We start from the raw sequence: 57,671 nt of genomic DNA on the forward strand, positions 1-57,671 counted from the left end.
TGTGTTCCGCGTCGAACGAGGTCGACCGAGGCTAGATAAGTTCTCCCGGCGACCGCCACACAAAATGCCATCCGGACCACACTGACCACCCGACAACAAACCCGTCGGATCACTGAACGTCACCGGACTGTTGTTGCTATAGGCATAACCGTTGAGCTGCCGAGGATCGTTGTTGTCGACAATCGGATCAGCCGACAAGAACCGCATATCTCAGAAAAAGGTGTCCCGGGCATACTATTCAGCCCGACTGCCTCAAACCTTCGACATATTCAACTAGTGACCACGTCAACGCAAGCAACACAAGGTGTTGATGAGAAGCAGAGCAGGAGCGGTGCCCAGCAAGATGCTGCGCGCCGCCCCGTCACTGCGACGTCACGAGGCGGCCTTCCATATCAAACTAAACTAAATCAGATCACAACTGCGTGGTATCTAATATCACCCAGAGCGTCTTCAGCAATCCCGCCGAGCTTCGAATCCTCGAGTAGACCTTCCAAGCGGACGACCACCTGGGTTCCTACCTTGCCGCGCATACGCCCCAGATGACCCATGCAGGTCACCGCGAGTGACCGCAACTGCGGGTCCGATGCAGCATCATCCAACGTGCGCAACAATAGGTCCTCCACCCAGACGCGATCAGGATCGTCGTAGGTCAGCGCGAGAAGCGCACGAGTCGATCGTCCAAGATCATTAGATGCAAGATCGCGCAGCATCTCCTCCCGCCATTGTAGTGCCGACGTCTCATTGTCGCCTGTCACTCTGTGATACCTCCGGACTTGATAGCGCGCCGCAGAGCGTTCCTCGCCGCCTGCATCCCAGGATCAGTACCGATGTCTGTCCTTACGTGCCCATGGAAAATCTCGTTAACTCCGCCCTCGACCGTGCATCCACATGGAACCTCCCGAGTCCGGTCAAGGATAACGGCATCACCAGTTTTGGGATCGATCCCTACGCGGCGAGGAGATGTGGACTTGATCTGAATGGAGTTGGCGAGCGCACCTGGTCCATCAGTGGGTTCAGCGCTGTTCTCACCACGAGAACTGCTTCGCGCCTCCGATCCGTGCTTCCCACCAGCTTCGTAAATCTGGTCACCACAATTGTGTACCAGGACCGGCGTGTCACCGACCACGACGTGGTATGTGTGGACGCCGTCGATGGTCAGGTCGTAGACCGGCTGAATCTGAGCGTAACGCTGGACATCCGTCACCACCTGCCGCGTGCCATCGGATGACCGCAGATGCTCACCCGGCTTGAGCGTGCCGATCTTGGCGAAGTCACCGCGTTCCTCCACCCACACCGGATGCCACGACGTCGCCTCCACCGTGCCGCCGGCCACTGACACACGGGTCATGTCACCCTCGTCGGTGTGCACGATCGTGCCCACGACATTTCGATCCGACCTCTCACCAGAAGACGGATCAGCGGCCTTGACCTTGTCCCCCACCCGTATCTCATCGATCGGCTTGGAAGACCCGTCCGCCATCAACACCCGAGTACCAGCCACGAAACTGTGCAGCAGGCAAGACCCGCCCGCACCGTCGGACTTACCGCCAAGCTTGCGCAGCGCGTCCATCGCGATCTCCTGCGCCCGCGCCGCAATCCTCTCCACCCGACGCAACAACCCCTGCGCCTTCGAGATGATCCTCGCCATCGACGAGACAGCCTTGACCGCCTTGTACCCAGCCTCCAAGACCTTCCCGACCTTGCCCCACGGCACCAGGTTCATCACCAGCCCACCGCAGGCCCAGATGTCACCCTTGGTGAAACAATCGACAATGTCGTTCCACCCGGAGATGTCCTTCAACATCTCCCACGCAACTTCCTTGATCACATCCCACTTCGTCTTGTGGGCGTTCTTCAAGGCCTCCTCATACTCGGCCTGACTGATGTTCTCCTGCCGCATCAACTCCTCACGAGCCTGTTGGGCAGCCGAAGATTGCTGCTGCTGCTTCTTGCGCTCCTGCTTGAACTCCTGCTGGACCTGCTTGTAATCGGCCTCGCTCCGGTAGTTCTCCCGGCCGCCGCCACACAAAATGCCGTCCGGACCACACTGACCACCCGACAACAGACCCGTCGGATCGCTGAACGTTACCGGACTGTTGTTGCTATAGGCATAACCGTTGAGCTGCTGCGGATCGTTGTTGTCGACGATCGGGTCCGCCGACAGGAACCGCCCGGTAGAAGAGTCGTACATACGCGCGCCCACACGCGTCAGACCCGACTCCTCCCGCGTACCACCAACAAACCCATGCTGATTCCACGACGCAGCGCTACCCCGGGGATCACCGAACGGGGTCTGGCGCCGGGTCGCCACCGCTAGGTTTCCGGAGGTCACTGCGGCGATCTCGGTGCCCTGGTGATCCGAGAGCAGCCACTTGAGACCCGAGATAGAGTTCCGCTGCGCTGCGACGTGCCCGTTGTGGCTGTAGTAACGAGTCCACGACGGAGTCGTGGTGTTCTTCTCGAGACGGATCTCCTGACCGAACACGTACAGCGTCGTGGCAGAAGGCTCGCGAGCAATGAGCCTCGAGCCGTCCGCGTCGTAGAGGTACGTGGACTCCTTGCCGTCCGCGTTCGTCACCTTCGAGACGCGGCCCTCAGCGTCGTACTCCAGCGTTTGGGTGTCGCCGGAGATCTTGCGTGACGTCGTGTTACCGGACTCGTCGTAACCGAACGTGTCCTGCGAGGTGCCGTTCGGGCCGGTCGTGTCGACCTTCGACACGGTGTGCGGCTGGGCTTGCCCCGCAGCGGGATAGCCGAACGTGTTCACCGTGTCGCCGGCGCTGGAATGCGCGGTCTGGGTCAGACGGTTACCAGTCTTGTCGAACGTCCACGACAGCCAGTACATCGCCGCACCGCCCAAAGTGGACGTCGACTTCGGCGCCGTGCAGTTGCCGGAGTCCGGCGTCCACGCATCGGTCATCCGGCGCAGGTGGTCGTAGGCAAAGCACTGGATGTCCGACGCGCCGCCCTCAGGCGTGTCGGCAATGCGGTTGATGTTGCCGGCCGCGTCATAGCTGTAGTTGCGGTCCGCGATCCGGTACGCGTTCGGGGTCTCCCTGTCCGCGATCGTCCGCTCGAGCCTGCGGGTGCCTTCCTCGTAGAAGTTGGTCACCCACAGGTTGTTCTGGCTGTCGGCGCTGTCGTAGGTCTCCTTCAGCACCTCACCCATCGCCGAGTACGCGGTTCCGCTGACGTAGCGGTCCTTGCCCTGGGTGGACTCGGTCAGGCCGAAGGCGTTGTATTGGGTCGACACCGTCTCGCCGGGCACGATCGTCCGGCCGCCGGAGTTGACGTCCAGGTAGTCGAGATCGCGCAGCCTGCCGGTGTAGGTGTACGAGTAGCCCACCTCGTACGTGGTGCCGAGCACTCCTTCCGCCGCGGCCGGCACCATGACCTTCTTGCCGGTCGGGCGACCGGCCTGGTCGTAGCCGGTGACTTTGCTCGTGTACGGCTGGCCGTTGACCCACCTGCGGGACAGCGTCAGCATGCCGCGCCCGTTCAACACGCCGGAGCCGTCCACCGACGTGTCGTACTGCCACTCCGCGCTCGGCGAAGTGCTCGTCCCCTCATAAGAGGCGATCTTGCGGCTCAAGGCGTCGTACTTGTACGAGATCTTGCGGTTGCGGGCGTCCGTGGTCGAGACCACCCGGCCCGCCGCGTCGTACTCGGTCGAACTGGCTCCGGTGTCCGGGTCGACCGACCCGATCTTGCGGCCGCGCAGGTCGTAGGTGGACCGCCAGACGTTGCCCGCAGGGTCGGTCACCGACTCGAGTTGACCTGCCGCTGTGTAGGTGTACTTCGTCGCGTCGAACGCCGTGCCGAGGCTGGCTGTGTACTGCCGCTTCTCTGTGGTGCGACCTTGCGCGTCGCTGATCACCGTCGTCGCCGTGCCACCCTGCGGCGGGGTGGTGTGGATGCGGTCACCGCCGTACGACGTGGTGGTGCGCCACTGTTCCGTCGCGTACTTGCGGTAGATAGACGCCGTTGGCCGGCCCATCCCGTCGTACTCGGTGATGGTCTGGTTCGGCACTTCGTTGTCCAGTACACCGGCCAGCGCAGCTCCGGGAGCCTGGTTGTTCCAGTAGGCACCGTTCGTCTTGTACGGCAGGCCACGCGAGTCGTAGAACGTGTCGGAGATCAGCCTTCCGCCTGCGGGGGACGGGGACTGCGTCTGCCGCTCGCGGAACAGTCCGTCGTAGAGCGCATAGGTGGCTTGGTAGGTGTTGCCGTCATCCTGCAACCGCTTCGACGTCACTACGCTCGGCGCGTTCGTGTTGTAGGTGTACTCGAACACCGCGTCCGGCTTGGCGGTTGCCTTCGGGTGTCCCGGCAGCCATGCCGCCACCATCCGGCCCAGCGCGTCGTACTCGAGATCCGCACGCCGCCCGTTCGCATCCACGGAAGCCGTCGACAGGCCCCAGGCTGGCTCGAAGTACCCGTTCGTCACGTGCCCCAGCGCGTTCGTGCTGGTGACCTGCTTCAGCGGGCCGGTGGCGGGCGTGTACGCGGCGGTCGTCCGCTGGCCGGTCGCGTCCACGACCTCCTTCGGACGCCCGTACTCGTCGAATGTCGACGTCGACGCGATGACCCACTTCTGGCCGGTGTCGTCCCACTTGTCCAGCGCCTCGGCCTTGGTGATGTCACCCTTCGTCGGAGCCACACCCCACGCCTGGCCGTCGTACCACGACCGCGCGGACGTCAGGATCGTCGAGGCGGACGGCTGCACGGTGCACAGGCCCTTGACGGTCTCCACCTGCGAGGCATAGCTCAGCATCCACGCCGTCTCGTTGCGGGCGAACGTCATGCGGGCGCACGACTCATCGCCCATGATCTGGAGATCGCCATGATCCTCGGCCTGCGTGACGATGCCGACCGAGTCGTAAGACTTCACGACCTTCGTGCGTCGCCATTCACCGCTTTCCAGCAATGTCCGGCCCCGCACCGCGAGGACGTTGCTCAGCTTCGCCTGCTTGCCGTCCGCACCCGTGGCGGTCGCCTCGCTCACCCACGGGTCGTTGACCGACGCCGCCACGAGCACACCGTCGTTGTACTGCCTGGTCTCCCGCACGAACCCCTGCAGGCGGTCGACATCGGTGATCGGTTCGCCCTCACTGGTCGACACCGTGGCACCGTCCATGCCCCGCAGGTACACGGTCTCTGCGACGCTCTGCTTGCCGGCCGAGTCACCCTTGACCGTGCTTACGGTCTCGTAGCCACGCCACTGCGACCACGTCCGCCGGTCAGCTTCGGCGAAGTCGTTATCGTCGAAGTGCCAGGCTGGGTTGCCGATGTAGTCGTAGTGGGTCTTGAGCAACGACGACGCACCCGTGCGGTCGTCGTCGGTGACGTCGGTGACGACGTACTTCTGGAAGTAGTCCAGGATCGGGGTCCGCGCGCCGTCGGGAGTCCACCACGTCGGATAGCACCGCAGGGTGTTCGACTCCGGTGACGCCGGCATCCGCGAGCCGGGCACGCAGTCCCGCTCGCTGTACTTGATCTCGGTGTGCGCGCCGCCCTCGCCGTTGATGCCGGTGATCCGGTAGCGCGTCAGCGGTGACAGGTTGTCGTGGCCGCTGTCGACCCGGTTGTCCATCGCCACGCGGTCGAACGTCGTCGCCGGCAACGCGATCGTGCCACCAACGTGTCCGGTGTGGACGATGGACTTCAGGTTCAACGCCGGCGACGTACCGTCACCGGTCGCGGGGAAGTCCTGCGTCAGCGTCCACGAGTCGACGTCGGAGTACCCGCCGCTGCCGTCGCCCACCTGCGCGACGACCTTGGTCAGTCGTTTGCGGGTGAAGAACGTGGGCGTCAGCCGGTTGGTGCACTGCTCGCCCGCGTTGCAGAGCTGATCCGCCGGCACGTCCGGCCACGACGCGGCCGTGGAGGCGTTGAGCTGACCGGGATCACACGTGATCGCACCGCCCGGCAGGCAGCGCTCGGCCATGTCGAACTGGACGCGGCCGCCCACAGAACCGAAGTAGTTGTCGCTGCGCAGGCCGTACTCGATGCGCGTCAAGTACCCACCACGCACGTACGAGGTGCCCTTGGCCGGGTCGGCATTGCGGCCGTAGTGGTTGATTTCCTGGTCGTAGTAGTACGTCGTGACGTTGCCGTGCGGATCGATCGAGTAGTCGATGTTCCACCGGTATGCCTGCTGGCACCAGGAGGCGTCGAAGGCAGCTTGCTTGCACGGTTCGGTGTCGTTGTTGCCGTACACCGGCTCGGTCCACGCCGACTTGGTCTCCGGCTTGCCGCTCGTCCAGCCCGGCAACCGATTCATGCCCAGGAAGTACTGGGTGCCGTCGGTCGTGGTGACCTTCCAGTGTTCACCGTCGTTGTCGCCGTTGGCCGCGCCCTTGAAACGCTCGATGCGCGCACCGTCGTCGTTCTTCGCGCGCCAGGTGCTGACGCCGGTGACGGGGTCCTCGGACGCCTTGATCAGCTTGCCGGAGACGCCGACCAGGCTGATGGTGGCATTGTCGGTGGCCCAGCACTGATCACCGGTCTTCGTCTGGCCGTTGTTCCCTCCCAGATCGAGACCGCAGGGCTTGTACTGCCGCTCGATGAACCCGCCGGGAGAGATGTCCCAGCCGTCACCGACGATCGACGCCTGGTTGTTCGTCGCGGACATGCGGCCGTCGAGGCTCTGCGAGGAGTAGCCAAGCGACACCGACGGCGCCTTACCGCCGACCGCAGGCGGAACGCGCAGCGGATAGCCGTAGGTGAAGTCACCGGATGCCCCACCCGCGTTCCACGATCCCGCCGGAGCGAGCGAGGTCGCGGTGTAGCTGCCGTTTCCGCTGGAGGGAGCGGCGGTCGCGGCGAGCACCATCGCGCCGCCACCGTCCTCCTGCCGTCTCGAGGCCGACGTAGCTGACGTGGCCACGGAGGCGAAGTCCGCCGAGACCGTCTTGGTCTTCAGGTCGTTGCTGCCGCCGGGCAAAGGCGTAACGCGACGGCATTCCAGCTTGTCCGGAGTGGACAGTGCACACGCGGGCAGCGACACCAGACGCAGGCGCGAGGCATAGTCGCCACCAAACGCCGAGGCGAACGTGCCGTAGCCGACGCCCAGGTGCACCGGTGTTCCCGCGGCACCACCGGCATCCGTGACAGTGAACACGACACCGTTGAGCCCCAGCTTCTTCGCCGCGTCCTGGCCCTTGACGTTCACCCGCACCTTGGCAGGGCTCGCCGACTTCGCCACGACACCGTTGTTCTTGCGTTGCACCGAGACCAGCCCCGACGTGGCCTTGGCAACGCTCCCCGCAACGGCACCGTTCAGATCGACTTCCACCTGCGACTCGACCGGCCACGACGGCGTGTCGACCTTCGTCACGGCGGCCCTCGCCGCCGCGTCCTCGGTTTTGGCGCGCGAGACCACCGACGTGGTGGGAACCGACTTGTCCTGCTGCAGTTCCGGCAGCTTCCAGCCGTACTGGTTGTCCCCATCCCCAGCCGCGAGCGCGTCCTGGCCGGTCGCGAGCAACAACGTCAGCACGACGCCAAGCGCCGTGCAGCGTCTTCTTCTGCTTGCTCTCACTGAAAGAATCCCCCCAGATCAGCGGTGCTTGGTGGACGTGCGGATGTCCTCGATGTCGGCACTGGTCAGCACACCCGAATAGACACGGGCGTCGTCGATGTCGCCCTTCCACCCGTCAGTGCTGTTTCCGTTCCAGATGCCCCGGCCGATCCAGAAGTCACCGGTGGCGTTGAACGCGCCCTGTCCCGTCTTGGTGGCCGCCTGCTTGACGCCATCGACGTAGAGCGTCATCGTGCCGCTGGTCGCGTCGTAGACACCTGCGAGGTGAACCCACCTGTCCGCCTCGGCCGGCAGGTCGGAGACGATCAGCGATGACCCGCCGTCCTTCCGCGCCACCTGGAGGAAGCCCCACTTGCCCGTCTCCGGCCGGTAGGAGAGCAGGAACGGCGAGAAGGTGGTGTCACCCATGCCGACCGCGGTGTCCGGTACGGAGAACGCGCCGCTGTGCCGCACCCATGCGGACACGGTGTAGGAGCGGTCCGTGCGGAAGTTCACCGGATGTGCGCCCGCCACACTGCCCTGAGCCAGCGGGTCGAGGTTCAGCCACTTGTCCTTGCTGGTCAGGATCTGGTTCGGATCGTCAGGGTCGACCGGTGTGCCCGCCCACTGGACACCCCCGGAGAGCGTGGCGTTCTGCCCCGTCACCTCGTCCTTCGTCGCGGTCCCTGTGCGTTCGTCGAGGTTGTAGTGAGCGCGCAGCACGGCGAAGTTGTTCAGCTCGGCCGCCTCGACCGCGCTGATCTGCCGATCCCACACCTGGACGTGGTCGATCGTGGCCGGGATCTGATTGGTGCGCCCGCCGGCCCACTTGGCCGCTCCGACCACAAAGGGCCCCGTCGCGTTCCACAGAGCGGCGGTCGCGGTACCTTCGAGCTTTCCGTTGACGTACAACGACATCTTGTGCGCGTCAGGGTCGTAGGTACCCACCAGGTGCGTCCACACGCCCACCTCGGGCGGGGCTGCCGAGATCGTGCGGACCGACTGGGGCGAGTCCTGGTCGGCAACGGCCGCGCTGAACGTCCAGCGGTTCACCTCACGCGAGTACTGCAGGAAGAACGCACTCGCGCGGTTACCGTCCTGGCTGGCGACCGTGTAGAACTCGTTTGTGTTGTCGAGCTTCACCCACGCCGACACCGAGAACGCCCGCGATGTGTCCACGATCGCGGACGAGGTGGCGGAGAACGTGCTGGTGGTGTTGGCCTGGCCGTTGTTGGCGTAGCCTGCGCCGAAGGTCGCGCCGTTCAGCGTCAGCGGGTGGCCCTGACCGGTGATGTCGGTCGCGGTGGTCCCGGTGGTCTGGTCGAAGTTCCACGCCGCCACGGGGTTCGCGGGGTCCGCGACGTTGAACACGTACTTCTGCGGGTTGGCCGCCGGGTTCCCGGCCTTGTCGTAGGCCTGCACGTACAAGGTGTTCGTGCCGCCCGACTTCGGCGTGATCGGCACGGTTACGACACCGTCGGCCTGGGTCACGTTGACCTGATTCTCGACCGTGGTGCTGTCGAGCGACCACCCATAGCGGGCGACGTCCATCGTGCCGTCCGGGCCCGTGTTCCCGTTGGGTGAGAACGTGAAGTTGCCGGTGCGCCCGACGCTGCCACCGAACCCGGTCGCGGGATAGTCCGTTGAGGACACTGCCGGGGTGTTCGGTGCCACGCTGTCGACCATGAACTCGCACACCGGCGACCAGCTGCTGAGCTCGCCGTCACCGGACCACAGGTGGAAGCCGTGGACCCCATCGGTGGTGATCCAGCCATCTGGCACGCTGACCTCGGCGAACGATCCCGACGGCACATCCTTGGTATAGATGTCCTTGCCGTTCCACGTGTAGTTGGTGGCTGTCCCGATGGTGAGACGGAAACCCGCGTCCATCATCCCGCCGTCCGGGTCGAGCAGCCTGGCCCGCAGGCGTGGCGTGCGGTTCTTGCCGACGTAGGGGCGGTCGTTGCCAATGCGGCACGGAAGTGCGTCCGTCGCGTTCAGCCCCCAGCCCTCCAGGCCGAGGTCGATCGGCGACTTCGGGTACGAGTTGTACTTGACCTCGAGGTAGGGGTTGAGGTCGAACCTGCGCCACGAGTCGTCGAGCGACTTCTCGTCCTTGGCCTTGAACATGAACGTGGTAGCGGTCCACGGCTCGGACGCCGCCCGTTCCACCGCCGCCAACGCGTCGAAGTCCGCACCACCGTCGGTCGGGCACTTGGAGGGGTTGTTGCGTGTGTTGTTCTCCGACAGGTTCTTGATCCACCCCGGCTGGTTGTTCCACGTGGTCCACGGACCGATGGCCCAGGTGTTCCACAACTCGGTCGGAGTCGGCGAGCACGAGTACGACGAGATCACCTTGGCGTGCAAGGTGGCTGAGTGGATCTTCGTGCCGACGATCTGCGACGTGTTCATCTCGAAGTACGTCCGCGATACGCCTGGGGCGCCGGTCGGTGTGACGAGCGACGAACCGTTGAGGTAGCCCGCCTTCAGGTCACTGAGTTGATCGGAGGTCTTGTCGTAGTTCGGGGCGTCGCCCCACGGCGACTGCACGACCGCATGGTGCTGCTTGGAGCAGGTCGTGCAGGAGTAGTCGGGGTCCAGCCGCACGGGATAGACCGTGTTCGGATCGGCGAGGAACGCCTGGTCAGGCATGATCGAGATGGTGTTCTGCCCCAGCTCGATGCCCATGCGCGCAGCCCGGCCGGAGTCGGACGAGTCCCACATGCGGGAGGCGTCACCGCCGAAGACCTGCTTGCCGTCAGCACCGAAAACCACGAGACCGTCCGCCGCGTCCGGTGCCTTCGCCTTGCCGGACACCGACGCGGGCCCCGTGATCTTGGTGTTCTTGGTGTGGGACTTGAACGTGAACTTCCTGAGCTTCGGATTTTTCGCGGCCTCGGCGTTCTTCACCACGAGGTTCTGCGAGTAGCCGGTCAGCGCCGCCTGGATCTCCAGGTCCACGCCGGGCAGCACCTCCGGGTACGTCACGGTCTGGCCGGTGACCCGTGCCTTGGGCAGATCCGACTCCCACCCGAACCCGACCTCGGCCTCACCCTTGACCAGCCGCGCGACAGGCTTGGCCGCTGAACCGTGGCCACCCGCGCTGAACGACATGGTCACCGGCGCCACCTTCGGCGCCAGCGAGCCGTCGGCCTGCGGCACCAGCGTCAAGTCGATGGCGGCCCACGAACCGTTCCGCTTCACGCGCACCGGTTGCGCGTAGGAGATCAAGGTCCGCGAACCGTCGGGATTGGCCTTGACCTGCGAGTCCTCGGTCGTCTCCGACCCGATGACGATCGACTTGCCACTCTGCCTCGCCAGCCTGTGCGCACCGGCCACGTCGACGACCTCGTCCGGCACAGCGGCGCTCGCCGGAGCAACAGAGCCGATCAGCGTTCCTACAACGACAACGGCAGCACTGAACGTGGGCAGGGCAAAGCCCCGCCCTCTGACGTATCGCATCTATCCCCCCACCACCGGAACACCCGGCAGCCACCCTTGTACGGTCCCCCGACCTGTGCCGGAGCAGCATGAACCAGGCCAGACGAAAAAGGAACACACTCACAAAGATCAACTTCGCGGGGAGGTGGACTTCACATTCACACTCGAACAAGCACCGCGGACGTCGATCACAGCCTTTCCGGAAGGCGATGATCGGTGACAGGCGCCAGCCCAAGACCACTGCGGCTCCACGGAATTGCTCGTTCGTGGCGTCTGACTACTCGCAGCCCAACTGATCACCACCGCCTCGTGGACCGAAGGCCGCAAGGGCGCTCGACGCATCCACCGACCACAGGTTGGTCAGCCCGAGCAGAGACCCATCAACCTGGACTAACGCTGGACTAACGCCAAACAGGCGCAATCAGACGGTTGCAGGGCCGGACGGCTGCCAGCACGGATCGAGTGGCCCGGTTGGCGCACCAGACTCGACTGGTCAACACCCGGTCTCATGATCGTCGCTTCGTTCGCATCCGACATCCCGGGGTGAACCACATGCGCCGACCACCTCGACCACTGCCGACGCTGCGTATGGCGATCTGACCGTCACGTTCGACATCAGCTCATCGACGATCCCAGGCGATCGCCTCGCAGCGGCACGAGCCAAGGCCCGTACGTACTCCTGGAATAGGCGACCCAGACCACGCCCCCAGCGTCTGCAGTCCGTACTCCCAGATCAAGGCATTCGTCGCGAACTGACGCCGGTTCGACCGACCCAACACCAACCTGCACCCTTTGAGCACTCCATCACACGCAGGTCAGAGCCATGATCGTCGAGGTCCAGGTGCGAGTCCTGCCGAGGTAACCACCTTGACAAAACAGGTTGGTTGGCCGGAGCGCCGGCACCCACCAAGCGGCATGGGAACCGAAACGGCAGCGCCCGTTCAATCGACACCGAGCGATCAATCGACACCGAGGGATGCTGCGATCCGACAACGGCCCACCCGCCGCAATCACGCACGCGCCAGCGCAAACGCACGGTGCCAGACTATGGCGGGAGCGGCACGGCCGTCATGCCAGACGGCGCCGCCGACGCGTCAGCGGGCGAGCAAAAGGTCTTGTGGACAACCACCCAACCGGGTGGCCGGACCTGAAGCAAACCCGTGACCCAATTTCGCCCAGATCGGGGCCGTGCTCCAGTTTTGCTCCAGTTGGCGATACCATCGTCCACTTGGGACAGAAAAACAAGATCGCCCGCTAACCCAATACTTGCAGGTCAGCGGGCGATTCGTATGCTGTGTTACGTTGTGGAGCTGAGGGGACTCGAACCCCTGACCCTCACACTGCCAGTGTGATGCGCTACCAGCTGCGCCACAGCCCCTTGAAGGTCCACGTTCCCGGGAGGTTTTCCCTTCCGTTCTCGTGTGGCAATACCGTACATCAAGAGGTCCACGAGATAAAAATCGGGGGTACCCAAAGCGCATTCGGCCTGGTAGGACCGGGTGATGACCGCCGGAGCGCCGTTCGACCCGAAGATCGAGTGCATGGACCCCGAGGCCCGTCACGAGCTGCAGGAACAGCGTCTGCGGGGGCTCGTGGACCGCCTTCTGCAGATCGACAACTTCCAGGGGGCTCGGCTCAAAGATCTTGGCGTGACGCGCGGCACAGATGTGCGGCTCGACGAGATCCACCTGCTGCCCACGATCACCAAGCAGGACCTGTGGGACCACTACCCGTTCGGGCTGCAGATCGCGCCGCGGGAGGACGTCGTCTGCGTGCACGGGTCGTCCGGGACGGGTGGGCGGCCGACGCTCGTTCCCTACACGGCCAACGACGTTGAGGCCTGGGCTGAGGTCATGGCTCGGGCGCTCGCCGGGGCCGGGGCCACCAGGCGCTCGGTTATCCACAACGCTTACGGCTACGGGCTTTTCACGGGTGGGCTCGGGGTGCATCACGGTGGTCTGAGGCTGGGGGCCACGGTCATCCCCATGTCCGGCGGCATGACGGAGCGGCAGGTGCGGCTCATCGAGGACCTGCGGCCGGACGTGCTCTGTTGTACGCCGTCGTACGCGCTGCGGCTGGCGGAAGACCTCCAGGCCGACAACAGCATCGAGGTCGGTGTCTTCGGTGCCGAGCCGTGGACCGAGGAGATGCGCAAGGAGATTCAGGAAAGGCTGGGCATCAGGGCGCTCGACATCTACGGACTGTCCGAAGTGATCGGTCCTGGTGTGGCGTGTGAATCCCTTGACTCGGAAGGGCTTCTCAACATCGCCGAGGACCACTTCTACCCGGAGGTCCAGGACGGTGAGCTCGTCTTCACCACGCTCACCAAGACGGGAATGCCACTTCTCAGATACCGCACAGGTGACGTGGCGACGATCCATGAGCCGGCAGGGCAACGGACGTTGAAACGGATGAGCAAGCTCAAGGGGCGCAAGGACGACATGCTCGTCATCCGCGGCGTCAACGTGTTCCCCACGGAGATCGAGGCGGTCGTGCTGGAGTACGCGAGCCCGCACTACCTGGTCGTCGAGGATCGCCGGACCACCACGGCACAGCTCCACGTGGCGGTCGAGTCCACACAGGACATCAGGAACGCACTCACGCACAAGCTCAAGGAGCGCCTGGGAATCACGTGCCAGGTGCACGTTCTGGAGCCGGGGAAGCTGCCGCGCACAGAACAAGGAAAAGCACAGCGCCTGGCCCGGTGGAGTCAGGGCCAGGCGCCGATCGACGGTCTCACTTAGTCAGGTCGGAGAGCCAGTTCTTGTTGTCGAGGTCGACGAGCTTGCCACCGGAAGCGACGCTGGGCGTGCCGCGGAAGCGGCCCGTCTCCGGGTCGCGAAGAACGGGGTCGTTGCTCGTCTTCGTCATCAGCTCGTCCAGCTGGGACTTGTAGCTCTGGTTCCGCACGCAGGACTCGAAGCCCGCGGACGTGACGCCGACGTCCTTGCCCAGCTTGATGAGCTGGTCCTTGGTGTAGCCCGCTTCGCCTTCCTCTGGCTGCTTGGCGAACAGTGCCGCGTGAAAGGCGTTGAACTTGCCGTCGTCGGCGACGCACAGGGCGGCGTTGGCCGAGTCGGTCGAGTAGCCCTCCGGCTTCGAGAGGCGGTTCAGCATCGGCAGGATGTGGTAGCGGACCTTCACCTTGCCGTCTTCGACGGCCTTCTTGATGTCGGTGCCGTACTTCTTCTCGAACGTGCCACAGATCGGGCAGAGGAAGTCCTCGTACACGTCGACCGTCACGGTGGCGGTGTCCTTGCCCACCAGCACCGTGTTGCCGTCGCGGACCGCCGGGGCCGAGATCAGGTGGTCGGCCGGGGCCTGCGGGATACCGTCCGAGGTGGACGTCGACGGCTTCATCTGCTGGAACACGACGTAGCCGATGACCGCGACGGCGAGCACCGCCACGACGGCGATGCCGGCGATCACCTTGGTTCGATCCCCGCCCGTGGTCCGGGCCTGGGCCACCGCACGCGCGGCCTGCTGCTTCTTCCGCGCACTGCGCTCTGCACCACCCACGGCGACGAGGGTAGCGAGCCAAGCTAAAAAGAAGCTGAGTGCGCAGTCACGCTTCCGGATGGCGTGGCTTGCCTCCCACGCGTTCGCCCGTCGGGACCTCGGCACTTTCGTCCAGGCAGCCACATTCCGGTGCGACCGCGACGGCCGTGTGTTCCTCCTCATGTGTGGGCAGGGTCTCGGGAGCCACGAGCCAGAAGGCGACGGACAGCAGCAGCGCCGCACCCGTGATGGCGAACGACGCCTCGAAGCCGAACGAGTCAGCCAGCAGGCCCGCGCACATCGGGCCGATGATCGCGCCCAGGTCGGTCACCATCTGGAAGCCCGCGAGAACGGGGCCGCCCTTGCCGCGTGCGCCGATCACGTCCGCCACGACGGCGTTCTGCGGCGGGTTCAGCAGACCGGCTCCCATGCCCGCGACCAGCGACGCGGCCATGAACGTCCACACGTCACCGGTGAAGCCCATCGAGACCGTGGCGAGGCCGCTGACGACGAGACCGGCGATGGCGACCGGCTTGCGGCCGCGGGTGTCGGCGATCTTGCCGGACAGGAACAGCATCGCCGCGTTGCCGCCGGCGAACACCGACATCGAGATGCCCGCCACGGCAGGACTGTGCTTCAACGCCTCGATGACGAACACCGGCACCAACGAGATCCGCACGCCGAACACAGCCCAGCCGTTCGCGAACCCGGACGCCAGCGCCGCCCGGTAGGCCGGGTGCTGCACGGCCTGACGCACCGACATCGGTGTGTCGCCATTGGACTTGTCCAGCGCCGCGAGAGTGGACCGCCGCAAGAAGAACCAGACCACGAACGCCGCGAGGCACAGCATCACGCCGTACGACACGAACGGCACCCACAGCCCGAACGGCACGAGGCCGGCACCGACGATCGGGCCCGCCACGTTGCCGACGAGGAAGCCCGCAGCCCACAGCCCGGAGGCCCGGCCACGCAACGGCGCCGGGGTGATGCGGATCAGCAGGCCCAGAGCGGCCACCGTGAACATCGTCGAGCCGACACCGGCCAACGCGCGCCACGTCAGCATCTCGGCGTAGCTGCTCGAGAAGCCCGACAACGCGGTGCCGAACGCCACGATCAGGATGCCGACGATGTACACCCGCGGCTCGCCGAACCGGTTGACCAGCTTGCCGCTCATCGGCGCGAAGGCCAGCCGCACGAACGCGAAAGCGCTGATCAGAGCGGCTACGGCGGTGTGACCGACGCCGAACGTGGACGCGTACACCGGCAACACGGGTGCCACGATCCCGAACCCGACGGCGATGATGAAGCTCGCCGCGACCAGAACCCAGACCTCGACCGGTAACCGCTCGCGCACAAAGCCTCCCTTAGCCCTGCTAAGGATATGTCACGCGGCAACTAAATAACTCAGTCGAGCAGCTCATCCACTCTGCGTACATATGCCGTCACGGGATACGCCGCGACGAACCCGCACGCCTCGGCGAACCGCTCCCCCGGCCCTTCGTCGACCTGCGACGCGACCAACGACGCCCCGGCAGAACGCAGAGCCGCAGCAGCAGACACCACCAACGACCGCCCAACGCCACGACGCCGCCGCGCCGGACGCACGACGCACTGCTCGACCAACCCCACACCGCGCTCGGCGAACCCCGACGCGAACCCACCGATCCGATCGCCGTCGTCCACCACCAGCACCAGGCACCGCGGATCGTCGAGCCGATGCCCGAGCCACCGCGTCAACCGGTCCCGGTTCCCGACCAGTTCGTCCGACAGCAGCTCGACGATCCCCGGCAGGTCGGCGTCGACAGCCCGCCTGACCTCGGGAGCCACTGAAGCAGGCCCGCGATGAACCACGGTCAAGAGCTCCTCGACCGCGTACCAGCCGGAGTCGTCGGCGATGCCCTCGATCTCGTCCACGGTCGTCGGCGACGCGTAGACCACGGCCTCGGCGCGCCCCACGTCCGCGAACGTCTGCTCGAGCTGCAGCAACGTGGACGCGACCTCGACCGACGACCCGTCCAGCGCGCAGCCGAAGTTGCCGGACGGCAGCGGGTTCTCCCGGTTGATCACGACCGCCGCGCACCCGACCCTGCCGACCTTGCCGTAGCGGACCGCACCGGACGCGAGCCGCGCCCCCTCGACCAGGATCGCGAGCGATCGCGCCTGGTACGGGTCCAGCAGCTCCGGGTCGTCCGGGTCGCGCAACGGGTCAAGCATCCCCATGTCCCCACCCTGACACACTCGACGGTGTGCACCTGCCAGACCTCCCGGTAAAGTCCGTCCTCCCCGAACTTCTCCAGACCCTCGACGACCACGGGTCCGCCGTGCTCGTCGCCCCGCCGGGCACCGGCAAGACCACGCTCGTCCCGCTGGCGCTGCGGGGCAAGGTGATCGTGGCCGAACCCCGCCGCATCGCCGCCCGTGCCGCCGCCGCACGCATGGCGAGCCTCCTGAACGAGCCCGTCGGCCACACCGTCGGCTATTCGGTCCGAGGCGACCGCAAGACGAGCAAGCACACCCGCATCGAGGTCGTGACCAGCGGTCTTCTCGTCCGCAGGCTCCAGCACGACCAGGAGCTGAAGGGCGTCGGCACCGTCCTGCTCGACGAGTGCCACGAACGCCACCTCGACGCCGACCTCCTCCTCACCCTCCTGCTGGACGCCAAAGCGGGCCTGCGCCCCGACCTCAAGCTCCTCGCCACGAGCGCGACCGTTGCCGCACAACGCCTCTCCGACCTGCTCAAGGCCCCGGTCCTGCACACAGAGGTCCGCACCCACAAAACCGAGATCACCTACGTCCCACCGGTCCGCAACGAACACCTCGAGAACACGGTCGCGCGGGCCATCAACAAGGCACTGTCCGAAGTGGACGGCGACGTGCTCGCGTTCCTGCCGGGCGTCCGGGAGATCAACCGGACGGCGAGCCTGCTCAACGCGGAAACCGTGATCCTGCACGGCCAGCTCAACGCCCAGACCCAGGACGCGGCCCTCAAACCGGGCGAGCACCAACGCGTCGTGCTGGCAACGAGCATCGCGGAATCCAGCCTCACCGTCCCCGGCGTCCGCGCGGTCGTCGACGCCGGTCTCGCCCGCGTCCCCAGGGTCGATCATCGCCGCGGCCTCGCCGGGCTCACGACGATCCGCGTCTCCCAGGCAGTGGCAGACCAACGCGCCGGTCGAGCCGGACGTGAGGCACCGGGCCGGGTCTACCGCTGCTGGCCGGAACATGAGCACTCGACACTCCCGCGCTACCCGGAACCGGAGATCAAGACCGCCGACCTGACCAGACTCGCCCTCGAGCTGGCGGTCTGGGGCACCCCGGACGGCACGGGCCTGAGCTGGTGGGACGCCCCACCGGAGGGCGCACTGAAGGCCGCCCAGGAAACCCTCAACGCCATCGGAGCGCTCGACCCGGACCGCCGCGACCGCATCGCGAGCGTCGGCCTGCACCCGAGGCTCGGCCGCGCGCTGATCGACGGCAGCGCGATCGCCGGCAACCGCACCGCCGCCGAAGTCGTGGCCCTGCTCGACGACAGCTCGCACCCCGCCACGAGCGACCTCGCAACCGCGCTGAAGTCGCCTGGCAAGTGGCGCAAGGAAGCCAAGAAACTGGAGAAACTCGGCAGCAACCCGGCAGGCAACGATCTGGCAGGCAACGGCGACCCGGCACTCGTGGTCGCCCTCGCCTACCCGGAACGACTGGCGAAGCGCAGGTCCAAGAACAGCAACATCTACCTGATGGCCAACGGCACGGCCGTCGAACACACCAACTCGCACCACCAGTGGCTGGCGGTCGCGATCGCCGACCGCGAACCGGGCAGCAAGCACGGCCGCATCCGCCTCGCCGCCCCCGCCGACGAGGAGCTCGCCGTGACCGCAGCCCAAGCCCTCGTGCACACGGAGGACGACATCCGCTGGAACGGCGACGTCATCGCGAACGAGGTCCGCAAGCTCGGCGCGATCACCCTCGGCGAGCGCCCGCTGAACGACCTGGCCAAGTCCCAGCAGGCTCTCCGCATGGGTCTCGAACAGGAAGGCCTCGGCCTGCTCAAGTGGACCGACGCCGCCAAACGCTTGCGCGAACGCATGGCGTTCCTGCACCGCACGCGCGACTGGCCGAGCGTCGACGACGAGAACCTGATCCGCGCGATCGACCTCGGCAAGGCGAAGAAGCGCTCTGACCTCGCCAAGATCGACACGGTGACGTTGCTGCGGAACATGCTGCCGTGGCCGGAGGCAGCGGAGTTCGACCAGCTCGCCCCGGAACGCATCGGCCAGGGCAAGGTCGACTACACGCAGGACGAGCCGGCCCTGTACGTCCGCATCCAGGACGCCATGAAGTGGGCCGACACGCCGAAGATCGCGGGAGTTCCCGTGGTCGTGCACCTGCTGTCTCCAGCGGGCCGTCCCACTGCCGTGACCAGCGATCTCAGGACTTTCTGGCGCAACGGTTACCTGCGGGTGCGCAGCGAGTTGAAGGGCAGGTATCCCAAGCACCACTGGCCCGAACGGCCCTACAGCAAGGGCACGTGAAGGTGTTCGCCGAGATCGCCCCGTTCCGGCGGGTGTCGAGACCCTCGCCTCGCTGTACCCGGCGATCACCAGGAACCCCGAGCGCGGCACGTTCCACTACGACCGCGCGACCGACGGCATCACGCTCGACCGGCGGCGTGAACAGATGAAGCCGTCGATCCGCGCGGTGAAGGCGTGTTCGACGAGATCAACCGAACAAACCTCACTACATATCGCGCGGACCTGTTCGGAATCGGGAAAGTCTTCTCGGACGACTTCACCTGTCACCCGCTGGGCGGCTGCCTGCTCGGCCGGGCCACCGACGCGTTTGGCCGGGTCAGGGGCCAGAAGAACCTCTACGTCACGGACGGTTCGCTGATCCCGCGCTCGGTCGGCGCCAACCCTTTCGTCACGATCACGGCCCTAACGGAACGGAACTTGAGTCGAATCACCGCCACCGATCTGAACCATTAGGAAACGAACAACGTTAATCTCAGCTATGGCGCACATCGCGATCTTCCTCATGCCCGAGCGCGGACACGTCCTGCCGACGCTCGGGATGATCGCGGAACTCGTGCGCCGAGGCCACCGGGTGAGCTGCCCCGTCCCGGCGGCCTTCGCCGAGGCCGTGACCGAGTGCGGCGCCACCGTGATCCCCTTCACCACCACGCTTCCCGGTCAGTTGCCCGCGTCGCTCTACGACGCCGCGCAGCTCGCGCTCGCCGAGGCCGAGATGGTGCTGCCCCAGCTGGAACCGGTGTTCCGCGCGGACCCTCCCGACATCGTGCTGTGGGACATCGCGGCGTGGGTGGGCGGTGTGATCGCCCGCGAGCACGGCGTGCCGAGCCTGCTGGTCGAGAGCTTCCTGACCAGCAACTCCCACTGGTCGCTCGGCACCGCGGTCGTGCCCGCGCGGACGTTCGACACCGCGGCGATCCGGTTCTTCACCAGGGTCCAGGGTTTCGTCGGCTGCTCGCTGCCGGAGTTCGTCGCGGGCGCGCGCCGCCGGATCGCCCTGTTCCCCAGGGAGTTCCAGCCGGAGGGCGACACGTTCGACGAGCGGTTCGTCTTCACCGGCCCGTGCCTGACCGAGCGGACGTTCCAGGGCACGTGGACTCCGCCCGGCGACAGGCCCGTGGTGCTCGCGACGACGGGCGTGCAGACATGCGCGGACGCGGCGCGTGGAATGCCGTGGCACCTCGTCACGAAGGGCAAAGTTCGTGGCGCGGCACCGAACGTCGAGACGCACGACCACGTCCCGCAGCTCGCCGTCCTGGAGCACGCGAGGGTCTTCATCACGCGCGGCGGCATGAGCGGGGTGATGGAGGCGCTGCACCACGGCGTTCCGATGATCGTCGTGCCGCACATGGCCGACCAGCGGATCAACGGCCAGCAGGTCGAGGAGCTCGGGCTCGGCGTGCTGCTCGACGACCTGACCGAGGAGAGCGTGCGCTCGCTCGTGGACCAGCTCGCGTCGGATTCCTCAATTGCCGCGCGGATCAAGGACATGCAGCGGATGATTCAGCGGGCGGGCGGAAGCGCGGCCGCCGCGGACGTCGTCGAGGAGGAACTGGCGCGGTGAAACGGATCTGGTACGACGCGGTCCGCGCTCTCGGCGGTACGCCGGACGCCGGTGATCTGGTCGAACGCTACGCCGAGCCGCATCGGGCGTACCACAACACCTTCCACGTGGTCTCTGTCGTCCGCGACTCGTCGGCGCTGGCCGACGCGTTCGCATTCTCGGTGGAGGAACGCGCGATCCTCGCATTGGCCGCCTGCGCACACGACGTGATCTACGACGGCAAACCGGGCGAGGACGAACGCTCGTCGGCCGCGTGGGCGCGGGAGCGCCTGGCAGGGCTGCCAGAAGAGCACATCGCCCGCGTGGAGTCGTTGGTGCTGGCCACGATCACGCACTCGTCCGACGACCCGCTCGCGCACGTGCTGCTCGACGCCGACCTCGCGATCCTCGGTTCGGAACCGACGCACTACGACCGCTACAGCCAGGCCGTACGCCAGGAGTACGCGCAGTACGACGACGCCGCGTGGCGCGTCGGCCGGGCCGCGGTGCTGAAGACGCTGCTCGACCGCGAGGCCCTGTTCGTGACCGAACCCGCGCGGCAGCTGTGGGACGCCACCGCGCGGATCAACCTCGCCCGCGAGCTTCAGTCCTTGGCGTAGAGCACCTTCGTCGCGGTGGTGAAGCGGCGGAGCGTCGCCGGGATCGGCTCGACGCCGATGCCGGGGCCGGTCGGCACGTGCATGAAGCCGTCCCGCAGCTCGAACGGCTCGGTGAGGTCCTCCGCGAAGTACCGCCGTGACGCCGACACGTCGCCGGGCAGCACGAAACCGGGTAACGCTGCCAGCGCGAGGTTCGGCCCGCGCCCGATGCCGGTCTCCAACATTCCGCCGCACCACACCGGAATCCCGTGCGCGACCGCGACGTCGTGGATCCTGCGGGCCTCCAGGTAACCGCCGACCCGCGCGGGTTTGATGTTGATCACCCGGCACGAGTCCAGCGCGATCGCGGTCGCCGCGTCCTTCGCCGACGTGATCGACTCGTCGAGGCAGATCGGCGTGCTGATCCGTTGCGCCAGCAGCGCGTGCCCGCGGATGTCGTCCTCTTCCAGCGGCTGTTCCATCAGCAGCAGGCCGAACTCGTCGAGCCGACGCAGGTGTTCGGCGTCGGCCAGCGTGTACGCGGTGTTCGCGTCGACCTGCAGCAGGATGTCGCCGAACCGTTCGCGCACGGCTCGCACGGGCTCGATGTCCCAGCCGGGCTCGATCTTGAGCTTGATCCGGGCGTAGCCCTCGGCGAGGTAGCCCTCGACGTCGCTGATCAGCTCGGGGATCGAGTTCTTGATCCCGACCGAGACACCGGCCGGCACTTTTTCCGCTGTCGCACCCAGGAACGTGCCGATCGACATCCCGTACGACCGCAGCTCGGCGTCCAGGATCGCGGTCTCCAACGCCGCCTTGGCGAGCTTGTGCCCCTTGATCGCGTGCGTTCGCGGCTGGACTTCCGCGGCCGTGACCTCGGGCGTCACCCGCGGCACGAGGTGCCGGTCCAGCACCAGTTCGGCAGCACCGACGAACTCCGAGCAGTACAGCGGTTCCGGGTCGGCCGCGAACTCCGACCAACCCTCGGCGGCCTCGGTGACGACCCGCATCAGGAACGTGTCCTTGGTCGTCATCGTCCCGAACGACGTGCGGAACGGCGACACCAGCGGAATCGCGACGTGCAGCAGCTCAACGCGTTCGATCTTCACCGGCGCTCCAGTTCGTACCAGCCGTCACGGGACATCGAGGTCGCCACGTACCCCTGCTCGAAGGCGTCGACGAACACTCCGCGCACGGCCTCTCGCCATTCCCGGGCCAACAACGAAGACTCCTTGCGCACCTGCACGATGTCACGCGGTACCCGGCACCAGATCCGCTCGCCGTCCGTGCGCGCCAACGGTTCTCCGTCCGGAGCCGTCGACGTGACCGCACCGGCAGGCACCGACTCGTGCGGTTCGCGGGAACCCGTGAGATCCCACTGCACGGTCAGGCGATCACTCTCGTCACCGTCGTTCACGCCGTCACGCATCGGCCCGTAGAAGTCCACTGTGTACTCGGTGACGACCGCACCGAGCTTGACCAGGTTGAACCGGGCGTTGCGCGACACGAGCGGGTCGTAGGTCCACCGCATCGACCTGGCCCCGAGCCCGAGGGCCCAGTCCTTCTGCGCGAGCTTCAACGGATGCCCGACGCCGGGCCGGGCGGCCGCGATCATCGAGTACACCGACCCGTCCGGGCAGAACAGCCCGGTCGTGGCCCCGACCAGCTCGTCACCGTCGAACGCCCCGATGGTCGCACCGCCCGCGTGCCGGATGCAGTGCAACGTCTCCGTGGACAGCACGTCCTCGGTCGTCTGCCAGGCCTCGGCGTAATACGCGGCGACGCGGGCGATGCCGGGAACGTCAGAGATCACTTGGAACCGCAAGGCGAGCCTTCCTCACGCTGTACCCGAAGTAGATGACGAACCCGAGAACCATCCACGCGAGGAACGCGATCCACGTGGCGAGCCCGAGGCTGAACATCATGTAGATGCAGAACCCCAGCCCCAGCAACGGTGTGACGGGCGAGAACGGCACCCGGAAGCTGCGCGGGCGGTCCGGCTCGGTGCGACGTAGGATGATCACCGCGACGTTGACCAGCGCGAACGCGAAGAGCGTGCCGATGCTGGTCGCGTCCGCCAGAGAACCCAGCGGCACCAACGCGGCGAGCACACCGATGAACAGGCCGACGACGACCGTGTTCACGAACGGCACACCGGTGCGCGGGCTCAGCTTCGCGAAGATCGACGGCACCAACCCGTCGCGGGACATCGCGTACAGGATGCGCGTCTGTCCGTAAAGGACGGTCAGCACGACACTGGTCGTCGCGACGACAGCACCGATCGACAGCAGGATCGGCCAGATCGCGCCGCTGACGTTGTCGGTCAGCACCCGGCTCAACGCGGCTTCCGTGCCCTCGAACGACTGCCACGACATCGCCCCCACAGCGGCCAGCGCGACCGCGCAGTACAGCGCCGTGATCACGACCAGCGACAGGATGATCGCGCGCGGCAGGTCGCGCTGCGGGTTCTTCGCCTCCTCACCGGCGGTCGACGCGGCGTCGAACCCGATGTAGGAGAAGAACAACGTGGCCGCACCCGCACTCATGCCCGCGAGGCCCAACGGGAACAACGGCTGCAGGTTGCCCGCCTTGAACGCCGTGAACGCCACCGCGCAGAACATCAGCAACGCGCCGACCTTCACCCACACCAGAATCGTGTTCGTGCGCGCGCTTCCCTTGGCACCGCCCAGCAGCACGAACATCGAGATGACCACGACCAGCACGGCGGGAATGTTGACGATCCCGCCCGCACCCGGCGGCTGGCTGAGCACGTCCGGAATCCGCAGTCCTGTCACGAGGTGCAGCAACTCGTTGACGTACTGCCCCCACCCGACGGCGACCGCCGCGACCGACACCCCGTACTCCAGCACAAGACACCAGCCGCAGACCCACGCGACGATCTCGCCGAGCGTCGCGTAGGTGTAGGAGTACGACGAGCCCGACGCCGGGATGAGACCCGCGAGCTCGGCATACGACAGTGCGGAGAACAACGCGGTGATGCCGGCGAGAACGAACGACACCACGATGGCGGGACCGGCCAGCGGAACCGCCTGCCCCAGCACCACGAAGATGCCGGTGCCGAGCGTGGCACCGATGCTGATCATCGTGAGGTGGCCGACACCGAGGCTTCGCTTGAGGTCGCTGCCAGGGTGGGTCAGCTGGTCGATCGGCTTGCGCCGCAACACCCGCGCCCCGACGCGCTGTTCGTTGCTCATCAGGCCAACATAACGTCAGCCCGCTGGCCTATTTGCCGCCGATCGGCCGGAACGTGCGGCGGTAGGTGTCCGGTGGCACACCGACCGTTCGGTGGAAGTGCCTGCGCAACGTCGTGGCCGTCCCCATGCCGGACGCCTCGGCGATCTGGTCGACGCTGTCGTCGGTCATCTCCAGCAGTTCCTGGGCACGCCGGATCCGTTGCGTGTGCAGCCACTGCAACGGCGTGGTGCCCGTCACCGCCTTGAAGAGCCGGGCGAGGTGCCGCGAGCTCATGTTGGCCTGCCGCGCCAGGTCCTCCACGGTCAGCGTCTGGTCGAGCCGCGCGCCGGCCCAGCCGAACAGCTCGGTGAGCGGATGACCTTCCTCCGACGGCACGGGCGCGAGCACGAACTGCGCCTGCCCACCATCCCGATGCGGCGGCACGACGAGCCGTCGCGCCGCCGTGTTCGCCGTCGCCGTCCCGTGATCGCTTCGGATCAGGTGCAGGCTCAGGTCGATCGCCGCCGCCTTGCCCGCACTCGTCAGCACCTGCCCGTTGTCGACGTAGAGAACGTCCGGGTCGACCTCCACGCGGGGATAGCGCTCAGCCAGCACGTCGGTGTGCGCCCAGTGCGTGGTCGCCCTGAGCCCGTCGAGCAGCCCGGCCTCCGCCAGCACGAACGCCCCGGTGCACAACGACACGATCCGCGCCCCCGCGCTGCGCGCCGCCCTGACGGATTGGAGCAGCTCCAAGTCGATCGGTTCATCCACGTCCGCGACAGCGGGCACGATCACCGTGTCAGCGCGCTCGAGCTGATCAAGAGGCAGATCGGGCTCCATCGTGAACCGGCCGGCGCGTACCGGGCCGCTGCCGCAGATCTTGACCTCGTAGTCCAGTTGCGGAGCGGTGAAGATCTCGTACGTGGCGGCCAGCTCGAAGTGGAGCATCCCGTCGGTCACGGCGAACGCGAGCATGTCCGAAACTGTACGCATCGTGTCGTTCCAGACACTAGTTCATTTACCCGTCCACGGGTTCGATGGTCTACATGGGACACAAGATCGCGGTGTACGGCGCTTCCGGACTCACCGGGCGTTTCGTCTTGGCAGAGCTGGAAAAGCGCGGCTTCGAGCCACTGCCGTTCGGACGCGCCCAGGCGACGGCCGACGACCCGGCCGCCCTCGACCGAGCTCTCACGGGTGCCGCCGCGGTGATCAACACGGCCGGCCCGTTCGCCGTCACCGCCCTCCCGCTGATCTCCGCGGCAGAACGCGCAGGCATCCCGTACGTGGATGTCGCCGCAGAGATCGAAGCCAACGCCGACACGTTCGCTCGCGGCGCCACCATTCCCGTGGTACCCGCGATGGCGTTCTATGGCGGCCTGGCCGACCTGATGATCACCACCGCGATGGGCGACTGGACGTCCGCCGACGAGGCCCACATCGCCTACGGCCTGAGCAACTGGCAGCCCACCCCAGGCACCCTGGCCGCAGGCGCGATCTCCCGCGAACGCCGCAACGGCCAACGCGTCCGCTTCCGCGACGGCGCCCTGCAGTACCACGACGACCCGCAACCAACCCTCGACTGGAACTTCCCCAGCGGCCCCCGCGAGGTCATCGCCGAGTTCTCGATGGCCGACATCGTCACGATCCCCAGCCACCTGCAGATCCCGTCGGTGACCTCGTACATGGCCACCACAGCAGCGCAGGGTCTCCACGAAGCCGCACCCCGCCAGGAACCGGAAACCTTCGAGGTGGACGTCCGCGTACGCCGTAACGGCGAGGAACGCCAGATGACCATCACCGGCCGCGACATCTACGCGGCGAGCGCACCTCTGGCCGTGGAGGCGGTGGAACGCCTGCTGACCAACCGCTTCAAGGTCACCGGCGTCGCCTCGGCCGGCGCGATGTTCGACGCGGAGGACTTCCTCGCGGCTTTCGATATGCCGACGATATGAATCCGCTCGTAGTGTCGAAGCATGCGCGTGCTGGTTGTCGAGGACGAGGCCTATCTGGCAGAAGCCATTCGCGACGGGCTGCGGCTGGAGGCGATCGCCGCCGACATCGCCGGTGACGGTGACACCGCTCTCGAACTGCTGAGCATCAACACCTACGACATAGCAGTCCTCGATCGCGACATTCCAGGGCCTTCTGGTGACGTGGTCGCCCAGCGCATCGTCGCCTCCGGCAGCGGCACGCCCATCCTGATGCTCACCGCCGCCGACCGGCTCGACGACAAGGCCTCCGGGTTCGGACTCGGCGCCGACGACTACCTCACCAAGCCCTTCGAACTGCGGGAGCTCGTGCTCAGGCTCCGGGCACTCGACCGCAGGCGCGGGCACACCAGGCCGCCGGTGCGGGAGATAGCGGGGCTGCGGCTGGATCCGTTCCGCAGGGAGGTCTTCCGCGACGGCAGGTACGTCGCCCTGACCAGGAAGCAGTTCGCCGTGCTCGAGGTTCTCGTCGCTGCCGAAGGCGGTGTGATCAGCGCGGAGGAGCTGCTGGAGCGGGCATGGGACGAGAACGCCAACCCGTTCACGAACGCCGTGCGCATCACGGTCTCCGCGTTGCGCAAACGACTCGGCGAACCGTGGCTGATCGCCACGGTGCCCGGCGTCGGATACCGCATCGACGCGGCGTCCGACGCCGGAGGCGAGCGTGGGTAGGGCGCCGGGATTGAGCGTCCGCCTCAAACTCACCCTCAGCTACACCGGGTTCCTCATGGTCGCCGGCACCTTGCTGCTGGGGGTCGTGTGGGTGTTCGTCCTGCGCCACCTGCCCGCCTACGCGGACGTCCCAGGGGGCATCCTGGTCCGTTCCTTCCTCGTGCGCGGCTTCCTGGAAGCCGCCGCCGCGGCGCTGGTGTTCCTGCTCGCGTTCGGCCTGGGCGGAGGGTGGCTGCTCGCCGGCCGCATGCTCGCGCCGCTGGGTCGAATCACCGATGCCACCCGCCTGGCCGCGGACGGGTCGCTCGCGCACCGAATCCGGCTAGCGGGTCCCAGCGACGAGTTCCGCGAGCTGGCCGACGCCTTCGACTCCATGCTCGCCCGGCTCGAAGCCCAGGTTGCCGAGCAGCAGAGGTTCGCTGCCAACGCCTCCCACGAACTGCGCACGCCGCTGGCGGTCACGAAGACCCTTCTCGAGGTGGCCCGCAACGACCGCGACCACGACTCCGGCGAGCTCGTCGACCGCCTCCACCACGTCAACGCCCGCGCGATCGACCTCACCGAGGCGCTGCTCCTGCTCAGCCGTGCCGATCAACGGTCGTTCACGCGGGACCACGTCGACCTGTCGCTCATCGCGGAAGAAGCCACCGAAACGCTCCTCCCGTTCGCGGAAGGAAGCGGCCTCACGATCCACATCTCCGGCGACGCCGCCCCCACCATCGGCTCGTATGCGCTCCTTCTGCAGATGGCCACGAACCTCGTGCACAACGCGATCGTCCACAACGTCCCCGAGCAGGGCGACGTGTGGGTCACCGCGGGCGCTGCAGCCGAGGCCGCGGTGCTCACCGTCGAGAACACCGGTCAGAAGCTCTCTCCGCAGCTGGTCTCCACGCTCGTCGAGCCGTTCCAGCGCGGCGCCGAACGCATCCGCGGCCATCAAACGGGTGTCGGCCTGGGCCTGGCGATCGTCAAGAGCATCGTGCAGGCCCACGACGGAACCCTCGACGTCACCTCCAGGGCGGATGGCGGCCTTCGCGTCGTGGTGCGGCTGCCTATCGCACGTCCCCGAGATCACGCATGAACCGTGATGATCTCCCCGCCTGGTCGACGTAGCCGCGGCGCCGGTAGAACTCGTGCGCGTCCCGGCGTCGATCGTTGCTGGTGACCTCCATGCGTGCGCACCCGTGCCCCGCGGCGAAAGCTTCCGCCGCGGCGACGAGCTGAGCGCCGATGCCCTGGCCGCGCGCCTGATCGGATACGACCAGTGCCACGATCCGGCCCCAGCAGCCGTCACGTTCGAAGAACGGGCCGACGTGGACCGCCACCAGTCCGAGCAGCCCTTCGCCGGCCTCGGCCACGTAGACCGCGCTGGACGGGTCGTCCTCCCAGGCCTTGATCCGGGTCACCGTGGCCCCGGCGCGATCCTGCGGGTAGCCCAACTGGCGGAGCAGCTCGTCGACGGCTGCGGCGTCGGCGGTCTGCGCCGGTCGTATCTGCATGCGTACCCCCGAAATCGGGCGTCTCCGGTGTGCCACACCGGAGACGCCCGTGTCTGCTCATGCGATGGGAAAATCGAAGTAGTCGTCCGGATATGGCTCGTCTTGCAGCGTGTAGTGCCACCACTCGTGCTCGTACGCGCTGAAGCCACAGGCTTCCATGACGGAACGGAGGTGTCGCCGGTTTGCCGCCTCGACCGACGTGATTCCGCTCGCTTCATGATGCGAGATCGAATCCATCAGATCATGGCCACCGCCCATCGGGGCGAGCTCACCGGTGGCCAGCTCGTAAAGCGTCAGGTCGACCGTGCTGCCCCGGCTGTGGCCGGACTTCGCAGCGACGTAACCTCTTTCGAACATCTCGGCCCTGTCGATGTTCGGATAGTGCCGTCGCTTGGTCCGGCCGTCCTCCGGCAGCCGCGACCAGCGCAGAAAACACTCCACGGCGCGTTGCGGGCGGTAACCGTCCCAGAGCACCAAACCGAATCCCAGCCCGGCGGCCTTCTCCTGGGCACGTTCGAGGGCCGTGCAGAGGGCCTTCGTGCCGACGATCCGGTTCAGGACGTACCCGTCCACGGGTTTGCCGGTGAAGTTGTCCCAGGTGGCGTACTTGGCGTCCCAGCGCATCCCCGGCACGAACTCGTCCACGAAGACGAAGTCGCTCTTCATCGCAGCTTCCCCGTCAGCGCCAAGGACACGATCCGGTCGATCACCTCGGCGAACGGCACACCCGCGGCCGCCATCATCCTGGGGTACCGGCTGTACGAGGTCAGTCCAGGGAACGTGTTGACCTCGTTGAGGACCACCGTTCCGTCTTCCTTCAGGAACATGTCCACCCGTGCCAGCCCTCGGCAACCAAGAGCGCGGTACACGGCTTTCGCCGTCTCCTGGACCAGTGCCCGCGACTCCGCGGGAACGTCGGCCGGCACCGTCACGGCCGAGTTGTCGGACCCGCTTTCCGGCTCGCTTTCCTGATGGATCCTGAAGAAGCCGTGCGACAGCGAGATCTGGTCCACCTCGCCGACGATGAGGTCCGAGTCGTTCCCCATCACCGCGCAACCCACCTCGCTGCCGGCCACAGCCTCCTCGATCAGCACCTTCGAGTCGTACTGCCTCGCGACCTCCACCGCACTCGGCAGTTCGTCTTCACGAGACACCTTGCTGACACCGAAGGACGACCCCGACCGGGCAGGCTTCACGAAGACGGGATAGACGAACCCGCCTGGCTCGGGACGCTCGTTCGCCGAGACGAACCAGAAATTCGGCGTCGCGATTCCCGCACTCCTGGCCACGAGGTAGGTGAGAGATTTGTCCATGCACAGAGCCGAGCTCTGGACGTCACAGCCGACGTAGGGAATGCCGGAGAGCTCCAGCAGCCCCTGAACCGCGCCGTCCTCGCCGAGCTTGCCGTGCAGAACGGGCAGGACCACGTCCAGCTCGATCGTCCTGTACCGCCCCTCCTCCAGCACGAGCAGGCCAGGCGCGTCACGGTCCGGCGACAGCACCGCGGGCCGGCAACCGCCTCCGTTCTCCCACCCCTCGCCTGGACCATCACAAAGCAACCAGGCGCCGCTCTTGGTGATCCCGATCCAGAACGGCTCGTACTTGTCGATGTCGAGGTTCTTCGCGACCTCCCGCGCGGACTTGACGGACACAGGATGTTCCTCGGAACAGCCCCCGAACAAGATTCCGATCCTCATATCCAGTGCTTCTTTCCGCTGTCGAATGCCCGGCAGTTGACGATGGAGTTCTCCACGGTGTCCCGCAGAGCGCGATCCGTGTAATAGGCGGTGTGCGGCGTGACGGCCACATTCGGCAACTCCCGCAGGCGCGCCAGGTTCACACTTCCCGCAGCCCTCCCCCGGCAGTCGGCGTAGAACACGCCTTCCTCCCCTTCGAGAACATCCAACGCAGCCCCTCCCAAGCGCCCACTTTCCAGCGCCGAAAGCAGAGCATCGGTGTCAATGAGCCCACCGCGCCCAGTGTTGACGACAAAAGCACCGACCTTCATCTGCCCGATACGCCGCCGATCAAGCAGATGACGCGTATCCGCGTTCAGCGGCGCATGAAGCGTCACAACATCGCTCTGCTCCAGCAACTCATCAAGCGAAACGTGCTCGGCGGAAACCTTGACGCGGCTGTCATGCGCCAAGACACGGCAGCCGAACCCCCGCAGCCTCTCGACGACCGCAGTCCCGATGCGCCCCACGCCAACCACACCGACGGTGAGGTCGCGCAGCTCCTTGCCGCGCACCTCATCCAGCCGATAGTCGCCAGCGTCCACACGTCTGATGACCGACCGGACATTCCGAATCGCCATCAGCATCAACATCACCGTGTAGTCAGCCACACCGTCAGGCGAGTAGGCGACGTTCTCCACAACAATGCCAAGACTCTCCGCACACCGAACATCAATGTGGTCGTACCCGATACTCCGGGTGGAGATGTACTCAACTCCGACCCGGCTGAGCCCGAGAAGAACCTCCGACCCGATTCGCGTCTTGTGATCAACGCTGACGCACCGATTCCCCAAGGCCAGCTCAACGTTGTCCGCGGACACCGCCGCCTCGGTAACGGTAGGCACCACACCAAATCCGGGCGCCATCTCCCGAAACAGCTCTTCCTCGTCCCGCGAGCACCCGTAAACCACAATCCCCGTTGCCGAAACCCCCGCAACGGCCCAAGACGCCGGCGACCGGTTACGACGGTCCACGGCTCGCGCCGATTCGCTGTAGGTCATACCCCCAGTGAAAACGCCCGCACGTTGTCACCACGTATCAACTTTTCGATACACCGAAGACACACGCCACTACAGCCACAGACCGGACGAGAAGGCTGAACACCCCAGAAATGGTGAGGGCCACGTAGGCGCAAGGCGCCACGTGGCCGGGGGTCCGGGGGCGGAGCCCCCGGCCGGGGTCTGGGGGCCGGGCCCCCAGAAAACACCCGGAACGAGCTGGGCGAAAGCGGCCCGAAGGGTCCGCTGAGCAGACTTCGCCCGAGTGGAGGTGCCGGGAATCGAACCCGGGTCCTATGGCGGCTCATCAGGGCTTCTCCGTGCGCAGTTCGCTATGTCTCTGCTTGACCCCACCAGTCACGCGAACAAGCTGGTGTGACGGGCCCAGTCGCTGTGAGTTTCCCGAACAGTCCCCGCGACCGGGACTGCCGGTAAGCCCTCTAGCTGATGCCGGACTCTAGGCCGAAGGCACTCCTAGGCCGACAGCGTTGCTACTCGCCTCAGGCGGCGAGAGCGAACGCGCGCTGGTCGTTGGACTCGGCGCTTATTGGTTTGCGATGACGCTTGCGGTGGTCTCTCGCCTGCACCGGCACGCTTCCCCTGAATCAACGTCCACAGTCGAAACCGTTCACCCCCTTGTAGTGGTACGCATAGCATAACGAGTGCAGCCACCGAGTTCTTCCCGAGGCAGGTAGGGCTGTCCCCACCCCGGACCGCATGGCTAGCCAGATGGTCCCTGACCAGCGGGAACGCCACGATGGACGGCATGAGGAAACCGAACGCGCTCGCAGCCGGGTTCTACCTGCTGACCCATCTGGTGACCGGCATCTTCTGGTTCACCCTCACCTTCGTGCTCACGGCGGTCGGGTTCGCGACGGCTCTGCTCTGGGTCGGTTTCCCGATTCTGTGGCTCGCGATGAACACCGCGCGTGCGGGCGCGTCGGTGGAGCGGGCATGGGTGCGTGTGGCGTTGCGCACAGACATCCCCAAGCCGTACCGGCCGAAGATCGAGGGTTCGCCACTCGAGAAGTGGAAGCACCAGTTCACCGACCCCGCCACCTGGCGCGATCTCGGTTACCTTGCGCTGCTCGTGCCGGTGGGTGCGTTGGAGCTCGCGTCGTTCATCACCATATGGTCGGTCGTGGCCGCGTTCGTGGGCGTGCCGTTCTGGATCGACGACGCGCCGTTCGCGGTGATCGTGGGCGAGTTCTGGACGATCGACTCGTTCTATTCGGCGTTGCCGGTCGCGGCGGTCGGGCTGGTGCTGGTGCCGTTCGCGCTGTGGGGCACGAGGTGGCTGGGTGCGCTGCACGGCAGGTTCGCCCGCGCGATGCTCGGGCCGACGCGCGCCGACCAGCTGGCGATCGAGGCGGAGCGGCTGCAGTCGAGCCGGGCGCGAGGTGTCGAGGCGGCCGAGGCGGAGCGCCGGCGGATCGAGCGCGACCTGCACGACGGGGCGCAGCAGCGGCTCGTCGCGGTGGCGATGGGTCTCGGGCGGGCGAAGTCCAAATTGGACTCCGATCCGGAGGCTGCGGCGGCGCTCATCGCCGAGGCGCACGCGGACGCGAAGCTCGCCATCAAGGAACTGCGCGACCTGGCACGGGGCATCTACCCGTCGGTGCTCGGCGACCGCGGGCTCGACGCCGCGCTCTCGGCGCTGGCCGCGCGCGTGCCGATCGAGGTCGAGCTGACCGTCGACGTGGAGCCGCGGCCGCCGACAGCGGTGGAGAGCGCCGCGTACTTCACCGTCGGCGAGGCGCTCACGAACATCACCAAGCACTCCAACGCCACCAGGGCGACCGTGAAGGTCAACCGGGTCGAGACGGGGGTGCTGGTCGAGGTCACCGACAACGGTCAGGGCGGCGCCGAGCTGAGGCCGGGCGGAGGGCTCGCCGGGCTGGCCGACCGGGCTGCCACGATCGACGGTGTGGTTGTCGTCGTCAGCCCGCCCGGCGGGCCGACCGTGATTCGAGCGGAGTTGCCGTGCGCGTGGTGATCGCTGAGGACTCGGTGCTGCTGAGGGAGGGCGTGCAGCGGTTGCTCGCCGACGAGGGCATCGAAACCGTCGCGGCCGTGGAGAACGGCGACGGGCTGCTCGACGCCGTGACCGAGCACAGGCCGGACCTGTGCGTCGTGGACGTGCGGATGCCCCCGACGTTCACCGACGAGGGCCTGCGAGCCGCCATCGAGTGCCGCCGCCGCTATCCGGGCCTGCCGGTGCTGGTGCTGTCGCAGTACGTCGAGGAGCGCTACGCCGTGGAACTCCTCGCGGGTGGCGCCAGCGGGGTCGGCTACCTGCTCAAGGAGCGGGTAGCCGACGTGAAGGAGTTCGTCGACGCGGTGCGCAGGGTCGCCGACGGCGGCACGAGCATCGACCACGAGGTGATCACGCAGCTCATGGTGCGCAGCAAGAAGAGCCCCGTCGACTCGTTGACGCCCCGCGAACGCGAGGTGCTCGGGCTGATGGCGCAGGGACTGTCCAACACCGCCATCGCCGCCACTCTCGTGGTGTCGGACGGCGCCGTGGAGAAGCACGTGGGCAACATCTTCGCGAAGCTCGGCCTGGAGCCGTCGAACTCCGAGCACCGCCGCGTGCGGGCGGTGCTCGCCTACCTCGACAGCTGAAGCAGGGTCAGTAACGGCCCTTCAGCGCCCGGCCGTGCGCCCGCGCGATCTCCCGGTTGGCATCCCGCTTGGCGATGTCCTGACGCTTGTCGTAGGCCTTCTTGCCCTTCGCGAGGGCGATCTCGACCTTGACGTAGCCGTCCTTGAAGTACATCTGCAGCGGGATGAGCGACAGACCGGACTCCTTGGTCTTGCCGATCAGCCGCTCGATCTCGTGCTTGTGCAGCAAGAGCTTGCGCTTGCGCCGGACGTCGTGGTTCGTCCACGTCCCCGCGACGTACTCCGGGATGTGCAGCGCGTGCAACCAGATCTCGCCGTCGTCGACCTGGGCGAAGGCGTCCACGAGGGACGCCCGTCCCATGCGCAGGCTCTTCACCTCGGTGCCGACGAGCTGAATGCCCGCCTCATAGGTGTCCAGAATGGTCCAGTCGTGCCGAGCCTTGCGGTTCGACGCGATGGCCTTCTGCCCGCGTTCCTTGACCATGACGACAACTTTACGTGGTCGGTAAAACCGTTAAAGCCGCACGTAGAGACGCAGTGTCACGTAGCCGGTGGTGGCCGAGATGACGATCGCGACGAGGAACAGCCACGGCGACACGAACAGGATGTCCAGGTACCCGATCGGCGGGATGATGCCCGACTCGGTCAGGTTTCTGGTGATCCGGTCGAGGAAGAACGCCTTGAACAGCACCAGGCCGGCAACTGCGGAGACCGCGCCGATGATGCCCGCGACGACCGCCTCGATGAGGAACGGCAGCTGCGTGTACCACCGGGTCGCGCCGACCAGGCGCATGATGCCGACCTCGACGCGGCGGGTGAACGCCGACACCTGGATGGTGTTCGAGATCAGCAGCAACGCGGCGAACGCCTGGATGAGCGCGAGGATCAGGGCGACGTCGCGCAGACCGTTCAGGCCCTCGAAGAACCGCTCGAGGAACTTGCCCTGGTCGTCGACGCCCTTCACGCCCGGCTTGCCCTCGAAGGCCTGCTTGATGACGTCGGTGCGGTCCGGGTCCTCCAGCTTCACGCGGAAGGTGGCGGGGATCGCCTCCGGACGCGCGAGCTTGAGCAGCTCCGGCTGCGCCTCGAAGATCCGCTTGAAGCGCTCGAAGCCCTCGTCGCGGTTCTGGAACACCACTGTCTCGACGCCGGAGGTCTGCTCGAGCTGGGAACGCAGACCCGCGCACGGCTGCTGGGTGCAGTCCTTGTCGTTGGCGCTGACGTCGTTGGTCAGCAGCACGGAGACCTCGAGCTTGCCCGCGTAGTTGGCCTGCATCTTGTCGACCATGCGGACGACGAGCAGGCCACCGCCGAGCAGCCCGAGCGAGATGGCGGTCGTGAGGATCATCGCGATCGTCATCGTGACGTTCCGGCGAAGTCCGGTGACGACCTCGCTGAACACGAAGCTGGTACGCATCGGGGGCGGGGTTCCTTGGGGGTCGGGGGTTAGGAGCGCTTAGCGGCCAACGCCGTAAACGCCGCGCGCGTCATCACGGACGACCTTGCCGAACGCCAGCTCCACCACACGGCGGCGCATCGAGTCGACGATGCCGTGGTCGTGAGTGGCCATGATGACCGTCGTGCCGGTGCGGTTGATCCGCTCCAGCAGCAACATGATGTCCTGGCTCGTGTCGGGGTCCAGGTTTCCGGTCGGCTCGTCGGCGATCAGCACCAGCGGGCGGTTCACGAACGCACGGGCGATCGCGACACGCTGCTGCTCACCACCGGACAGCTCGGTCGGGAACCGGTCCTCCTTGCCGTCGAGGCCCACCAGCTGCAGCACCTCCGGCACCACCTTGACGATGGTGTTGCGGGGCTTGCCGATGACCTCCAGGGCGAAGGCCACGTTCTCGGCGACCGTCTTCGTCGGCAGCAGGCGGAAGTCCTGGAACACGCAGCCGATGGACTGACGCAGGCGGGGGACCCTGCGCCGCGACATCTTGGCGACGTCGAAGTTGGACACGTAGACGCGTCCCCGAGTCGGCACCTCTTCGCGCAGCAGCAGGCGCAAGAACGTCGACTTACCGGACCCGGAGGGCCCGATCAGGAACACGAACTCACCCTTGTCCACCTCGACGGACACGTCGTCGAGCGCGGGACGCGTGGAGGTCTTGTAGACCTTGGAAACGTGTTCGAGGCGAATCACGAGGCGCGAGTCTACTCATGGCCGGGGTAAAGCCCCCGTTCCGGTTAACTTCGAGCACCGGAAGGGGGCTTCAGTCCCACCAGTTGAAGAGCACGTCGCCGACCCGTTCCGGACGCCAGTAGCGCACGTCACGGGGGTCGAGGTCCGGCCAGTCCGCCGCTTTGAACGGCTTCTCCAGCTCGGCCTTGGCCCACACCCTGATGTCGCTCGACAACTCCGCAAGCACAGCCATGAGCGCCGCGTCGTCCACGAACTCGATCGGCGGCAGCGGTTCGACCGAAGCCGTGAGCGCCACGTCACCCTCCGCCGTCCACAACACGACGATCGTGCCGCGGTGGTCGGCGTGCTCGAGGTGCACCTCGTGGTAGTTCGGCGTGACCTTCGGGACGGACCACCGCGCCACGTGACCGCCGGTGCGGCGCGCGGCCTCGAAGCAGAGGCCGCGGAACTCCCCCGGCGTCCTGACGGTCAGCTCTGGGACTGCTTCCTCCACCGGATGCCCGCCTCGAGGAAGTCGTCGATCTCGCCGTCGAGCACCGCCGACGGGTTGCCCACCTCGTGGTTGTTCCGCAGGTCCTTGACCATCTGGTACGGGTGCAGCACGTAGGACCGCATCTGGTTGCCCCAGCTGGAGCCGGAGTCCTTGAGCGCGTCCAGCTTCGCCTGCTCCTCCTGCCTGCGCCGCTCGAGCAGCTTGGCCTGCAGGACGTTCATGGCCGTGGCCTTGTTCTGCAGCTGCGAGCGCTCGTTCTGGCAGGACACCACGATGCCGGTCGGGATGTGCGTGAGGCGCACCGCCGAGTCGGTCGTGTTGACGCCCTGGCCGCCGGGGCCGGACGAGCGGTAGACGTCGACGCGCAGGTCCTTCTCGTCGATCTCGACGTGGTCGGTCTGCTCGACGACGGGCACGACCTCGACGCCGGCGAACGACGTCTGGCGGCGGCCCTGGTTGTCGAACGGCGAGATGCGCACGAGACGGTGCGTGCCCTGCTCGACGCTCAGCGTGCCATAGGCGTACGGGGCGGTGACGCGGAACGTCGCGGACTTGATGCCCGCCTCTTCCGCGTAGGACGTGTCGAACACGTCGATGCCGTAGCCGTGCCGCTCGGCCCAGCGCGAGTACATGCGCAGCAGCATCTCGGCGAAGTCCGCGGCGTCGACGCCACCGGCCTCGGCGCGGATGGTGACGAGAGCGTTGCGCTCGTCGTACTCGCCGGACAGCAGCGTGCGGACCTCGAGGCTCGCGATCTCCTCGCGCAGCTTCGCCCGGTCGTTGTCGGCGTCGGCCTGGGCGTCGGCGTCCTCGGCCTCCTCCGCGAGCTCGTAGAGCAGCGGGAGGTCGTCGAGGCGCTCGCGCAGGCCGGTGACGCGACGCAGCTCACCCTGCTTGTGGGAGAGCTGGCTGGTGACCTGCTGCGCCTTCTCCTGGTCGTCCCAGAGGTCAGGACGCGCTGCCTGCTCCTCCAAGTCCGCGACCTGGGCGCGCAGGGCATCGAGGTCCATCACCGCCTCGATGCTGGAAAGGGTGGCGGAGAGGTCCTTGATGTCTGCTTCGACGTCCGGGTTCACGGCAAAAGATTACGCCAGCACCGGTCGTCAGTCGCGACCGGTGCTCGCTGGCGCTCTCTTCTACGCGGTCGGAATCGCGTCGAGCAGCTTGAGAACGGCCTTCGCGTGGGCCAGGCCGAACTCGGCCACCGCCTTGGCGTAGGGGTCCTCAGCGGTCTTCGCCGCGCTCTTCGCGCTCTCCTGCTCCTGACCGTACGTCGTGCGCGCGGTCGTGATCAGCGACTCGCGCTGCTTCGCGGTCAGCGAGCCGGCGTGCACGAGGCGCAGGATGAGCGGGCTGCGGAGGTGGTCCGGGCCAGGCTCGGACAGCAGCCAGTTCTTGAAGGCCTTCTTGCCCGCCGCGGTGAGCACGTACTGCTGGCTGGACCGCGGTCCTTGCTTGCCGAGTCGCAGCAGGCCCTGATCGGCCAGCGCGGGCAGCTCGCGGTACACCTGGCTGCGGGTCACGCTGAAGAACGCGCCGAAGCGGTCTCCTGCCTCCGCCACCAACTGGCCACCGGTCTTGGGTCCGTCGTGCAGCAGCCCGAGCAGGGCGGCTGCGGTCGCATTCAGGTCTGACACAACGACAACGTTCCCACGTCTGGGGGAAGCTGTCCACAATGGTCAGCCGTTCTGTCCACAGTGGCTGATCACCGGGCTAGCCTGTTGGGCCATGCGGAGCAACGAAAAGTCTCGCTGAGTAAGCGGCAGTTTTCGCACCTCACGCGTTTGGCCGCTTGACCGTCCGTGTCCATCCCGGATGGAAAAGTCCTTTGGCAGAAACGAAAGTCACCCGATCTCACTCGATCGGCGGTACGACTCTCACCGGCCGGAGCCACCCGACCGGGCGGAGGTGGGGGCTTCATAGCCTGACCCGGTGACGTCCGCGCACAGCCCTTTCCCGCGCCCGCACAACCAGGAAAATGATCACCGTCAGGCAGGGCTGAGCGAGACCACGGAGGTCGGGGACGATGAACATCAAGTGGCTGGACCACAAGAAGGTGGCGGCGCACACGGTGGCGTGGATGACCGGAGGCATCCCGGAGCAGGCCGGCAAGGACGAGTGCATGGTGTGCGGCAAGCAGATCCGCAAGACCCGCAGGGTCCACGGCGAGGGCCGGATCTGCTCCAGCATGCTGTGCGCCCAGTACTGGGCGGAGAACATGACCTGAAACACACCGGCGGCGCTGTTCGCGCTGATCGGGAATAAGCAGAAGGCCGGAGCCTGATGGCTCCGGCCTTCTGTCTAGTAGCGGGGACAGGATTTGAACCTGCGACCTCTGGGTTATGAGCCCAGCGAGCTACCGAGCTGCTCCACCCCGCGCCGCTTCTAGCTTGTCTTACTGTTGTAAGTAGAACTATACACCCTCTACGAACCCCTTTTTCACCACCCCCCTCGAACGCCGTACCCGCAGGTCAGCGCCCTCACGAACCGGCGTCGTCACAGGTCAACGCCATGGCAGCGGCCAGGCCGCCGGATGGATGCCGCCGAAGCCGAAGGCGAGGCGGCTGGGGGTCTGGGGGCTCGCCCCCAGGGCGGGGTTTGGGGGCTCCGCCCCCAATGTGAAATGCGAAAAAGTCCCGTCCGCGCTCTTTGCGGACGGGACTTTCCCAACTTTGTAGCGGGGACAGGATTTGAACCTGCGACCTCTGGGTTATGAGCCCAGCGAGCTACCGAGCTGCTCCACCCCGCGTCGGTATGAATAGAACCTTACGCGGGGTGGAGCGCTGAATGCAAATCGGGTGGTCAGCCTGACGGCGTGGGCGAGGGAGCGACCGACGACTGGCCCGTCGACGGCGCGCTGGGTGCCCCGGTGTTGTACTGCTTGAACCGCTTCGTCGCGTCGTCCAGGCGCGCGTACGCCTGGCCGAGGTCGGAGAAGTTGCCGCTCTGCTGGGCCTTCTTGATGTCGGCCAGCGCCGCGTCGATGTCGTTGATCGCCTTCTGCAGGTCGGGGCTCAGCGCCCCGTTGGTCGGCGGCGTCGTCGACGGCTGCGTCGAGGGCTGGCCGTTGCCGTTGTTGTTGCTCGGCGGAGGCACGACCGCGCCAGCACCGCTCAGCACCTGGTCCAGCGCCTCGTTCAACGTGGACGCGTACCCGACCCGGTCGCCGTACCAGACGAGGACCTTCGAGAGCTGCGGGTACGACGTGTTGTTCGACGCCCGCTCGATGTACACGGGTTCGACGTAGAGCAGCGCACCGCCCACGGGAAGTGTGAGCAGGTTGCCGTACACGACCGTCGTCTTCTGCTGTGCCAGCAGGTTGAGCTCACGGCTCACGTTGTCGGAGGTGAGGAACTGGGTCTGGATCTGCTGCGGGCCTTTGGCGTCCTGCGTCAGCTGCAGCACGCTGATCTTCCCGTAGTTGTCCGGATCGGATCCCACCGAGACGTAGGCCGCCATGAACTCCCGGTTCTCGCGGACCAGCGGGCTGGTCAGCTGGAAGCGGACCTTGCTCGCGTCGGTCGGGTCACCGGCGAGCACGTAGAACGGCGGCTGGGCGTCCCTGCGCTTGCTCGCCGCGTCGCGCTGGGCGTCCGCCGTCGTCACGTTGTCGATCGTCGGGTCCTGCGCCGCCGCCCAGTAGGCGACACCGGAGTAGAAGTCCGACGGCGACGAGACGTGGTACTTCGCCAGGATCTGCCGCTGCACCTTGAACAGGTCCTCGGGGTAGCGGAAGTGCTGGCGCAGCTCGTCGGAGATCTCGCTGCCCGGCTTGACCGTGCCCGGGAAGACGCCCATCCACGCCTTGAGCACCGGGTCCTTGTCGTCGATCGCGTACAGGCTCACGGTGCCGTCGTAGGCGTCCACAGTGGCCTTGACCGAGTTGCGGATGTAGTTGATGGGCTTGTTGACCTGCGAGACCACCACGCCGTCCGCGGTGAGCGAGTCGTTCGTGGCGTCGCCCAGCGGCGTGCGCTGCGCGTACGGGTAGTTCTCGAGCGTGGTGTAGCCGTCGACGATCCACGTGATGCGGCCGTTGACCACGGCCGGGTACGGGTCGCTGTCCACCGTGAGCCACGGTGCGACGGCCTGCACGCGGTCGCGCGGCGTGCGCTTGAACAGGATCTTCGACTCGTCCGCGATCGACTGGTTGAAGAGGATGTTCCGTTCGCCGTAGTAGGCCGCGAACGCGAGCTTGTTGAACAGGCTGCCGATCGGCACACCGCCGGAACCGGTGTAGGTGTAGGACTTCGCGTCGGTGTCGTACTCCGCCGCCGAACCCTGCGGCCGCCCACCGACGATCGAGTAGTCGTTGGTGCCGAACAGCTCGCCGTAGTACGTGCGCGGCTGGTTGACCTTGATGCCGTTCTCGGCGTTGCGGATCGTGCCGTCCGGCGCGACCTCACCGGTCTTGAACTCGGGGTAACCGCCGTTGGTCTGGTCGGCCACCGCGTTGACCTTGTTGGCCTCGGCGTAGACGAAACCGTTGCCGTGCGTGTAGATGAGGTGCTGGTTGATCCAGTCGCGCTGGCCCTGCGGCAGGCTGTCGAGCTTCAGCTCACGCGCCGCCACGATGTAGTCGCGCAGCTTGCCGTCCACTGTGTACCGGTCGACGTCGAGCTTGTTCGGGAACCCGTAGAACGGCCGCAGCTGGGTGAACTGCGTGAAGGTCCGCGAGAGCACGGCCGGGTCGAGCAGGCGGATGTTGCCCAGCGTCGCCGTGTCGTTGTTCTTGATCTGGTCGTTGCTGACGGTCTGCTTGCCCTCGTAGGGCTTCGTCTCGACCTTGTCTTCCGTCAGCCCGAACGACTGCCGCGTCGCCGCGATGTTCCGCTTGATCGACTCGGCTTCCTTCTGGATGGCGTTCGGCTTCACCGAGAACTGCTCAAGCACGGCGGGCCACGCGGCACCGACGAGCACGCTCGACAGCACCAGCAGCACGGTCGCGATCGCGGGCAGCTGCACGTTGCGCATGAACGCGCCCGCGAAGAAGGCGACGGCGCAGAACACGGCGATGCACAGCAGGATCAGCTTGGCCGGCAGCACCGCGTTGAGGTCGGTGTAGCTCGCGCCGACGAACTTCTCGTTCTCGTGCAGCAACAACTCGTACCGGTCGAAGAAGTACGCGACGGCCTTCAGCAGCACGAACGTGCCGGCGACGAGCGCGAGGTGCAACCGCGCGGGCCCGGAGAGCTGACCGCCGCGACCGGCCAGCCGGATCCCGCCGAAGAGGTAGTGGGCGATCACCGCGCCGATGAACGACACCGCGGTCGTGATGAACAGCCACGACAGCAGCCACTCGTAGAACGGCAGCTGGAACGCGTAGAAGCCGATGTCGTGCCCGAACTGCGGATCCGTCACCCCGAACGGCTGACCGTTCAGGAACAGCTGGATCTGCTGCCAGTCCGCCTGCGCCGACGCGCCCGCGATCAACCCGACGAACACGGGGATGCCGATCGCGAACAACCGCATCCGCCGCATCACGACCGTGCGGTAGCGGGCCACCGGGTCGTCCGGCCCCGACACCGGCACGAACACCGGCCGCGACCGGTACGCGAGCCACAGGTTCAGCGCGACGATGCCGCCGACCACGACCCCTGCGGCCACGAACAGCCCCAGCCTGGTGAGCAGCACTGTGCTGTAGACGTTGCGGAAATTCACCTCGCCGAACCACAGCCAGTTCACGTAGGTGTCGAGCAGCCGCGATCCCATAATGAGACCGAACAGGAGCACAACACCGACGATGAGCAGGATTCGGCTGCGTCGGGACAGTTTCGGCAGTCCGACTGGAGGCCGTGTGGCCACGAGGCACGCTCCTGGATCGCGGAATTTCAATACGTACGTTTAGTCCAACTCTACGGACGACGCCCTGGGTTCCCGTGAAGTCGGCGGTCTTACGATGACATGCGTGTCAGCGAGTGAAACGCCAGCGGTCATCCTCCCGACGGTCGCCCGCGAGGTAGAGGAGTTCGTAGCGGCAGGTGGCTGGGAGCAGCCCCCGCAGCTCTTCGCCCTCGTCGCGACCTCCGACCTGATCGCCCAGCAACCGGAGCTGCGCGACCAGCTCGACCCGGAGTCGTCCCCGCTGACCCCGATCGCCCAGGACGCGCTGGAAGGCGACCTGGGTGACGCGCTGGCGGGCATCGAGTGGCCCCCGGCCGTGACGGGCTGCGCGCTGGCCCAGGAGATCGTCGTGCTGCCCCCGGAGGCGGAAACCGAGCTCCACCACGGCGAACTGGACGACGAGGCGGCCCGCAGGTTCGCCGCCGAACACCCGGCCCGCCGCGAGGCGCGCCTCGTGGCGGCGGTGCTGCGCGACGGCTCGGTCTCCTGCGTGCTGCGGCTGCGCGGAACGGTCGACGTGCCGGAGGAGGTCGTCGAGCACCCCGAGCTGGCGCCCAACCTCACCGACGCCCTGCTCGCCACGCTGCGACCCTAGTCGTCACACCCCCAGGCTGGCACAGCCCCGGCACGTGCTCGCGCCTGGGTTGTGATCTCGCGTGTTCGCGGGCAGCGGACAGCCGCCGTCCAGGGGTGCGCCGGCCCGCGACTTGGACAGGCCGGCGAGCTCAGTCGATCTTGTCGGACCCATTGAGTACGTTGAGATCCAGAGGTTCCCAGCTCGGGGCAGGCCCCGGCAAAGTCGCCCTGCTGGGCTTGGCGTCTGCAAGTACCACCAACTCCTGATCGAATCGCCGCCAGCTACACCCAACTGGTTCGTCCTCTGGCGGACCTTCGGTGCGCCGGTGCGGCCGATGCACCGCGAGTTGGCGGTGGAAAAGTGCTGGTTGATCTTGAGTTGGTGGTACTTGCAGACGCCGTGGGCGAAGCCGGGAGCGGCTGCCGGAAGCAGGGCCGGAGCCGGTTCGCCAACCTGATGGTCGCGCTCTCACGGACGTGAACAGGCAAGTTGGCTGTAGTTGAGGTGTTCTGACAACGATGTCATCGGCACTTTTCTACAACCAACCTGGTGCGGCCAGCACATAAGAGCGTTTCCACGGCTTCCTCGAATTGGCGGCCTCGTCGCACGGTCAGGATTCGCCAACGGAGTCGTTGCAGACGCCATCAGTCAGCCGGACACGGCTTTGCCGACACCCTGCCAGACCGGGGGTACGCCTGCGAAAGCACGCGCTCGCGCCTGCGGCGGACCAACAGGCCGTCAGCCAGCCTCGTGCCGACGACAGGCCCACACCCGTTGACGACCATCGCCTGAAGATGCCGAGCAGCATGCCGTGACGGTCGGCGAGCACGCCCAGAGCGCTGCCGCACGAGGCTCCCAGACCGCGGCCGGAACTTCGGCCGCCGGTGCGAGCGCTACCTGCGCCAGTTCGCCTACCTGGACGGATGGCCGTCGGCAGTGGCCGGCACCGGCTGACCGGTCAGCAGCTCGGCGTCGACTCGCCCTTGTTCAGCGCTTCCAGCGACGACACCGCGTCCTTGAGGTTCTCGACCTTGATCAGCTTGAGCCCCTCGGGAGCCTGCTGCTTCGCGTCCGTGCAGTTGGCCGACGGCACGAGGAACGCCGTGGCGCCCGCCTCCTTCGCCGCGACCATCTTGAACGCGATGCCGCCGATCGGCTTCACCGTGCCGTCACCGGTGATCTCGCCGGTGCCCGCGATGGCCTTGCCGCCGTTGAGCTCGCCCGGCGTCAGCTTGTCGACGATCGCCAGCGCGAAGATCAGACCGGCGGACGGGCCGCCGACGTCGGACAGGCTGATCTTGATCTTGAACGGCACGTCCGCGCGGTCGACCGGCGAAATGCCGATGAAGCCGGCGGGGCGGCCGTCCTCGCGGGTGCCGAGGGTGATCTGGGTCGACTTCGAGGTGCCGTCCTTCTCGAACGCCACCTCGATGCGGTCGCCCGGCTTGGTGTTCTCCAGGGCGGAGCTCACGTCGGCCGAGCTCTGCACCTGCTTGCCGTTGACCGAGATGATGCGGGCACCGAGCGGGATGACGTTCTCCGCGGGGCTGCCCTTGGTGACCTGGTTCGCGATCACCTTGCCCGGATAGCCGAGGTAGTGCAGTGCGGCGACCTCCGCGGAGGTCTGGGACTCGCTGAACGCGAGCTCGTTGTTGCGCTGCACCTCCTCCTCCGACTCGCCGGGCTTGAAGAACTCCTCGCGCGGCGCGAGGGCGTAGCGACCCGACAGCCACAGGCCGAGGGCGCCGAAAAGGGACACGTCGTCGGTGAGCGAGACCGTCGTCATGCGCAGTGTTCCGCTGGTGGGGAACGTGTTCTGGCCGTCGACCGATACGACGTCGGTGTCCTTGACCTTGCCGAGCACGTCGTAGGTGGGGCCGGGGCCCAGCGCGACGTACGGGACTCTGGCGAAACCGCCGAGCAGTCCGAGTGCCGCCACCACTAGGAAGCTGATGATCAGCGTCCACGTCCGGCGGGTCAGTCCGCGCTCCCTGGGCGGGGGCGCTGGAGCGGGTGCGGTCGTGACGGTTTCACTCACGGCTGAACAGCGTACGACCATGTGGATCCGCGTACGGTAGAGGCATGAGTGACGTGCCGTTCGGGTTCAGCCCGCACGACCCCGACGACAAGAGCGGGAAGCCGGGAGACAACCCGTTCGACTTCAGCCAGCTGGGCAACATGCTGAGCCAGCTGGGCGCGATGCTGAGCAGCGCAGGATCGTCGAGCGGGCCGGTGAACTACGACCTCGCCAAGCAGATCGCGTTCCAGCAGCTGTCGTCCTCGACGACCACCATCGGGTTCGCCGCCGACCAGTCGAGCGCGGTCACCGACGCCGTGCACCTGGCCGAGATGTGGCTCGACCCTGTCACGTCCCTGCCCGCCGGTACCCGCACGACCCAGGCCTGGACCGCACGCGACTGGGTGGAGCGGACCATCCCCACCTGGCAGCGCCTGTGCGACCCGGTCGCGCAGCGCATGTCCAGCGCGTGGGTCGAGGCGATGCCCGCCGAGGCGAAGCAGGCGGCCGGCCCGCTGCTGTCGATGCTCGGCCAGATGGGCGGCATGGCGTTCGGCTCGCAGCTCGGCAACGCTCTGGCGCAGCTCGGCGCCGAGGTCCTCACCTCGACCGACGTCGGCCTGCCGCTCGGCCCTGAGGGCACGGCGGCTCTGCTACCAGCGAACATCGAGAAGTTCACCGAGGGCCTGGAGCGCCCGGCGTCCGAGGTGATGGTGTTCCTCGCCGCCCGCGAGGCCGCTCACCAGCGCCTCTTCACGCACGTGCCGTGGCTGCGGCAGCGCCTGCTCGACACCGTCGAGGAGTTCGCCAAGGGCATCAAGGTCGACACGTCCGCGCTGGAGCAGCTCGCCGGCCAGATCGACCCGTCGAACCCGGCCTCCATCGAGGAGGCCATGAGCTCCGGCATGCTCGAACCGCAGACCACCCCGGAGCAGAAGGCGGCGCTGACCCGGCTGGAGACGCTGCTGGCCCTCGTCGAGGGCTGGGTGGACGTGGTGGTCGACGCCGCGGTGGCCGACCGCCTGCCCGGCGCCCCGGCCCTGCGCGAGACCCTGCGCCGCCGCCGCGCCTCGGGTGGCCCGGCGGAGCAGACGTTCGCCACGCTCGTGGGCCTCGAACTGCGTCCGCGCCGCCTGCGTGCGGCCTCGGCGCTGTGGAAGCTCGTCGGCGACCAGCACGGCGTCGAGGTGCGCGACAGCGTGTGGGACCACGCCGAGCTCATTCCGACGGCCGAGGACCTGGACGACCCGCTGGAGTTCGCCGAGCGCCTGGCCAATACCCGCAAGGCCCTCGAGGACCCGATCGCCGAGCTGGAGCGCACGATGCGCGAAGGCAACGGCGGAGATCAGCCCGAGGAGAGCTGATCTGCCTCTGAGCATGCGAAACGCCCGGTGAGTACACCCTCACCGGGCGTTTTCGCGTTCTGCGGTTGCTAATCCTCCGAAATGCCCCAGCCTGCGGCGGCTGAGAGGCCTTCCAGGTACCCCATGGCCCGATCGGTCTTCGGGTAGCGGTGGACCCACTCCCAGAAGTCCTTGCCGTGGCCGGGCACCAGCAGGTGCGCGAGCTCGTGCACCAGCACATAGTCGAGCACCCACGGCGGCACGTCGCGCAGCCGCTCGGACACCCTGATGGTGCCCTCACTCGGCGTGCACGACGCCCAGCGCGTGCGCATGGGCGGCACCCAGCGCACGCTGACGGGGTCGGCGAGCGAGTCGAGGTAGCGCGCCGACAACTCGGTGCACCGCGCCACCAGGGCCTCGTCCGACGTCCGCGCAGGGGACTTCCTGCGCGTCTCGCTGCGCTGGAGGCGGCTCAACATCTCCGCCACCCAGTGCTTCTCTTCCCCCTTGGTCATCCGTGCCGGCAGAAGAACGACGACGGTGTCGCCCTCCCGGTACGCGCTGACCATGCGGCGGCGCCGGGGGCTCCGCCGCACCTCCACCCGCGGTTCGGCCATGGAGTCACCGTAAACGGCGCCACCGACAATTTTCCGCCCCCAACCGGCGGCAGCCGCGCACCCGGCGGGTGAAGTTCCACCGAACGGCGGCTGGACACGCGCGGGGGAACATGCGCCGTTTCGTGGCCTGGCCCAGGTACCGTCGCGCCAAGGTCCCCGAGTGTGTCCGCACTCACAACTGCAAGGGAGGGGCTGTGGCCGAGAAGTACAACGGCTACTGCGTCAAGTGTCGGGAGAAGCGTGACTTCGACGGCAAGGTCGAGGAGACCAACGGCCGGCGCATGGCGAAGGGCACCTGCCCAGTCTGCGGAACGAAGATGACGCGGATCCTCGGCAAGGCCAAGGTTTGACGTTTCCGCTGGCAGGGGGTCTCACCCCCTGCCAGTCTTCCCATGTGGACACAAGACCTCGCGTGCGTGCAGGACTCGCCGTGGTGCGCCGCGGCCCCGGCGTCGTGCAGGTCGGCGTCGACCCGAAGCACGCGGTGGTGATCGACTCGCTGCCCGAAGCCCTGGTCGACGCACTCCTCACCCTGGACGGCCGCCACACCGTCGCTGAACTGGGCGAAAGACTGAAAGAACGCGGCGAGGACCCCGCCCAGCTGGGTGAAGTGCTCACCTCGCTCGAAGAGGCCGGTCTGCTCGACACGGGCCCTCCGACGAAGGGCGCGACGGCCGCCGTCGACGGCGGCGGACACCTTGCACTTTCAATTACTTCGCTTCTAGCTGAATCCGGCGTCCGGCTCGCCCACAACGCCGATCTGGTGGTGCTTGCCGCGACGCTCGTCCCCGATCCGGCACTCGTCAGCTCGCTGATGGCGTCCCGCACACCGCATCTGGCCGTGCGCGTGCGTGAGGGCGTGGGCATCGTCGGGCCGCTCGTGCTGCCCGGCCGCACGAGTTGCTTGAACTGCGCCGACCTGCACCGCACCGACCAGGACCCGGCCTGGCCCGCCATCGCGGCACAGCTCGCCGGCAAACCGGCCTCCACCGACGTGCTGTTCGCGACGGGCACGGCGGCGCTGGCCGTGGTGCAGATCCTGGAGTCGTTGATCTACGTCCGGGGCCGCGACCTGGCACCGCCACCCGTGTTGAACGCCACTGTCGAGCTCGATCTGGTGGCGGGAGTTGCTGAGAGGCGAAGCTGGTATCCGCACCCTGACTGTCAGTGCTCCGCACATAACATGGCCGAGTGACCGAGATTCCGCGCAAGGCCGTGCAGCGCACCGCCAAGCTGGCGAGCCTCCCGCTCGGGGTGGCCGGCAGGGTTGTCGGTGGCTGGGGGAAGCGACTGACCGGACGCGCGGCCGACGAGGTCAACGCCGAGGTGACGGCCAAGACGGCTGAGCAGGTCTTCGCGGTGCTCGGCCAGCTCAAGGGCGGCGCGATGAAGTTCGGTCAGGCGCTGAGCGTCTTCGAGGCGGCGGTCCCTGACGAGCTCGCGGCCCCGTACCGCGAGGCCCTGACCAAGCTGCAGACCGCGGCCCCGCCGATGCCCGCCCGCACCACGCACCGGGTGCTCGCCGAACAGCTCGGCGCGTCCTGGACGAAGCGCTTCCAGTCCTTTGACGACGACCCGGCCGCATCGGCGTCCATCGGCCAGGTGCACCGCGCGGTGTGGCACGACGGCCGCGACGTGGCGGTGAAGGTCCAGTACCCCGGCGCCGACGAGGCCCTGCGCGCCGACCTGAAGCAGCTGCTCCGGTTCTCCCGGCTGCTGCAGGCGCTCATGCCGGGCACCGACGTGCGCCCCCTGCTGGAGGAGCTGCGCGACCGGTACCTGGAGGAGCTCGACTACCGCGACGAGGCCGCCAACCAGCGCACGTTCGCCAAGGCCTTCGAAAACGACCCGCACGTGCTGGTCCCGCGCGTCGTAGCCTCCGCACCCAAGGTCATGGTGACCGAGTGGACGACGGGCACGCCGCTCTCGACGATCATCCGCGAAGGCTCGGTCGCCGACCGCGATCTCGCCGGCCAGCTCCTCGCCGAGTTCCACTTCTCCGCCCCGTCGCGCTCGGGTCTGCTGCACGCCGACCCGCACCCAGGCAACTTCATGCTGGGCGACGACGGCCGCCTGCGCGTGATCGACTTCGGCGCCGTGGCCCGCCTGCCAGACGGCCTGCCCAAGACGCTGGGCCTGATGACCAGGCTGGCCCTGGACGGCCGCTCCCACGACCTGGTCGAGCTCCTGCGCACCGAGAACTTCATCCGCGAGGGCATGGTCCTGCACGGCGACGACGTCCTCGGCTACCTGGCCCCGTTCGTGGAACCGCTGCGCACCGAGTCGTTCCACTTCACCCGCCGCTGGCTGCAGTCGCAGGCAGAACGCGTCGGCGACCTGCGCAGCCCGGACTCACAAACGGGCCGGTCCCTCAACCTGCCACCGCAATACCTGCTGATTCACCGCGTGACATTGGGCGCGACGGGCATCCTCTGCCAATTGGACGCCCATGTGACCGCACGCGAAATCGTGGCGCGGTGGCAGCCGGGATTCGACGACTAACTCGTCCGAGTGAACCTGCGCCAAGTTGTCCACAGGTTGACTTCTCGCCCCTTTTGACGCCCTCCGCGTGCGCCACGATAGACCGCATGACCCCCATCGCAACCACAGCTGACCTGCGCGAATCCGGCCTCTCCCCGCGCGAGATCCTGCGCCACTGCACCCCGGCGGGCCCCTGGCAACAGGTGCTGCCCGGCGTAGTCCTGCAAAAGCCTTCACCGCCGACTCGACTCGACCGCCTCCACGCGGTTCTGTCCTTCGCGGGCCCTTCATCGGTGATCACCGGTGCCGACGCGCTGACCCGCCAAGGTGCTTCGCTCCCACTTCCCCGGCACATTCACGTGCTCACAGGAATGAACACGCGCAAAGCCCACCCGTGGATTCTGTTCGAACGCACGAGCCGACCACCGACCGTCGTAGAACTCAACGGCTTGAGGCTCGCGCACCCGGCCCGCGCGACCCTGGACCTCGCACGCCGAGCGACGAACCCGCGCGCCATCGTGGAGATCCTCGACGCCGTGGTGGACGCACGGCTGTGCTCACCGGCTGATCTGCACGAGGAGCTGCTGGCCGGCTGCCGACGCGGAACGGCGCTGGTCAGGCAGGCTTTACGCCACCTCTATCCGCTTCGGGATTCGCCGCACGGGTGGAAGTCGGCCTGACAGTTCGCGGCTGCATCCAGTCGCGCGCGATCTCGCCAGACCGACCGGGCCACGAGTGGTGCTCACGCCCGACCCGAGGCGCACGCGAGCCCACCGCTCAACCACCGCGCCCGGCCACAAAGCACCAGGTCACGCATGCCTCGACCCAAGACGCGCACGACCTCGCCAACCCAACCGGCCACAAGCCGGACTCGGCCCTGACAAGAGTTAAGGGCGACCCGACCGCACAAGCACCGCGTCGAGCCACCAGCCACCAGGTCGCGCCCGCCCCAACCCGAGGCACGCGCGACCTCGCCAACCCAACCCGGCCACAAGCCGTGGTCATCCCGATGGCGGGGCAAGCCCGAGCCACCGCATCGAGCGGCGTACACCCGAGCACCGCCAACCCACACAACAACCCTGGGCCAGCGCGCGCACCGAACGCGAGGCAAACACGAGCCACTCACCGAGCAGCACAAACCCGAGCACCCCAACCCGGAGACCACCGGACCCTGCCCCGGCACCCCAGGCCATCCGGCAACCGGCGTCAGCGCCAGTACTCGTCCGGCAGCTTGCCCTCGATGTCCCGCACGTGGGTCTTGGCGCACACGTGACACAACCACCGGACCGTCCCACCGGTCCGCTCAGACGACCAGGCCAGGAACTCCAGGTCGGAAACGGAGGAACGCGACCGTCCACATCTGTGGCACGCGATCACCGGCGTCGTCCCAGGTGGACGGTGTCGGTCTCGAGCAGGAACACGTCCTCGCGAGCACCGACGTACTCCGAGTCGGACGGGTTGAGCAGCCGGCGCAGCGCGTCGCGATCGGCGGCGTGCAGGCGCGGCGCGGTGACCTCGGTCAGCCAGGTCAGACGGTCGACCGCCCAGTCGCGGACGAGTTGCTTGGCGGGGGCCGGGTGGTCGACGACGAAGCTGAAGGCGCTGATCTCGCCCAGGCCCGCGTCGGCCAGGGCGACGTTCCAGCCGACCGGGAGGCGCACGGAGCCGGACATGTTCTCGCGCATCGACACGAACCACTCCGCGCGGGCCGCGGCCAGGCGGTCCTGCAGGCCTGGTTCGCCGACGCCCAGGTCCCACGGCAGGAAGCGGGTCTCCAACCCACCTTCGGCGAGGGCCAGCCAGCCGCCGGGCGCGAGTGCGGAGACCAGGCGGCGCACGCCGCGCAGCTGATCAGGGAGGTGGTGGATCACCCGCGAGCCCCAGATGAGCTCGACCGGGCCGGCGAAGGACAGCGGGTCTTCGGACGCGAGGTCCGCGAGCACGGGCTTCACCGACACGGCGCCGTCCGCCTCGGCACGCGCCGCGGTGCAGGCTGCGTCGAGCAGTTCGGGCGTGGCGTCGACCAGGACGAGGACGCCGCCGCCGTGTTCGCGCAGCGCCGAGACGAGCGGCACGCTCATGGAACCGGCGCCGCAGCCGACGTCCATCACGACTGGTGAGTCGGGCAGCAAGGACACGAGTCTGCGGGCGACCGCGGACAGCGCTTCGGCCTGCAGTGAGCCGTAGCGCCTCATCGCGTGGAGGCGAGCGGACCAGTCGATTCCGTCGTGAGTGTGGTGCGGCACAACCGAAACGCTACGGCGGAACGGCCGAGGCCGCCATCCACCTTCTCGTGGATGACGGCCTCAGCTCGAGACTGTCAGAGGTCGAAGCGAGCCGCTCTGCGACCGGCCCATCGCGCCAACCTGCGCCAACGTTGCGCTGACGCGAGGCGGTTCGCCATGCGTTGCTCTTCAGCGAACCTCTGGGCTTCTTGTATTCGTATTCGCACGAGTTCTTCGTTCAGAGACATGGGAGTGAGGCCTTCGTTCAGGTAGGTGGGGATCGCGCTGTTGTTGGTCACGGTGTTCACGCCGCCGCCTCCGTCTTGTCAGCGGTGACAACGGCTGCCGCGTCCTTGCGCGGACGGCCACGCGGCCGCTTCCGCGCGATGACGACACCGCGCTCGAAGATCTCTCCACCCCAGACACCCCACGGCTCGTGACGAGCGAGCGCGCCGGCGAGGCACTCCGCGAGCACCGGGCAGGTCCCGCAGAAGGACTTCGCCTTCTCGAGGTCGGCCGGAGCGTCAGCGAACCAGAGGTCGGGGTTGTGGGTGCGGCAGGGCAGGTCGAGCCCGTCCGCGAGGTCCGGAAGTGTCTCGCCGGTGAGCGGGACAGTCGCGGTCAACATCAGGGTTTTCTCCTTGTGTGGGGTACTGCAAAAACACGAAGGCCGCGGACTCTGTGCGAGTCCGCGGCCTTCGTGAGCCTGGTGGTCCTTCGACCCCCTATGGGGTCGGCAGGAGCCTTCTCACTTGATGCGCGGACGGCGCATTCGTGTAGTTGTGGACGCCATCAACGGTCGGACGCACGATCGGCTGCTCGATGAACAGTCCGGTGCCGCGCTCACGACCCAGCAGTGCCGCCGACTTGAGGGCAGACTTCTGCCAGACGGCCTGAGCTGAGGCGGGCATGCAGAGGCGCTCGGACACTGGGAGGCCGAGGGTGCATTCGATGCTCAAGATCTTGTTCACAACCGGCACCTCCCTCAGAGGTCTCTGCGAGCTAGTAGTAGTTCTTCTTCCCCAGACGGGTCCTCCGGACCCGGCATGAGCAGGTTATGACCCCGTACCTGGGGCGTGCAACCTATTTAACGAAACTTGTCCCGATCAGGTGGCGGAGTACCCGACACCGGCTCGGACCAGGCCCAACACGTCATCGCCGAACTTATCAAGCTTCGACGCGCCGATGCCCGAGATCGCCACGAGTCCGGCCGAATCCGTGGGTCGCTGCTCCGCGATCGCCATCAGCGTCGCGTCGGTGAAGACGACGTACGCGGGCACCTTCAGCTCCCGCGCCCTCGCCGCACGCCACTGACGCAGCGACTCGAGCAGCTCTTCGTCCACATCGGACGGACAGGACTTGCAGCGTCCGAGCTTGACGGCCTGCGCTTCGACCAGGGTCGCCGCGCACACCCGGCAGGTCGGCTTTTCCTTCTTCATCAGAGGTGGCCGTGCGGCGCCACCAGATACGCGTGCGGCGGGGTGGTTCTCGGGCACAAGGCTGTAGAGGAACCTTGACCGGCGGCGGTACTTGCGTCCACCCGCCGCGCGCGACAACGCCCACGACAGCCAGAGGTGCTCACGCGCGCGCGTCACACCCACATAGAGAAGGCGGCGTTCTTCTTCGACCTTCGCCTCGTCGCTGTCGGCGTACTGGATCGGCATCGTGCCCTCGACGAGTCCTACGAGGAACACGGCGTCCCACTCCAGACCCTTCGACGCGTGCAGCGACGCGAGCGTCACGCCCTCGACCGTCGGCGGGTGCTGCGCCTCGGCCCGCATGTCCAGCTCCGCGCAGAACCGCGGCAGGTCCGCACCGGGCAGCGCGGCGACGAACTCCTCGGCGAGCTCCACCAGCGCGAGCAATGACTCCCAGCGTTCGCGTGCGGAGCCACCGGTCGGCGGTTCGTCGGTGAGCCCGACTCGGCCCAGCACCGAGCGAACGACCTCGGGCAGGCTGCCGTCGAGATCACCAGCTGCCCGCAACGCGATCATGGCCTGGCGCACCTCGGCCCGCTCGAAGAACCGCTCGCCCCCGCGTACCAGGTACGGGATGCCGTGCGAGGCGAGCGCCTGCTCGTACACCTCGGACTGCGCGTTGACGCGGTAGAGGATCGCGATCTCGGAGGCCGCGACGCCCTCGTCGAGCAACGTCCTGATGCGCTGCGCGACCGAGTCGGCCTCTGCGGGCTCGTCGTCGAACTCGTGGAACCGCGGCGCGGGCCCGTCCGGCCGCTGCCCGATGAGCTTCAGCCGCGAGCCCGCCGGACGGCCACGCGCCCACTTGATCACGTCGTTGGCCAGCGCCACGACCTGTGGCGTCGACCGGTAGTCGCGCTCCAGCCGCACGACGACGGCCTCGGGGAACCGCCGCGCGAAGTTGAGCAGCGGCTGCGGCGAGGCGCCCGCGAACGAGTAGATGGTCTGGTTCGCGTCGCCGACCACGGTCAGGTCGTCGCGGTCGCCGAGCCACGCGTCGAGCACGCGCTGCTGCAGCGGCGTCACGTCCTGGTACTCGTCGACGACGAAACAGCGGTAGCGATCACGGAACTCCTGCGCGACCTCCGCGTTGTCCTCGAGCGCCGCGGCGGTGTGCAGCAGCAGGTCGTCGAAGTCGAGCAGCTGCGCCTCGTTCTTGAGCTGCTCGTACGTCGCGTAGAGCTTCATGATCTGCTCGGCGGGCGCGGGGATGTCACGCGCCGCGCGTGAGGCGGCTGCCGGGTACGCGTCCGGCGTCAGCAGCGACGACTTCGCCCACTCGATCTCGCCGGTGAGGTCGCGCAGCGCGTCGGCCTCCGTGGGCAGACCCAGCCGGGACGCCGCGCGGCCGACGACGCGGATCTTCTGGTCGATCAGCTCCCAGCGCGGACCGCCGATGACCCGCGGCCAGAAGTAGCGCAACTGACGTGACGCGGCGGCGTGGAACGTCACGGCCTGTGCGCCGTGCACGTCCAGAGAACGCAGCCGGGTGCGCATCTCCCCCGCGGCGCGCTTGGTGAACGTGACGGCGAGGACCTGCGTCGGAGCGACGTGACCGCGTTGGCACAGGTAGGCGATGCGGTGGGTGATCGTGCGGGTCTTGCCGGTACCGGCTCCCGCGAGCACGCAGACCGGGCCGCGCGGCGCTTCCACCGCTGCGCGCTGTTCCGGATCAAGACCCTCCAGCAACGCGTCCATGCCCGGCAGTCTCGCAGATGGCCGATCCGTGTTCATTGGTGAGACCGCTGTGTCCGATTTTTCTTGGCACGTATCCTGTGCATATGGCAGGTAAGCAGGACAAGGCGGCGGCCAAGGAAGCGGCGAAGGTTCGTCGCGCGGCTTCACGCGAGCGGCGCAAGCAGATCTTCGAGGCGTTCAAGATGCAACGCCGCGAGGACAAGGCGCTCGTTCCGCTGATGCTGGCGGCGCTGCTCGGCGTCACCGCGATCGCCGTGGTCCTGGGCCTGGTCTTCAAAGCGGTCTGGATGTTCGTGCCGCTGGGCGTCGCGATCGGCGCGCTGCTGGCCGTGATCATCTTCGGCCGCCGCGTGCAGAGCAACGTGTTCCGCAAGGCCGACGGCCAGCCGGGCGCCGGCGCGTGGGCGCTCGAGAACCTGCGCGGCCGCTGGCGTGTGACGCCTGCCGTCGCGGGCACGACGCAGCTCGACGCTGTGCACCGCGTGCTCGGCCGGCCCGGCGTCGTCCTGGTCGCCGAGGGTGCCCCGCAGCGGGTGAAGCCGCTGCTCGCGCAGGAGAAGAAGCGCATCTCGCGCGTCATCGGCGAGACCCCGATCTACGACTTCATCATCGGCTCCGGCGAGGGCCAGGTGCCGCTGAAGAAGCTGCAGTCGACGCTGATGAAGCTGCCGCGCAACATCACGGCCGCCCAGGTCGACGCACTGGAGACCCGCCTCGCGGCGCTGTCCAGCCGTGGTGCCGCACTGCCCAAGGGCCCGATGCCGCAGGGCGCGAAGATGCGCAACGTCCAGCGCACCCTGCGCCGCCGCTGACAGCTTTCCCGAAACGGCGCCTGTCCCCTTCCGGTGGACAGGCGCCGTTTCGCATCAGGACTCGCCGACGACGACCTGCACCGTCGAGTACCGCCGCCGCAGCTCCTTGTACGGCGCGTACTCCGGCGAGTTCCAGAACGTCTCCACGGCTTCCTTGTTCTCGAACTCGTGGATCACGAGCGTGCGCGGCGACCAGTCGCCCTCGAGCACGAGCGGTTTGTCGTCGATGATGAGGTTGCGGGCACCCGTCTTCTCGATGAGTGGCCCCACTCCGTCGACGTACTCCTGAAAGCCTGCTGCGTCGGCGATGTTCAGATCGATCACTACATAAGCGGTCATGCGGTCAACCGTACGAACCGCCGAACGGTCTTTCCCATGTGTAAAGCGGCCGCGAACATACGCGAAAAGACCCCGGCTAGGGTGAAGTGGTGGACGTCTTCACCGATGTCATCGCCACCATGCGCGTGGGTCGCGCCAAGTTCACGCGCTCGCGTTGGAGTGGTCCGTGGGGTCACCGCTTCGGCCCGTACCCCGGCGCGGGCTTCCACGTCGTGGTGCGGGGTTCGTGCTGGCTGATCCCACCGGCCGGCGCACCGGTGCGGCTCGACACCGGTGACGTGGTCTTCCTGCCGCACGGCGCGCTGCACGGCCTGAGCGACCGCCCGGACCGCACCACGGCCGACCTGCCGCCCGCGCGCGAAACGGACCACGCCGGGGACGACCCCGACGCGGACACGCACCTGGTGTGCGGCGCGTACCGGCTGGACCGCGGCCAGGCGCACCCGTTCCTGCGGACCCTGCCCGAGGTGCTGCACCTGCGCGCCCGGCCAGGCAGGCATCCCGCGTTGCGCGCCGCCGTCGACCTGCTCGGCGCGGACGTCGCGGAGTCGCGGCCGGGTGCGGGAGCCGCTCTGCCCGCGTTGCTCGACCTGCTGCTCGTGTATTTGCTGCGCGCGTGGCTGGAGGAGGAGTCCGAACGCAGTCCGGGTACCGGGTGGTGCGCCGCGTTCAGCGACCCGGTCGTCGCCACCGCGCTCCGGCACGTTCACCGCGAGCCGGCGCACCCGTGGACCGTGAGCGAGCTCGCCGGCCGCGTCGGCATGTCGAAGACGGCGTTCGCCCGCCGGTTCACCGCGCTGGTGGGACAGTCACCGATGGCGTACCTGACCTGGTGGCGGCTGAGCACCGGCGCGCGGCTGCTGCGCGACGGCGACGAGACGCTGGCCTCGGTCGCGCGCCAGGTCGGTTACACGTCCGAGTTCGCCTTCGCGACCGCGTTCAAGCGTGAGTTCGGTGTGCCGCCCGGCAGGTTCCGACGCAGGTCAGCGCACCTTGATGACGACGGTGCCCGCGGCCTTGTCGTGCAGGCACCGACCGTCTGAGTCCCAGACCAGCGCCGGGATCAGCGGGAAGATGAGGATGGTCCGCAGCAGCGCGCGGGGCAGGTGGACGAACGTCTTGCCGTCGATGCGCGCGACCCGCAGCCCGAACAGCGCGTGGCCGGGCGTGAACCCGAAGTAGGCCACCGCGATCACGGTGATGACGAACCAGGCCAGCAGGCTCCAGTTCTTCGGCAGGTCAGGCCGGGTGAACACGGCCGCGACGCCCGCGGACAGGAGGAAGTCGACGAGAATGGCCAGCGTGCGCCGCCCGATCGAGGCGATGGAGCCCGGCCCCTTCTCCGGAAAACCGTGCCGCTCGCCGCGCCAGCGCTGCTGCTTCCCGTCGTTCGACTCGTCGCCCGGCTCCAGCACCGAGCGCGGTCCCGACAGCCACGAACCGGTCCACCTGCTCACCCCACCAGAGTAAGCCTTTGAATGCTCCCCACCCTGAAGGGCAGGGATTCCGTCGCACCTCGCGGCACGACAGGGTTCCCGCCCTGCACGGGCTGTCGGGGATTTTCGGCTCGGGCTGCCTGCTCGTCCGGCGGACGAGCAGGTCTTATGCCTTCCGGGTTCAAACCTGCCCGGACCAGCATCACCGCCGCGGAGTTCTTGTCCCTGGGGGACACAGCTCCGCACGACGTGCAGGTGTAGGTGCGTTCGGACAGCGGCAAGGCGTGCTTGGTTCTCGCACCGCATGACGCGCAGTCCAT

General features: G+C 67.3%; 51 protein-coding genes, 3 tRNA genes, 1 other RNA gene and 1 pseudogene (2 of these 56 cut by a window edge). 20 read left to right on the top strand and 36 right to left on the bottom strand.

The features are described 5' to 3' along the window. From JOD27_RS47395 to JOD27_RS24055, 5 genes are all read right to left on the bottom strand, one after another. A protein-coding gene (locus JOD27_RS47395; protein ID WP_204764494.1) for an RHS repeat-associated core domain-containing protein crosses the window boundary here: on the bottom strand, nucleotides 1–207 show its 5' portion. The gene continues 48 nt to the left of window position 1, outside the view; the window shows 207 of its 255 coding nt (coding positions 1–207); it begins with the start codon at nucleotides 205–207; its stop codon lies beyond the left edge, outside the window. A gap of 200 nt (nucleotides 208–407) precedes the next feature. After that, nucleotides 408–755 (bottom strand): hypothetical protein, encoded by a 348-nt coding sequence (locus JOD27_RS24040; protein WP_204764495.1) that lies wholly within the window; start codon nucleotides 753–755, stop codon nucleotides 408–410. Further along, complete coding sequence (locus JOD27_RS46760) at nucleotides 752–7,543, bottom strand: RHS repeat-associated core domain-containing protein (protein WP_204764496.1); 6,792 nt, start codon at nucleotides 7,541–7,543, stop codon at nucleotides 752–754. Before JOD27_RS46760 ends, JOD27_RS24040 begins: the two co-directional genes overlap by 4 nt. Nucleotides 7,544–7,561: 18 nt before the next feature. Further along, on the bottom strand, nucleotides 7,562–10,984 hold the full coding sequence (locus JOD27_RS24050) for a LamG-like jellyroll fold domain-containing protein (RefSeq protein ID WP_204764497.1): 3,423 nt from the start codon (nucleotides 10,982–10,984) through the stop codon (nucleotides 7,562–7,564). A gap of 1,284 nt (nucleotides 10,985–12,268) precedes the next feature. Next, nucleotides 12,269–12,341: transfer RNA gene (locus JOD27_RS24055), tRNA-Ala, on the bottom strand. Between the two features lie 124 nt (nucleotides 12,342–12,465). Between JOD27_RS24055 and JOD27_RS24060 the strand changes: the two genes are divergently transcribed. Then, on the top strand, nucleotides 12,466–13,707 hold the full coding sequence (locus JOD27_RS24060) for a phenylacetate--CoA ligase family protein (protein ID WP_239568318.1): 1,242 nt from the start codon (nucleotides 12,466–12,468) through the stop codon (nucleotides 13,705–13,707). On the opposite strand, the gene JOD27_RS24065 is transcribed toward JOD27_RS24060, so the two are convergent. Genes JOD27_RS24065 through JOD27_RS24075 form a run of 3 tightly spaced genes read right to left on the bottom strand, consistent with a single transcriptional unit; the run spans nucleotide 13,700 to nucleotide 16,681 of the window. After that, complete coding sequence (locus JOD27_RS24065; protein ID WP_204764498.1) at nucleotides 13,700–14,482, bottom strand: DsbA family protein; 783 nt, start codon at nucleotides 14,480–14,482, stop codon at nucleotides 13,700–13,702. The two genes, JOD27_RS24060 and JOD27_RS24065, sit on opposite strands and share 8 nt — an antisense overlap. Before the next feature lie 46 nt (nucleotides 14,483–14,528). Then, a complete protein-coding gene (locus JOD27_RS24070) occupies nucleotides 14,529–15,815 on the bottom strand; it encodes an MFS transporter (RefSeq protein WP_204764499.1) in 1,287 nt (428 codons plus the stop codon). Nucleotides 15,816–15,865: 50 nt separating this feature from the next. Continuing rightward, nucleotides 15,866–16,681 (bottom strand): GNAT family N-acetyltransferase, encoded by an 816-nt coding sequence (locus JOD27_RS24075; RefSeq protein ID WP_239568320.1) that lies wholly within the window; start codon nucleotides 16,679–16,681, stop codon nucleotides 15,866–15,868. A 26-nt stretch (nucleotides 16,682–16,707) separates the two neighbouring features. On the opposite strand from JOD27_RS24075, the gene hrpB reads away from it, so the two are divergent. From hrpB to JOD27_RS24095, 5 genes and pseudogenes are all read left to right on the top strand, one after another. Further along, complete coding sequence (hrpB, locus tag JOD27_RS24080) at nucleotides 16,708–18,990, top strand: ATP-dependent helicase HrpB (protein WP_204764500.1); 2,283 nt, start codon at nucleotides 16,708–16,710, stop codon at nucleotides 18,988–18,990. Nucleotides 18,991–19,054: 64 nt separating this feature from the next. After that, a pseudogene (locus tag JOD27_RS47210) lies at nucleotides 19,055–19,117 on the top strand (hypothetical protein); the annotation flags it as partial. Between the two features lie 47 nt (nucleotides 19,118–19,164). Continuing rightward, entirely contained in the window at nucleotides 19,165–19,443 is a 279-nt protein-coding gene (locus JOD27_RS46765) for a GMC oxidoreductase (protein WP_307830300.1), read from the top strand. Nucleotides 19,444–19,468: 25 nt separating this feature from the next. Next, nucleotides 19,469–20,551, top strand: a complete 1,083-nt coding sequence (locus JOD27_RS24090; protein WP_204764501.1) for a macrolide family glycosyltransferase — start codon at nucleotides 19,469–19,471, stop codon at nucleotides 20,549–20,551. After that, complete coding sequence (locus tag JOD27_RS24095; protein WP_204764502.1) at nucleotides 20,548–21,150, top strand: HD domain-containing protein; 603 nt, start codon at nucleotides 20,548–20,550, stop codon at nucleotides 21,148–21,150. Before JOD27_RS24090 ends, JOD27_RS24095 begins: the two co-directional genes overlap by 4 nt. Here JOD27_RS24095 and menC read toward each other — a convergent pair. Genes menC through JOD27_RS24115 form a run of 4 tightly spaced genes read right to left on the bottom strand, consistent with a single transcriptional unit; the run spans nucleotide 21,135 to nucleotide 25,317 of the window. Next, a complete protein-coding gene (menC, locus tag JOD27_RS24100) occupies nucleotides 21,135–22,238 on the bottom strand; it encodes an o-succinylbenzoate synthase (protein WP_204764503.1) in 1,104 nt (367 codons plus the stop codon). The two genes, JOD27_RS24095 and menC, sit on opposite strands and share 16 nt — an antisense overlap. Beyond that, entirely contained in the window at nucleotides 22,235–22,942 is a 708-nt protein-coding gene (locus JOD27_RS24105) for a hypothetical protein (protein ID WP_204764504.1), read from the bottom strand. The genes menC and JOD27_RS24105 overlap by 4 nt, the downstream gene beginning before the upstream one ends. Continuing rightward, entirely contained in the window at nucleotides 22,932–24,344 is a 1,413-nt protein-coding gene (locus tag JOD27_RS24110; RefSeq protein ID WP_204764505.1) for an amino acid permease, read from the bottom strand. Before JOD27_RS24110 ends, JOD27_RS24105 begins: the two co-directional genes overlap by 11 nt. Before the next feature lie 28 nt (nucleotides 24,345–24,372). Next, the gene (locus JOD27_RS24115; RefSeq protein WP_204764506.1) at nucleotides 24,373–25,317 is read right to left on the bottom strand and encodes a GlxA family transcriptional regulator; all 945 of its coding nucleotides are present in this window, start codon (nucleotides 25,315–25,317) and stop codon (nucleotides 24,373–24,375) included. Nucleotides 25,318–25,370: 53 nt separating this feature from the next. On the opposite strand from JOD27_RS24115, the gene JOD27_RS24120 reads away from it, so the two are divergent. The 3 genes from JOD27_RS24120 to JOD27_RS24130 are packed head-to-tail and all read left to right on the top strand — an operon-like array spanning nucleotide 25,371 to nucleotide 28,068. Next, nucleotides 25,371–26,279: a saccharopine dehydrogenase family protein gene (locus JOD27_RS24120; RefSeq protein ID WP_204764507.1), complete on the top strand. Its 909-nt coding sequence runs from the start codon at nucleotides 25,371–25,373 to the stop codon at nucleotides 26,277–26,279. 21 nt (nucleotides 26,280–26,300) lie between these two features. Beyond that, nucleotides 26,301–26,987, top strand: a complete 687-nt coding sequence (locus tag JOD27_RS24125; RefSeq protein ID WP_204764508.1) for a response regulator transcription factor — start codon at nucleotides 26,301–26,303, stop codon at nucleotides 26,985–26,987. A gap of 10 nt (nucleotides 26,988–26,997) precedes the next feature. Then, complete coding sequence (locus JOD27_RS24130) at nucleotides 26,998–28,068, top strand: sensor histidine kinase (protein ID WP_239568322.1); 1,071 nt, start codon at nucleotides 26,998–27,000, stop codon at nucleotides 28,066–28,068. Here the strand turns inward: JOD27_RS24130 and JOD27_RS24135 are convergent. From JOD27_RS24135 to ssrA, 5 genes are all read right to left on the bottom strand, one after another. Further along, nucleotides 28,040–28,486 (bottom strand): GNAT family N-acetyltransferase, encoded by a 447-nt coding sequence (locus tag JOD27_RS24135; protein ID WP_204764510.1) that lies wholly within the window; start codon nucleotides 28,484–28,486, stop codon nucleotides 28,040–28,042. The genes JOD27_RS24130 and JOD27_RS24135 overlap by 29 nt on opposite strands. Nucleotides 28,487–28,543: 57 nt before the next feature. Continuing rightward, nucleotides 28,544–29,152 (bottom strand): D-Ala-D-Ala dipeptidase VanX, encoded by a 609-nt coding sequence (gene vanX / locus JOD27_RS24140; RefSeq protein WP_204764511.1) that lies wholly within the window; start codon nucleotides 29,150–29,152, stop codon nucleotides 28,544–28,546. Next, entirely contained in the window at nucleotides 29,149–30,183 is a 1,035-nt protein-coding gene (vanA, locus tag JOD27_RS24145; protein WP_204764512.1) for a D-alanine--(R)-lactate ligase, read from the bottom strand. The genes vanX and vanA overlap by 4 nt, the downstream gene beginning before the upstream one ends. Then, the gene (locus JOD27_RS24150; RefSeq protein ID WP_204764513.1) at nucleotides 30,180–31,223 is read right to left on the bottom strand and encodes an NAD(P)-dependent oxidoreductase; all 1,044 of its coding nucleotides are present in this window, start codon (nucleotides 31,221–31,223) and stop codon (nucleotides 30,180–30,182) included. The genes vanA and JOD27_RS24150 overlap by 4 nt, the downstream gene beginning before the upstream one ends. A 260-nt stretch (nucleotides 31,224–31,483) precedes the next feature. Further along, nucleotides 31,484–31,856, bottom strand: a transfer-messenger RNA (tmRNA) gene (gene ssrA, locus JOD27_RS24155). A 121-nt stretch (nucleotides 31,857–31,977) separates the two neighbouring features. On the opposite strand from ssrA, the gene JOD27_RS24160 reads away from it, so the two are divergent. Then, nucleotides 31,978–33,216: a sensor histidine kinase gene (locus JOD27_RS24160; protein ID WP_372441721.1), complete on the top strand. Its 1,239-nt coding sequence runs from the start codon at nucleotides 31,978–31,980 to the stop codon at nucleotides 33,214–33,216. Continuing rightward, nucleotides 33,204–33,845: a response regulator transcription factor gene (locus tag JOD27_RS24165; protein WP_189255776.1), complete on the top strand. Its 642-nt coding sequence runs from the start codon at nucleotides 33,204–33,206 to the stop codon at nucleotides 33,843–33,845. Before JOD27_RS24160 ends, JOD27_RS24165 begins: the two co-directional genes overlap by 13 nt. Nucleotides 33,846–33,852: 7 nt before the next feature. On the opposite strand, the gene smpB is transcribed toward JOD27_RS24165, so the two are convergent. The 6 genes from smpB to JOD27_RS24195 form a co-directional block, all read right to left on the bottom strand. After that, nucleotides 33,853–34,329, bottom strand: a complete 477-nt coding sequence (gene smpB / locus JOD27_RS24170; RefSeq protein ID WP_204764515.1) for an SsrA-binding protein SmpB — start codon at nucleotides 34,327–34,329, stop codon at nucleotides 33,853–33,855. Nucleotides 34,330–34,359: 30 nt separating this feature from the next. Beyond that, complete coding sequence (gene ftsX / locus JOD27_RS24175) at nucleotides 34,360–35,262, bottom strand: permease-like cell division protein FtsX (protein WP_204764516.1); 903 nt, start codon at nucleotides 35,260–35,262, stop codon at nucleotides 34,360–34,362. Between the two features lie 39 nt (nucleotides 35,263–35,301). Continuing rightward, nucleotides 35,302–35,991 (bottom strand): cell division ATP-binding protein FtsE, encoded by a 690-nt coding sequence (gene ftsE / locus JOD27_RS24180; protein ID WP_109639783.1) that lies wholly within the window; start codon nucleotides 35,989–35,991, stop codon nucleotides 35,302–35,304. Between the two features lie 70 nt (nucleotides 35,992–36,061). Then, nucleotides 36,062–36,484 carry a hypothetical protein gene (locus JOD27_RS24185; protein WP_204764517.1) on the bottom strand — a complete coding sequence of 141 codons (423 nt, stop codon included), beginning with the start codon at nucleotides 36,482–36,484 and terminating at the stop codon, nucleotides 36,062–36,064. Continuing rightward, nucleotides 36,460–37,560, bottom strand: a complete 1,101-nt coding sequence (gene prfB / locus JOD27_RS24190) for a peptide chain release factor 2 (RefSeq protein ID WP_204764518.1) — start codon at nucleotides 37,558–37,560, stop codon at nucleotides 36,460–36,462. The genes JOD27_RS24185 and prfB overlap by 25 nt, the downstream gene beginning before the upstream one ends. A 60-nt stretch (nucleotides 37,561–37,620) precedes the next feature. Next, complete coding sequence (locus JOD27_RS24195) at nucleotides 37,621–38,121, bottom strand: PadR family transcriptional regulator (RefSeq protein WP_089921819.1); 501 nt, start codon at nucleotides 38,119–38,121, stop codon at nucleotides 37,621–37,623. A gap of 389 nt (nucleotides 38,122–38,510) precedes the next feature. Here JOD27_RS24195 and JOD27_RS24200 point away from each other — a divergent pair, with 389 nt between their 5' ends. Continuing rightward, complete coding sequence (locus tag JOD27_RS24200; protein ID WP_204764519.1) at nucleotides 38,511–38,711, top strand: hypothetical protein; 201 nt, start codon at nucleotides 38,511–38,513, stop codon at nucleotides 38,709–38,711. Nucleotides 38,712–38,789: 78 nt separating this feature from the next. Here JOD27_RS24200 and JOD27_RS24205 read toward each other — a convergent pair. The 3 genes from JOD27_RS24205 to JOD27_RS24215 form a co-directional block, all read right to left on the bottom strand. Continuing rightward, nucleotides 38,790–38,863 (bottom strand) — tRNA-Met (locus tag JOD27_RS24205). A 296-nt stretch (nucleotides 38,864–39,159) separates the two neighbouring features. Then, a tRNA-Met gene (locus JOD27_RS24210) sits at nucleotides 39,160–39,233 on the bottom strand. 53 nt (nucleotides 39,234–39,286) lie between these two features. Next, entirely contained in the window at nucleotides 39,287–42,289 is a 3,003-nt protein-coding gene (locus JOD27_RS24215; RefSeq protein ID WP_204764520.1) for a UPF0182 family protein, read from the bottom strand. A gap of 94 nt (nucleotides 42,290–42,383) precedes the next feature. On the opposite strand from JOD27_RS24215, the gene JOD27_RS24220 reads away from it, so the two are divergent. Then, complete coding sequence (locus JOD27_RS24220) at nucleotides 42,384–42,923, top strand: PPA1309 family protein (protein WP_204764521.1); 540 nt, start codon at nucleotides 42,384–42,386, stop codon at nucleotides 42,921–42,923. A gap of 940 nt (nucleotides 42,924–43,863) precedes the next feature. Here the strand turns inward: JOD27_RS24220 and JOD27_RS24225 are convergent. Next, nucleotides 43,864–44,943, bottom strand: a complete 1,080-nt coding sequence (locus JOD27_RS24225; protein ID WP_307830301.1) for a YlbL family protein — start codon at nucleotides 44,941–44,943, stop codon at nucleotides 43,864–43,866. 44 nt (nucleotides 44,944–44,987) lie between these two features. On the opposite strand from JOD27_RS24225, the gene JOD27_RS24230 reads away from it, so the two are divergent. Continuing rightward, nucleotides 44,988–46,286 carry a zinc-dependent metalloprotease gene (locus JOD27_RS24230; RefSeq protein WP_204764522.1) on the top strand — a complete coding sequence of 433 codons (1,299 nt, stop codon included), beginning with the start codon at nucleotides 44,988–44,990 and terminating at the stop codon, nucleotides 46,284–46,286. A 68-nt stretch (nucleotides 46,287–46,354) separates the two neighbouring features. Here the strand turns inward: JOD27_RS24230 and JOD27_RS24235 are convergent, their stop codons facing one another. Beyond that, nucleotides 46,355–46,882, bottom strand: coding sequence for a M48 metallopeptidase family protein (locus tag JOD27_RS24235; protein WP_204764523.1), 528 nt, complete (start codon nucleotides 46,880–46,882; stop codon nucleotides 46,355–46,357). Nucleotides 46,883–47,076: 194 nt separating this feature from the next. Between JOD27_RS24235 and JOD27_RS24240 the strand changes: the two genes are divergently transcribed. The 4 genes from JOD27_RS24240 (at nucleotide 47,077) to JOD27_RS24255 (ending at nucleotide 50,043) form a co-directional block, all read left to right on the top strand. Continuing rightward, on the top strand, nucleotides 47,077–47,232 hold the full coding sequence (locus tag JOD27_RS24240) for a DUF5679 domain-containing protein (protein ID WP_169774275.1): 156 nt from the start codon (nucleotides 47,077–47,079) through the stop codon (nucleotides 47,230–47,232). A gap of 62 nt (nucleotides 47,233–47,294) precedes the next feature. Continuing rightward, on the top strand, nucleotides 47,295–48,077 hold the full coding sequence (locus JOD27_RS24245; protein WP_307830302.1) for a hypothetical protein: 783 nt from the start codon (nucleotides 47,295–47,297) through the stop codon (nucleotides 48,075–48,077). Further along, nucleotides 48,074–49,384 carry an ABC1 kinase family protein gene (locus JOD27_RS24250; RefSeq protein ID WP_204764525.1) on the top strand — a complete coding sequence of 437 codons (1,311 nt, stop codon included), beginning with the start codon at nucleotides 48,074–48,076 and terminating at the stop codon, nucleotides 49,382–49,384. Before JOD27_RS24245 ends, JOD27_RS24250 begins: the two co-directional genes overlap by 4 nt. 86 nt (nucleotides 49,385–49,470) lie before the next feature. After that, nucleotides 49,471–50,043: a hypothetical protein gene (locus JOD27_RS24255; RefSeq protein ID WP_204764526.1), complete on the top strand. Its 573-nt coding sequence runs from the start codon at nucleotides 49,471–49,473 to the stop codon at nucleotides 50,041–50,043. A gap of 526 nt (nucleotides 50,044–50,569) precedes the next feature. Here JOD27_RS24255 and JOD27_RS24260 read toward each other — a convergent pair. The 5 genes from JOD27_RS24260 to JOD27_RS24280 form a co-directional block, all read right to left on the bottom strand. Then, nucleotides 50,570–50,740: a hypothetical protein gene (locus JOD27_RS24260; protein ID WP_204764527.1), complete on the bottom strand. Its 171-nt coding sequence runs from the start codon at nucleotides 50,738–50,740 to the stop codon at nucleotides 50,570–50,572. Beyond that, complete coding sequence (locus tag JOD27_RS24265) at nucleotides 50,737–51,558, bottom strand: class I SAM-dependent methyltransferase (RefSeq protein ID WP_204764528.1); 822 nt, start codon at nucleotides 51,556–51,558, stop codon at nucleotides 50,737–50,739. The genes JOD27_RS24260 and JOD27_RS24265 overlap by 4 nt, the downstream gene beginning before the upstream one ends. 334 nt (nucleotides 51,559–51,892) lie before the next feature. Further along, nucleotides 51,893–52,216, bottom strand: a complete 324-nt coding sequence (locus JOD27_RS24270) for a WhiB family transcriptional regulator (RefSeq protein WP_112266263.1) — start codon at nucleotides 52,214–52,216, stop codon at nucleotides 51,893–51,895. Between the two features lie 97 nt (nucleotides 52,217–52,313). Beyond that, nucleotides 52,314–52,559, bottom strand: coding sequence for a hypothetical protein (locus JOD27_RS24275; protein ID WP_204764529.1), 246 nt, complete (start codon nucleotides 52,557–52,559; stop codon nucleotides 52,314–52,316). A 135-nt stretch (nucleotides 52,560–52,694) separates the two neighbouring features. Then, complete coding sequence (locus JOD27_RS24280) at nucleotides 52,695–54,764, bottom strand: ATP-dependent DNA helicase UvrD2 (RefSeq protein WP_204764530.1); 2,070 nt, start codon at nucleotides 54,762–54,764, stop codon at nucleotides 52,695–52,697. 83 nt (nucleotides 54,765–54,847) lie between these two features. Between JOD27_RS24280 and JOD27_RS24285 the strand changes: the two genes are divergently transcribed. Beyond that, a complete protein-coding gene (locus JOD27_RS24285; protein WP_204764531.1) occupies nucleotides 54,848–55,576 on the top strand; it encodes a DUF4191 domain-containing protein in 729 nt (242 codons plus the stop codon). Between the two features lie 54 nt (nucleotides 55,577–55,630). On the opposite strand, the gene JOD27_RS24290 is transcribed toward JOD27_RS24285, so the two are convergent. Further along, on the bottom strand, nucleotides 55,631–55,915 hold the full coding sequence (locus JOD27_RS24290; protein ID WP_204764532.1) for a DUF1330 domain-containing protein: 285 nt from the start codon (nucleotides 55,913–55,915) through the stop codon (nucleotides 55,631–55,633). A gap of 89 nt (nucleotides 55,916–56,004) precedes the next feature. Here JOD27_RS24290 and JOD27_RS46770 point away from each other — a divergent pair, with 89 nt between their 5' ends. Then, entirely contained in the window at nucleotides 56,005–56,958 is a 954-nt protein-coding gene (locus tag JOD27_RS46770; RefSeq protein WP_204764533.1) for an AraC family transcriptional regulator, read from the top strand. Here the strand turns inward: JOD27_RS46770 and JOD27_RS24300 are convergent. Beyond that, nucleotides 56,899–57,372 (bottom strand): RDD family protein, encoded by a 474-nt coding sequence (locus JOD27_RS24300; RefSeq protein WP_204764534.1) that lies wholly within the window; start codon nucleotides 57,370–57,372, stop codon nucleotides 56,899–56,901. The two genes, JOD27_RS46770 and JOD27_RS24300, sit on opposite strands and share 60 nt — an antisense overlap. After that, nucleotides 57,369–57,671: the end of an RNA-guided endonuclease InsQ/TnpB family protein gene (locus tag JOD27_RS24305; protein WP_204764535.1), read on the bottom strand. 435 nt of this gene lie beyond the right edge of the window; only the last 303 of its 738 coding nucleotides appear in the window; the start codon falls outside the window, past its right edge; it ends in the stop codon at nucleotides 57,369–57,371. The genes JOD27_RS24300 and JOD27_RS24305 overlap by 4 nt, the downstream gene beginning before the upstream one ends.

This window comes from Lentzea nigeriaca (assembly GCF_016907955.1).
Classification (GTDB): Bacteria; Actinomycetota; Actinomycetes; order Mycobacteriales; family Pseudonocardiaceae; genus Lentzea; species Lentzea nigeriaca.

What these genes read in the sequence shown, in the direction of transcription:
- JOD27_RS24270 (WP_112266263.1), bottom strand. Translation starts at nt 52,216, where the DNA reads ATGTTGACCGCGACTGTCCCGCTCACCGGCGAGACACTTCCGGACCTC.
- JOD27_RS24050 (WP_204764497.1), bottom strand. Translation starts at nt 10,984, where the DNA reads ATGCGATACGTCAGAGGGCGGGGCTTTGCCCTGCCCACGTTCAGTGCT.
- JOD27_RS24090 (WP_204764501.1), top strand. Translation starts at nt 19,469, where the DNA reads ATGGCGCACATCGCGATCTTCCTCATGCCCGAGCGCGGACACGTCCTG.
- JOD27_RS24255 (WP_204764526.1), top strand. Translation starts at nt 49,471, where the DNA reads ATGACCCCCATCGCAACCACAGCTGACCTGCGCGAATCCGGCCTCTCC.
- JOD27_RS24150 (WP_204764513.1), bottom strand. Translation starts at nt 31,223, where the DNA reads ATGACCTACAGCGAATCGGCGCGAGCCGTGGACCGTCGTAACCGGTCG.
- vanX (WP_204764511.1), bottom strand. Translation starts at nt 29,152, where the DNA reads ATGAAGAGCGACTTCGTCTTCGTGGACGAGTTCGTGCCGGGGATGCGC.
- JOD27_RS24120 (WP_204764507.1), top strand. Translation starts at nt 25,371, where the DNA reads ATGGGACACAAGATCGCGGTGTACGGCGCTTCCGGACTCACCGGGCGT.
- JOD27_RS24135 (WP_204764510.1), bottom strand. Translation starts at nt 28,486, where the DNA reads ATGCAGATACGACCGGCGCAGACCGCCGACGCCGCAGCCGTCGACGAG.
- JOD27_RS24075 (WP_239568320.1), bottom strand. Translation starts at nt 16,681, where the DNA reads ATGGGGATGCTTGACCCGTTGCGCGACCCGGACGACCCGGAGCTGCTG.
- JOD27_RS24060 (WP_239568318.1), top strand. Translation starts at nt 12,466, where the DNA reads ATGACCGCCGGAGCGCCGTTCGACCCGAAGATCGAGTGCATGGACCCC.
- vanA (WP_204764512.1), bottom strand. Translation starts at nt 30,183, where the DNA reads ATGAGGATCGGAATCTTGTTCGGGGGCTGTTCCGAGGAACATCCTGTG.
- JOD27_RS24115 (WP_204764506.1), bottom strand. Translation starts at nt 25,317, where the DNA reads ATGCGTACAGTTTCGGACATGCTCGCGTTCGCCGTGACCGACGGGATG.
- JOD27_RS24235 (WP_204764523.1), bottom strand. Translation starts at nt 46,882, where the DNA reads ATGGCCGAACCGCGGGTGGAGGTGCGGCGGAGCCCCCGGCGCCGCCGC.
- JOD27_RS24280 (WP_204764530.1), bottom strand. Translation starts at nt 54,764, where the DNA reads ATGGACGCGTTGCTGGAGGGTCTTGATCCGGAACAGCGCGCAGCGGTG.
- JOD27_RS24230 (WP_204764522.1), top strand. Translation starts at nt 44,988, where the DNA reads ATGAGTGACGTGCCGTTCGGGTTCAGCCCGCACGACCCCGACGACAAG.
- JOD27_RS24160 (WP_372441721.1), top strand. Translation starts at nt 31,978, where the DNA reads ATGGACGGCATGAGGAAACCGAACGCGCTCGCAGCCGGGTTCTACCTG.
- JOD27_RS24110 (WP_204764505.1), bottom strand. Translation starts at nt 24,344, where the DNA reads ATGAGCAACGAACAGCGCGTCGGGGCGCGGGTGTTGCGGCGCAAGCCG.
- JOD27_RS24125 (WP_204764508.1), top strand. Translation starts at nt 26,301, where the DNA reads ATGCGCGTGCTGGTTGTCGAGGACGAGGCCTATCTGGCAGAAGCCATT.
- ftsX (WP_204764516.1), bottom strand. Translation starts at nt 35,262, where the DNA reads ATGCGTACCAGCTTCGTGTTCAGCGAGGTCGTCACCGGACTTCGCCGG.
- JOD27_RS24265 (WP_204764528.1), bottom strand. Translation starts at nt 51,558, where the DNA reads ATGAGGCGCTACGGCTCACTGCAGGCCGAAGCGCTGTCCGCGGTCGCC.
- smpB (WP_204764515.1), bottom strand. Translation starts at nt 34,329, where the DNA reads ATGGTCAAGGAACGCGGGCAGAAGGCCATCGCGTCGAACCGCAAGGCT.
- JOD27_RS24220 (WP_204764521.1), top strand. Translation starts at nt 42,384, where the DNA reads ATGACATGCGTGTCAGCGAGTGAAACGCCAGCGGTCATCCTCCCGACG.
- JOD27_RS24290 (WP_204764532.1), bottom strand. Translation starts at nt 55,915, where the DNA reads ATGACCGCTTATGTAGTGATCGATCTGAACATCGCCGACGCAGCAGGC.
- JOD27_RS24200 (WP_204764519.1), top strand. Translation starts at nt 38,511, where the DNA reads ATGAACATCAAGTGGCTGGACCACAAGAAGGTGGCGGCGCACACGGTG.
- JOD27_RS24285 (WP_204764531.1), top strand. Translation starts at nt 54,848, where the DNA reads ATGGCAGGTAAGCAGGACAAGGCGGCGGCCAAGGAAGCGGCGAAGGTT.